Raw genomic sequence first — 55463 nt, 5'->3', positions numbered from 1 at the left:
CGTCGAGCCGGTGTTGCTGGTGGGCGTCGCCCTGCTGCTGGGCGAGACCATCGGCCCGGATCAGTGGCTGACCTACCTGCCTATCTGGGCCGCGGTGCTGGTGCTGGTGCTCGAAGGCTTCAAGCACCTGCTGCGTCAGCGTCGCCGCTCGGTGTAAGGCGCACCTGACGCACGCGACGTTCCTCGACCGCAACCACCGTCATGTTCCAGCCGTTGCACAGCAACTGGTCGCCAACCATCGGCAGTCGGTCGAGCAAACTCATCACCAGCCCCGCCAGGGTCTGGTAGTCCTCGCTGGCGCGGGCACTGAAGCCGGTACGCGCCTGCACCTGGCTCAGGTTCAGGGCACCACTGACGACGAAACTGCCCTGCTCTTCGACGATCGCCGGGCCCTCGATTTCGCTTGCGTCCGGTAGCTCACCGGCAATCGACTCGAGGATGTCGGTCATGGTCAACAGGCCGGTGAAATCACCGAATTCGTTGATCACGAAAGCAATGTGCGTCGACTGGCTGCGCATCTGTTCCAACGCATTGAGGATGCTGAAGCTTTCCAAGAGGTTCAGCGGCGCTTGGGCCATGCGCTCGAAGTCAGGCTGGCTGCCCGACAGCAGCTCCTTGAGCAACTCCTTCTTGTGCACGAAGCCCAACGGCTCCTCAATGTGGCCTGCGCGAATCACCGGCAGGCGCGAATAGGGCGAATGCGCCAAGGCTTCGGTAATCACGCCAGGCGGGTGAGCCAGGTCGATCACATCGACCTCGGCACGCGCCGTCATCACCGTGCGGATTGGCCGCTCGGCCAGGTGCAATACGCCGCTGATCATGACCCGTTCACGGCGATCGAACAGTACCTGTTCATGGCCATCCTCGACCAGGTCGGCGATCTCCTCACCCACTTCGTCCGCCTCGACCCGACGACCGCCCAGCAAGCGCAGTACGGCATGGGCGGTGCGTTCGCGCAGCGGGCGGTGCTGCTGCACACTGCGCTTGCGGCGGGCACGCGCCAGCTGGTTGAACAGCTCGATCAGGATCGAGAAGCCGATGGCCGCGTACAGATAGCCTTTGGGGATATGGAAGCCCAGGCCTTCGGCGGTCAAGCTGAAGCCGATCATCATCAGGAAGCCCAGGCACAGCATGATCACCGTCGGGTGGGCATTGACGAAGCGGGTCAGCGGTTTGCTGGCGACGATCATGATACCGATCGAGAAAATCACCGCGATCATCATCACCGACAGTTCTTCGACCATGCCCACGGCCGTGATCACCGCGTCCAGCGAGAACACTGCGTCGAGCACCACGATCTGTGCCACGATCGGCCAGAACGCCGCATGACGCACCACGCCACTGGCTTGCGTGACATGACCCTCCAGACGCTCATGCAACTCCATGGTGGCCTTGAACAACAGGAACACACCACCGAACAGCATGATCAGGTCGCGACCCGAGAAGCTCTTGCCGAACACCTCGAACAACGGTGCGGTCAACGTGACCATCCAGGAAATGCTGGCCAGCAGGCCCAAGCGCATGATCAACGCCAGGCTAAGGCCGATGACCCGTGCGCGGTCGCGCTGATGCGGGGGCAGCTTGTCGGCCAGGATGGCGATGAACACCAGGTTGTCGATACCTAGTACCAGCTCGAGGACAATAAGCGTCAGCAGGCCTAGCCAGGCCGTCGGATCGGCTAGCCATTCCATTAGCGGGTACTCACGAAAGCGGCGTCACATGGACGGGGGAAGGATGGCCGAGAAGGCCGGGAACTGGGGGGCTCCGCGTGGGTGCTCATGATGACCTTGAAAGGGATTAGGGAATGAAATCCTACAAGGACAGCAGATCTTCCTGACAGCACGAAACTATTACAAAACCTGTAGAAGCCCCCGGCACCGCGTTACAACATGACGAAGAACGGCTTGTAGCGCCATTCCGAGGCGCGGTTGATGTTGCGATTTTGCGGTTCGATCAAACGCAGCCTGCCTTGCTGGTCGATGAATAGGTTGGCTGCATGGCCGCGCTTGTCATTTTCCCCACAGACGATCCCGACGGCGTACGGATAAAGCGCATTTTGCAGGTAAGCGTCTTTGCTGGCCTGGCTCTTGTAAGCCATGGCGAAATCGTCGCAATCGAACACTTCGGGCTTGAAGTGATAATTGGATAATTGCGAGTTGTACCAGATTGCCCGCGCGTGCTGGTCGGAGATTGCTTGGTAATAGCCATCGAGGATGATCTGCCGATAAACGAGGTCGACATCCGGCCAAGTTTGCTTGACTAGCGCCGCTACCTTGCTGATGGGCACCAACAGCCGGTGCAATGAGAAACGGCACAGTTGGGTTTCGGATACATTTTTAACCGGGCTCAGTTTCAGCCAACCCCAATCTCCCATCGCGCTATTGAGTAGCATGCGCGACGCACCCAGCTTCATGCCCAGGGTGAAAGCGGGCACTTCTTGGTCATTGACCACGGTGTTGCCAGTGATCGACACCCGAAAGTTCAGCCTGGGGTAACCCTCCCAGGCTTTCCAGCCGGCGAACACGTATTCACCCGTGCTCGAATCGCCGTTGGCGAATAGTGTCCAATTTTGCATATCCAGCTCAACGCTGACACTCAGTTCGTGACTGGCCGTGTCCACTCGCACCAGCAACGGTGCGATATCGGCACTGTAAAGATCCGGATCGCCCAGGTAGGCCCACCCCCAGTCGCCATCGCCGCGGCGATGCACGCAGAGCAAGCGCCCGTGCTGATCGCGGAGCACTAGCCGGTCTTGCGCCGTGATCTGCTTGAGACGCAACGCGTCGCTCAATTCTGTGCCGGCCAGAGGCGACGGCGACGATGTCGGCGCGGGCGGCGGCAGTGCTGGATCGGGACGAGGCAGCACCTGACCAGCTATTGGGGTAGTCAGATCATGGGGCTGGTTGGCGACGAATTTGTGAATGGGCATGCGGACCTCCTTTCGAGAAGGCACGCAGCATGGCGGTGGGGATGGGCGGGCAGCAGGCGGCAAGCGTTCCATCACTCAAGCGTTGGACTGAAGGCGCAACCCCTGATGCTTATGACGCTTACTCGCCAGCGTGCTGAACGACCACCAGCAACTGCGCTGGATGATCGCCGACCGAGCGCAGCCTGTGCGGTGTCTGGGCGTTGAAATGCAAGGCATCGCCCTGCCCGAGCAGTACCCGTTCACTCATGAAATCGACTTCGACCTGCCCCTGGTGGACGAAGAGGAACTCCTCGCCTTGATGCTCCTTGAAGGTCGGATCGCTGAACGAGGTCGGCGGCTGGATCATGAACGGCAGCAGGTTGCGTTGGCCCACCTGGTTTGTCAGCGCCGCATAGCCTGGACCCTGCCCATCGCCTACCAGCGACTGCCGCTCATCGCGGCGAACCAGGCTGTACAGACTCGCCGCAGGCTGCTCATCGGCGAACAGCTCTTCGACGTTGACGCCCAGCGCCCGGGCAAGCTTCATTGCCGCCGAAATCGACGGCGTATTCAAGCCTCGCTCAACCTTGGACACGTAACTTTTGGTCATGCCGGCTCGATCGGCCAGCGCTTCCAGGGTGATTCCAAGTTTTTTTCGAAGCAATTTCAAACGGTTAGACATGCGATACGTAATTCCCAAAGCGCAGGGTTGCCTATGACACTTTGTGTCATATAAGATTGTTTGTGTCATAGGTTAGCCCGACCGCCACCGCCCAAGGTCCACGGTCAGCCACCTGCGACATCACACATCACGCCACCGAGGCCACCCCCCCATGGCTACAACATTCACCCGCAGCAAAGACCAACTGGTCGAGCAAGCATTGACGCAGATGCAAGTCGCGCTTGCCGATAATACGTGGACTGTGCAGGAAAAGCTGGCCCTGACCTGCCGAATTCTGTTCGACCACGGGCACGATTCCGGCCTGGCCGGTCAGATCAGCGCACGCGGCACGCAGCCTGGCACGTTCTACACTCAACAGCTGGGTCTGGGCTTCGATGAGATCCGTGCCAGCAACCTGCTACTGGTCAACGAGGACCTTGAAGTACTCGAGGGCCAAGGCATGCCCAACCCCGCCAACCGCTTCCATAGCTGGGTCTACCGCGCCCGCCCAGACGTCAACTGCATCATTCACACCCATCCTGCGCATGTGGCCGCGCTGTCCATGCTGGAAACGCCTCTGGTGATATCGCACATGGACCTGTGCCCGCTGTATGAAGACTGCGCGTTCCTGCAGGCCTGGCCCGGCGTGCCGGTGGGCAACGAAGAAGGCGAGATCATCAGTGCCGCGCTGGGTGACAAGCGCGCGATTGTCCTTTCCCATCATGGCCAGCTGTCGACCGGCACGAGCATCGAGCAAGCGTGCGTCTACGCGCAGCTGATCGAGCGTGCGGCGCGTCTGCAGTTGCTGGCGATGGCAGCAGGCACGATAAAACCCATCGACCCCGCACTCGGCCGCCAGGCCCATGACTGGATCGACCGGCCCAAGCGCCACATGGCGGCCTTCAACTACCTCGCCCGGCAGACGCTGCGCGCTCACACCGATTGCCTGAACTGATCATCCAACGCCTTGCTTGCGGAGCCCAAACCATGAACGCTTCATTCCACGGCATCATCGGCTACACCATCACCCCATTCAGCCAGGACGGCGAACAGCTCGATCTCGACGCACTGGGCCAGTCCATCGAACGCCTCATCGAAGGCGGTGTGCAGGCCATCGCCCCGCTCGGCAGCACCGGCGAAGGCGCCTACTTGAGCGACAGCGAATGGCAGCAAGTCGCTCACTACAGCCTGGCAAAAATCGCCAAGCGAGTACCTAGCATCGTCAGCGTGTCTGACTTGACCACTGCAGGTGCCGTGCGCCGCGCCCGTTTCGCCCAGGCCCATGGCGCAGACGCTGTGATGGTGTTGCCCTCGGCATACTGGAAACTCAGCGAAGCAGAGATCGTCGCCCATTACCGCAGCATTGGTCAGGCCATCGACATTCCGATCATGCTCTACAACAACCCGGCCACCAGCGGCACCGACATGTCGGTCGAGCTGATTCTGCGCATCGTGCGCGAAGTAGCCAACGTGACCATGGTCAAGGAAAGCAGCGGGGATATTCAGCGCATGCACAAGCTGCAACTGCTGGGCGAGGGACAGGTACCGTTCTACAACGGCTGCAACCCGCTGGCGCTGGAAGCGTTCGTGGCCGGTGCCAAAGGCTGGTGCACGGCAGCGCCTAACCTGATTCCGGCGCTGAACCAAGCGCTCTACCAGGCGGTGCTGGCCGAGGATCTGGCCAAAGCCAGAGCGTTGTTCTATCGCCAGCTGCCGCTGCTCGATTTCATTCTCAAGGGCGGTTTGCCGGCAACCATCAAGGCCGGCCTGGCGTTGACCGGACTGCCGGTTGGCGAGCCGCGCAGACCGGTATTCGGCCTGGATGAGCAAGGCCTAACGCACCTTGCCGGGTTGCTGACGGCGCTCAGCGATCCCGACTGATGGCTGCTCTGCAGGCGCGCTCGACGCAGCGCACCTGCAGATTTTGCAAGCCTTGGCGCAAGGCTCAGGGCATGACGGGTGGCACGTATTGCAAGGTCGTGCCCAGCGCCCAGAGCAGCACCAGCACCAAGGGCACATGCACCAGCAACTGCACGAACGAGAAGCCGATAAGATCGCGCGCTTTGAGTCCCAGCACGCCCAATAGCGGCAGCATGTAGAACGGGTTGATCAGGTTCGGCAGCGCTTCGGCAGCGTTGTAGATCTGCACAGCCCAGCCCAGGTGATAGTGCAGGTCGTTAGCCACCAGCATTACGTAGGGCGCTTCGATGATCCACTTGCCACCCCCCGAAGGAATGAAGAAGCCCAGTACCGCGGAGTACACGCCCATCAGCAAGGCATAGGTGTCGTGGGTTGCGATCTGCGTGAAAAACACCGAGATGTGGTGCGCCAAGGTCTGCTCGTCGACCCCCTTGACCTGGGTGAGGATGGCGGCGATGGAGCCATACAGGGGGAACTGGATGAGCACCCCGGTGGTGGTCGGCACGGCGCGGGCCACGGCGTCGAGGAAGCTGCGCGGACGCCAGTGCAGCAACGCGCCGAGCATGATGAACAACAGGTTGTAGGTATTGAGCCCGGAAATCGCGGTAATCGCAGGCTTGGTCGCAAACTCCTGGTACAACCAGCCGCCGGCCAGTGCTACCAGCATCAGGATCAGAATCGGGCTGTGTTCCAGCCATTCGCCCGGGCGCGTGCGTTTGGCCGTAGGTGGTGCGGTGAAAGCAGGATCAACCCCGCAGTCCTGGGCGCTGCGAGCGCTGTTCGGGCCCGGTGCGGTGGCATAGGCGATGACCAGCGAGACGATCACCAGAGCCGCCAGCATCACCCCGCTTTGCCAGAGGAATATGGTCTCGGTGAACGGGATCACTCCCGTGATCGACAGGATCGAAGGCGGCAGACTGGCGGGATTGGCCTGCAGCTGCGCGGCAGACGACGACAGCCCCAGCGCCCAGACCGCACCCAGGCCGAGGTAGGCAGCAGCGCCAGCGGCGCGATAATCCATCTTAAGATCGGTGCGCCGGGCCAGGGCGCGCACCAATAACCCACCAAATACCAACGACAGCCCCCAGTTGAGCAAGGACGCCAGCATGGAGATCAACGCCACCCAGCACACCGCCGAGCGGCCATTGCTGGGGATACGCGCAAGGCGATCGATCAAACGTGCAGCCGGTGGCGAGCTGGCCACCACATACCCGCCGATGACCACGAATGCCATCTGCATGGTGAAGGGGATCAGGCTCCAGAAGCCGTCACCGAACGCCTTGGCCGTATCGGTCGGTTTGGCGCCCATCGCCAGCGCGCCGATGCACACCAGCAGCACCGCCAAAGCGGCGAAGACCCAGGAGTCTGGAAACCAGCGTTCAGCCCAGTTGGAACAACGCAGGGCAAAGCGGGCGGAGCGGCTGTCTTGGATTTCAGCGGCCACGGACACATTCCTTTTATAAGTTTTATGGGATCGAACAGCACAAACGCAAAAAACCCTGTGGCAGTGGCCCGCTCAAGGCCACCCCCACAGGGGGAGTCGTCTGCTGCTTCAGAACGTCATTTCTTTTACATCGTCCGGGACGATCAATTTGCCAGCGGTCTTCTCGATGATTTCTTCGACGCTCACCCCCGGCGCGGTTTCGCGCAGGATGAACGCCCCATTTTCGATCTCCAGGTAAGCCAGGTCCGTCAGCACCTTGCGGATGCACCCCGCACCGGTCAGCGGCAGGCTGCACTGTGGCAGCAGCTTGGATTCACCGTCCTTGGACGCATGGGTCATGGTGACGATGATGTTCTCGGCGCCGGCCACCAGGTCCATGGCACCGCCCATGCCTTTGACCAGCTTGCCGGGAATCATCCAGGAAGCGATATTGCCCTGCACGTCCACTTCGAAAGCGCCGAGCACGGTGAGGTCGACGTGACCGCCACGGATCATGGCGAAGGAGGTTGCCGAGTCGAAGATCGAGGCGCCGCTGCGTGCGGTGACGGTCTGCTTGCCGGCGTTGATCATGTCGGGATCGATAGTGCTCTCGGTGGGAAATTCACCCATGCCGAGCAAGCCGTTTTCCGACTGCAGCATGACGTCCATGTCGGCGGGGACATAGTTGGCCACCAAGGTCGGAATACCGATGCCCAGGTTGACGTAAAAGCCGTCTTGCAATTCTCGGGCGACGCGTTGCGCCATCTGTTCGCGGGTCAGTGCCATGGTCAGGTTCTCTTTGTTGTTCTGCTGTACGGCGCTCAGGCCTTGACGGTGCGCTTTTCGATACGCTTCTCGAAGGTGCCGACGATTACCCGGTCGACGAAGATCCCCGGGGTGTGGATCTCGCTCGGCAGCAGCACGCCGGGTTCGACGATCTCCTCCACCTCGACCACGGTGATCTTGCCGGCGGTGGCTGCCAGCGGGTTGAAGTTTTGCGCCGTGTTGCGATACACCACGTTGCCGTAATGGTCAGCTTTCCAGCCTTTGACGATGGCGAAGTCGCCAGTGATGGATTCTTCGAGAATGTAGTGGCGACCGTTGAACTCACGCACTTCCTTGCCTTCGGCGACCGGCGTGCCATAGCCGGTCGCCGTGAAGAACGCCGGGATGCCGGCACCGCCGGCGCGCATCTTCTCGGCCAGAGTGCCTTGTGGGGTGAGCTCCACTTCCAATTCGCCACTGAGCAACTGGCGCTCGAATTCGGCGTTCTCGCCGACGTAAGAGGCGATCATCTTGCGAATTTGCCGGTCTTCGAGCAGCACGCCCAGGCCGAAGCCGTCGACGCCGCAGTTGTTGGAAACGACCGTAAGGCCTTTGACGCCGCTGCGCTTGATTTGCGCGATCAGGTTCTCAGGGATACCGCATAGACCGAAGCCACCGGCCAGCACGGTCATGTTGTCGGTCAGGCCTGCCAGGGCCTCTTCATAGGTTGCTACGCGCTTGTCCAGTCCGGCCATGCTGTTCCGCCTTTTGTAGTTGTTGACCGACGAGGCTGTCGGTGAGCGTATGCAGCATCTTCACCGCTGGCGACTGATTTGTTAATTTTGTTTTCGTCATCGATTGATTAAATTTGCAAAATAGCGAGCCGATTGCCATGAACGTCAAGCAGCTGCGTGCCTTCGTGGCCGTTGCCAAGTACCAGAGCTTTGCCCAGGCCGGTGAGCATCTGCATGTATCACAGCCGGCGCTGAGCCTGACCATCAAAGCGCTGGAAGAAAACCTCGGTGGCGCCCTGCTCACCCGCACTACCCGCAGCGTCAGCCTGACCGCCGAAGGTGAGGTACTGCTGCCGTTGGCCCGGCGCCTGCTGGCCGATTGGGACGATACCGAGGAAATGCTGCGCCAACGCTTCACCTTGCAACTAGGGCGGGTGTCGGTGGCGGCCATGCCCGCCTTTGCCGGGAACCTGCTGCCGCACTCGCTCAAGGTGTTTCGCCAACGCTATCCCAAGGTCAACGTCACCGTGCACGACGTGATCAACGAACAGGTGCTGGAACTGGTGCGCCATCGCCGCGTCGAACTGGGCATCGGCTTCGAGCCGGATAACACCGATGGCTTGAATTTCCATCCGTTGTACCTGGATCGGTTCGTCGCCGTGCTACCCGCCGATTCGGTGCTGGCGCAGCAGGCTCAGGTGAGCTGGGCGCAACTGCTCGCCGAGGACTTCATCGCCCTGCAACGTCCGTCGGCGGTGCGCTTGCTGTTGGAGCAGAATGTCGCATCACGCCATGGCAAGCTGGCGGTGGCCTTCGAAAGCCACCAGTTGACCACCATTGGCCGCATGGTCGCCAGCGGACTTGGGGTCAGTGCGGTGCCGGCGTTGTGCATCAAACAGATGGTCGAACTCGGTGCACGCTGTGTGGCCCTGGTCGAGCCTGCGGTGCAGCGGCGCATCGGTGTGATCGCCCTGGCCGACCACAAGCTGTCCACGGCCGCGCAAGCGCTGCTTGAGGTCGTGCTTTCCCATACCCAGACTCCGGAGGTGACATGCGTTACGTGAAGTTGGCAGGCGAGAGCGTCCCGGCCATTGGCCAAGGCACCTGGTACATGGGTGAAGATCCAGGGCGCCGGGCTGCTGAGGTGGCCGCGTTGCAACAAGGTATCGAGCACGGCATGGGCTTGATCGACACCGCCGAGATGTACGCGGAAGGCGGCGCCGAGCGTGTGGTCGGCCAGGCCATCGCCGGGCGCCGGGACCAGGTGTTTCTGGTCAGCAAGGTCTACCCGCACAATGCCAGCGAGCATGGCGTGGCGCAGGCCTGCGAGCGCAGCCTCGAGCGCCTGGGCACTGAAGTGATCGACCTGTACTTGTTGCACTGGCGCGGGCAGTACCCGCTCGAAGAAACGGTCGAGGCCTTCGAGCGGCTGCGCGAGTCGGGCAAGATCCGGCACTGGGGCGTCTCGAATTTCGACGTCGATGACCTGCGCGAGCTGCACAACCCTGCCTGTGCCGCCAATCAGGTCCTGTACAACCCTACCCAGCGCGGCATCGAGTTCGATCTGCTGCCCTGGAGCCGGCAACGCCGCCTACCCACCATGGCCTACTGCCCCTTGGCCCAGGCCGGTCAGTTGCTGCGCCATCCGGTGCTGGGCGAGATCGCCGAGCGTCATGGCGCAACTCCGGCACAAGTGAGCCTGGCCTGGGTCACCCGCGAGGACGATGTCATCGCCATACCTAAGGCAGTGTCGCCAGAGCACGTGCGCTTGAACGCTGCGGCCGGCGCCCTGAGGCTGACCGCTGAAGACCTGCGGGCGATCGACCGGGCATTCCCGGCGCCGACGCGCAAGCAGCACCTGGCGATGGTCTGACGCTAAGCAGACCCGTGCGTTTTCAATGAAAGTCCCGGCTCCTGACGTCCAGCCCCTGCAGCAGTGGGCTAACGTCTTCCAGGCGCCGGGCGATCAGATGACGCACGCCATTTTCCTGCTCGAGCCGCCCGCTCACCTTGAGCAGCTGCGCGCCAACCAAGGCCCGCCGCTGCCGCTCGGCCAGCTCACGCCAGACCACGACATTGAGCATGCCGTATTCGTCTTCCAGGGTAACGAACGTGACACCGCTGGCGGTGCCCGGTCGTTGCCGGCCCACCACCAATCCGGCCACCGCCACGGCATCGCCGTGCTCCACCCCGTCAAGCTCGGCTGAGCTGCGACAGCCCAGCGCGCGCAATCTCGGTCGCAACAGCCTGAGCGGATGCGGTCCCAGGGTGGTGCCCAGGGTGTCGTAATCAGCCATCAGGTCCTCGCCGACCGTGGGTGCTGGCAACATCACCTCGTCTTCCGGCGCCGCTTCCACCTCGGCGAACAGCGGCAATTGCGACTGGACGGCGGCCACTTGCCAACGCGCGTGATGACGGTCGCGCGCCAACCCGCGCAGCGCGCCAGCATCGGCCAGGCGCGCGCGGGCACGGCTATCGAGCCCGGCGCGCAGGCACAGATCCTCGACATCGCGCCACGGGCGCTCGGCCCTGGCCTGCTGCAAGCGCTGGGCATCGGGTTCACTGAAACCACGAATCTGCCGCAAGCCCAAGCGAATCGCCAGAACATCGTGTTGCACAGGCTCCAACGTGCAATCCCATTGGCTGTGAAACACATCCACCGGCCGCACTTCGATGCCCTGGCGTCGCGCCTCCTGCAGCAACTGATCAGGGCTGTAGAAACCCATGGGCCAGCTGTTGATCAGCGCACAGGTGAAGATCGCCGGCTCGTGGCACTTGAGCCAGCTGCTGGCATAACACAGCAGGGCGAAACTGGCCGCATGGGACTCGGGAAAGCCATAACTGCCAAAACCCTTGATCTGCTCGAAAATGCGCTCGGCAAACGCCAGGTCGTAACCGTTGCGCAGCATGCCGTCGAGCAGCCGCCGGCGATGCGGCTCCAGACCGCCATGACGCTTCCAGGCCGCCATGCTGCGGCGCAACTGATCAGCCTCGCCTGGGCTGTAATCGGCGCCGATCATGGCCAGTTCCATGACCTGCTCCTGAAACAGCGGCACGCCCAAGGTGCGCTCGAATACCGCCTTGAGCTTTTCCGAGGGGTAGGTCACTGGCTCCTGCTTGAGGCGCCGACGCAGGTAAGGGTGAACCATGTCGCCCTGAATCGGGCCGGGGCGCACGATGGCGACTTCGATGACCAGGTCATAGAAGGTACTGGGACGCAGGCGCGGCAGCATGGCCATCTGCGCCCTGGATTCGATCTGGAACACGCCCATGGTTTCGGCGCGGCTGATCATCGCGTAGGTCGCTGGGTCTTCACTGGGTATGGTGGCCAAGGTCAGTTGCCGGCCGCGATGGCGTTGCAGCAGATCGAAGCAGCGGCGCAAGGCGCTGAGCATCCCGAGCGCGAGGACGTCGACCTTGAGCAGGCCAACCATGTCCAGGTCGTCCTTGTCCCACTGAATGACCGTGCGTTCGGCCATCGCAGCGTTTTCCACCGGTACCAGCTGATCCAGGGGTTGCTCGGAAATGACAAAGCCACCGGGATGCTGCGACAGGTGCCGGGGAAAACCGATCAGTTCACCGGCCAGCACCAGGATACGCCGCAGCGATGGACTGGCTGCATCGAAGCCGGCCTCGGCCAGGCGCTGCGCATCCGGAATGCGGTCGGTCCAGCGTCCGCAGCACTTGGCCAGTGCATCGAGCTGATCGGCCGGCAGGCCCAGCACCCGGCCGACATCGCGCACGGCACCTGCGGCATGGTAGGTGTTGACCACGGCAGTCAAGGCTGCCCGGTCGCGCCCATAGCGACGGAACACGTACTGAATCACCTCTTCGCGGCGTTCATGCTCGAAGTCCACATCGATGTCCGGTGGCTCATTGCGCTCGCGCGACAGAAACCGCTCGAACAACAGGCGATGCTCCATCGGGTCCAGTTCAGTGATACCCAACACGAAGCACACCACCGAGTTGGCTGCCGAGCCTCGGCCTTGGCAGAGGATGCGCTCGCGGCGGGCGAAAGCGACGATGTCGTGAACGGTGAGAAAATAACTCTCGTAGCCAAGCTCCTCGATCAGCGCCAGCTCTTTGTCCAATGCGCCACGCACCTTGGCGCTCACCCCTGCCGGCCAACGCTGCGGCAAACCGCGTTCACACAAGGTGCGCAGCCAGCTGGCAGGGGTTTGCCCAGCCGGCACCAACTCACGCGGATACTGGTAGCGCAACTCGCCTAGGTCAAAGTGGCACTGCGCGGCAATGACCAGGCTCTCGGCCAGCAGCGCTGGCGGAAACAGCTCGGCCAGATGCTGCAGGGTGCGCAAGTGCCGCTCGCCATTGGCGAACAGATGCCTACCTGCCTCGGCCACGGTGCAATGCTGGCGGATGGCAGTCATGCAATCCTGCAAGGCACGCCGGCCACGCACATGCATGTGCACATCGCCACAGGCCACGGCCCGGATGCCCAACTGCTGCGCCGACACCAGCGTGCGCGCCAGGCGCTGGGCATCGTCGCTGCCGCGGTGCAGGTGCACCGCCAGCCACAACCGCTCGGCGAACGCCTCACCCAGCCAGGCGGCGGCGGACTGAGGGGTGTCGTCATCAGCGATCCATAACGCCAGCAGCCCCTGTTGGTAGCGCTGTACGTCCTCGGCAAACAGCTGATAGTCACCTTTTGCGGCGCGCCGCCGGGCGCGGGTGATCAAGGCACAGAGGTTTTGATAACCCTCGAGATTCTGCACCAACAGGACCAGGCGAGTGCCATCCACCAGCTGGACCTCGCTGCCGACGATCAAACGCACCTGGTGCGCTTTGGCGGCCTGCCAGGCCCGCACGATGCCGGCCAGCGTGCATTCATCGGTGATCGCCAACGCCTGGTAGCCCTGCTCGCGGGCACGGCGGAACAACTCATCGGCGCTCGAGGCGCCGCGCTGGAAACTGAAGTTGGACAGGCAATGCAATTCGGCGTATCCCGGCACGCTCATGCGAACCAACCTTGCAGCCAAAGCGGGCCAGGCTGGGCGAGGTCCTGATAGGCCCAGCCACGCAGGCCATCGCGGGTTTCGATACGGTAGTAGTCGCGGCGCACGTCACCGCCGTCCCACCAACCCGACTCGATCCGCTCGGCTGGCCCCAGGACGATGTGCGCTGCCGGCTCCAGGGCTTGCGGGGTAGACAACAGCCAGCCAGGGCGGCTACCGGCCGTTACGCTCAGGCCGCTCGCAGCGCCCTGCTCCGCTACTTGCCAGGCGCATTCAGGGCGATGGTCGGCCTCGGCGCGCAAACCGTTGACCGCCTCGTCACCGAGGCGGGCGCGCAGGCGTTCGCGCAGTTGCGGCCATGGCTGAGCCTGTTTGGCTCGGGGGTCGAACAGCGCCTGATGTTGGGGTACGAAAGGCGGTAGATCTTCAGCGACCAGGCGCAGATTACGCACCGGCGCCGGAATGCGCAGCGGCTCAAGACGTCCACGGGCCAGTTCGAAAAGCAGGGTGGCGTCGCGTTCGGCAGCCAGCAGCCCGACTTGCAGCAGCGTCTCTGGACCTTCAGCGTGCTCGAGGTACACGTTGAAACGCTGCACGCCGCAGTCACGCCCGGCCAGAAACGCCGCCAGGTCGTTGAGCATGCGCCGTAACGGGAACAGCAAGGCCTGGTGCGACTCGACGTCGAAGTTCAGTTCCAGGCGGGTTTCGAAACGGTCCGGTGGCTGGTAGAAGTCCAGGGCCATGGAGCGCAGCCCGGTCAACTGGTCCAGGTGCAATAGCACCTGGGCACTGAAGCGCTTGGCCAAGGCATCACGCGGCAAGGCCAGCACCTGCCCCAATTGCTGCAGCCCCATGCGGGCAAAGGCTTGGGCGGCGTCGGCAGCTAATCCGACCCGGCCGATAGGCATGCGCGCCAGCGCCCGGCGCGTGTCTTCGGCGCAGGTCAAGGCCAAGCCATCATGGCCGTTGGCAAGCATGCGCGCCGCGACCGGGTTGCTCGCCAGGACGATGCGCTGACGCAAGCCCAGGGCTGCCAGCTCCTCACGCAGCCGCGCCTCGAAGCGAGGCCAAGGGCCAAACAACTGCAAGCTCGAGCCTACTTCAAGCAACACTGCACGCGGGTAATGCAGGCTTACCTGGGCACTGAAACGATAGGCCCAGGCAGCCAGCAGTCGTTGCAAGTGCTCGATGCGAGCGGGGTCGGCTTCGACGCACTCGAAACCATCGGCCAGGGCTCGCGCTGCCGTAAGTGCCTGCCCTGCCTTCAAGCCCAGCGCTGCGGCCGCGGGGTTGACCGCTTGCAGCACTCGGCGCTGCTGCGGACCGCCCACCAGGATCAGCGGCGCATCGGCATCGTCACGCTCACGCAGGATCGAGTCCAGCGCTAGCTGCGGCAAGAGAATACAGGCCCAGAGCATGTGTCATCAGCCTCGCCCGGGGCTCGCGATCGGCACGGCCGGGGGCATGCCCCCGCGGCATTTGAGTACCCGCCATTGCGCCGGACGGGTGTCGATGGCCAGGCGCAGTGCGGCCGGCGATGGATTGTGGGCGGCCTGCTGCGGCCGGCAGGCGAATGCCAGTGCCTGGCCCGTTTCGGCGGCCACCTGCAAGCGCCGCAATGCGCGGTCATCGGCGCGCTCGGGCCAGCACAGCACAGCGGCGCAGCTGCCTGAACGCAGGCACTGTTCAGCGGCCCACAGTGCCTCGGCCTGGCCGGCCTCGACCTGCACCAGCCAACGCAGATCCACACCTGCCGCTTGCCAGGCCGGGGCGTAGGGAATGAACGGTGGTGCTACCACGACCACTCGCCCGCCCTCAGCGGTCAGGCGCGCCAAGGTCGGCCAGAGCAGCTGCAACTCGCCGCAGCCTGGGCTGGCCAGCAACAATTCGCTCAACGCCGCGGCGGGCCAGCCTCCTTCGGGCAGCCGCTGGTCGAGTTCGCCATGACCGGTGGGCTGCAGGCCCGCCGGGCGCGTCTGGCCTTGCCGCCCACGCCAGACATGACGCTGATCGAGCAGCCGGTCGAGTTCAACTACCGCGCCCATCAGTCACGCCTCAACAGGCCACAGAACACGCCTTCGATGAAGAATTCGCGCTCAGGGCCTACCTCGATTGGCGCATAGGCCGGGTTACGCGGCAGCAAGCGGTAGCCACCCGGCTGACGCTGCAGACGCTTGATGGTGACTTCGCCATCCAGGCGGGCCACCACGATCTGCCCATCCCGAGCATCGCCCTGCTGACGGATGCCGACCAGGTCACCGTCAAAGATGCCGTCGTCGATCATCGAGTCGCCACGCACCTTCAGCAGGTAATCGGGCGTGCGTTGAAACAGGCTGGGGTCGAGCAGCAGCTGCTCATGAATATCCAGGTCGGGGCCGATGGGGGCACCGGCAGCTACTTGGCCAAGCACAGGCACCTCGAGAATCTGCGCCCGGCGCAGCGGCCCGGCCAGGCGAATGCCGCGCGCCTGATTGGGCGTGACTTCGATGAAGCCGGCCTGGCACAGCGCGGTGATGTGCTTGCGCGCAACGCTGCGCGAAGCGAAACCGAAGCGCGCAGCGATGTCGGCCAGGCTTGGCGGCTGGCCGTGGTCTGCGATGCGCTCGCGAATGTAGCCGAGGATGGCCCGGCGTTTGGGGGTCAATGTGTCCATGGAGCACATTTGTACTCTTTTCGAGGATGAGTGAACAGCCCCCTTTGTCGCCCGGTTTGGGTATGATCACCAGGCTTGTGATTTTCTGACCACCTGGATACCTGATGCTGACTGCCCTGCTGTTCGATCTCGATGGAACCTTGACCGACACCGACACCCTGCATTTGCAGGCCTTCCGCCAACTGCTCGGCGACTATGACGGCCGTGAGCTGACCCAGGCGCAGTTCGATGCGCAGATCAGCGGACGGGCCAACGGCGAGCTGTTTGGCGAATTGTTTCCGCTTGCCAGCGCCGCCGAATGCCACGCCTTGGCGGCGCGCAAAGAAGCGCTGTTTCGCCAACTGGCGCCCACGCTGCAACCGATGCCGGGCCTGCTGCGCCTGATGGACCATGCGCGGGCCTGGGATATCGGCATGTGCGTGGTGACCAACGCGCCACGCCTGAATGCCGAGCACATGCTCGATGCGCTGGGCATTGCCGAGCGTTTCGACGACGTGGTGGTGGCCGATGAGCTGGCACGGCCCAAGCCCGACCCCCTGCCCTATCTGACCGGACTGCAGCGCCTGCAGGCGCGAGCCGCCGAGGCGTTGGCGTTCGAGGACTCGCTGCCTGGGGTCAAGGCCGCGCATGATGCTGGCATCTACACCGTCGGCATCGCCACCACCCAGCCGGCGCAACGGCTGCTCGAGGCCGGCGCGCAGCTGGTGGTCGAGGACTTCAACGACCCGACGCTGTGGGCCCTGATCGAAAGCATGCACGGCTGAGTCGATCGCCAGGCCTTGCCCTGCTGAGTTTGCTCGCTACTGCCTGGTGTCAACCGCTGCGCCCGTGACCGCTTGAGCCTCAGGCGCGCAGGCCGAGCATGCCGCGCTCGACGATGAAGTCGATCACTGCCTGCAGGCCCTCGCCCTTTTTCAGGTTGCTGAAGGTCCACGGACGCTGCGGGCGCATGCGCTGGGTGTCTCGCTCCATCACCTCCAGCGAGGCGCCGACATACGGCGCCAGGTCAGTCTTGTTGATGACCAGGAAATCGGATTTGGTGATACCAGGGCCCCCTTTGCGCGGAATCTTCTCGCCTTCGGCCACGTCGATGACATAGATGGTCAGGTCGGCGAGCTCCGGGCTGAAGGTGGCGCTCAAGTTGTCGCCACCACTTTCCACGAAAATGACTTCGAGGTTGCCGAATTTGCGCGCCAGCGCCTCGACAGCGGCCAGGTTCATCGAGGCGTCTTCACGGATCGCGGTATGCGGGCAACCGCCGGTCTCGACGCCAACGATGCGCTCAGGTTCCAAAGCCCCGGCTTCGGTGAGAATGCGTTGGTCTTCCTTGGTGTAGATGTCATTGGTGACCACGGCGATCTGGTAGTGATCGCGCATGGCTTTGCACAGGCATTCGAGCAGTGCGGTCTTGCCGGAGCCCACCGGGCCGCCGACGCCGACGCGCAAGGGTTGCTGATAGCTTTGCATGGAGCCAGTCCTCAGGATCGGAATAAACGGGTGTATTGGGTTTCGTGTCGCGACGAGGCGATGGCCAGCAGCGGCAGGCCGCCGCCCAATTGCTCATCGCCAAGCCGCAAAGCTGTATCGAGGGCGGCGGGCAGCTCGGCGCTGAGGTCGCGCAGCAGGGTCTGCGCCGCTTGCTGGCCGAACGGCACCAGCTTGACGCCAGCCATCACCGCGCCCTCAAGCCAGGCGAACGCGTGGCCCAGGGCCAGTTGGCGCAGCGGGATCTGCCAATGCACCGCAAGCCAGGCCATGCCACCGAGCTGGCTGAGCTCGAGGCTAGGCCGCCAGGCTGGGTCCTGGCCCAACTGCCAGCCGTCGAGCAAACGGGCCAAGGCCGAGCCACGCTGTTGCTCTTCCAGGCGCAATTCGGCGGTTTCACGGTTGGCCAGCAAGAACCGGCTCCAACGCGCGAAGGCCTGTGCATCGCCGCCCTGGCAGGCGCCATACAGGCGCGCCAACAGCGGCCAATCGAGACACGCCAGGGTGTCGTGCAGTTGCTCACGCTGCCAGGCGCTGAAACTGGCGAGGTCTTGCACCCAGCCAGCCTCCACCGCCCATTCCAGGCCTTGCGAATAGGTAAAGCCGCCTACCGGCAGGCCGGGGCTGGCCAACTGCAGCAGGCGCAACAGCGCAAGGTCGCTGTTCATTAGCCCGCCAGCACCACGGCTGCGCCGGCCAGCAAACCGCCGCCAAAGGCTTTCTGCAGGACCGGATGACGACGCAACAGGCAGCCGACGGTGAAACCGGCTGCCAGCAGCAAGCCACTGACGGTAACGAAACCGGCGCTGAACAGCCAGAAGGCGCTTGGGGTAGCTTCGACACCATGGGCCCAGCCATGGAACAAGGCGAATACCGGCATGGCCAGCGCCAATAGAAGCTGGCGGTTGGGCAATAGGACGGCCACCGCCGCGACCAGTACCGACACGGCGATCAGGCTTTCCATGCCTAGCACATCGCCGAACAGATGGCCGCACACTGCCCCTGCAAACATCGCGCCCAGGGTCGCCAAGGGCAGGAGCAGGGTGCGTCGGGTCAACGCCGCCAACACGCCGGTCCCCAGGAGCATCAGCAAGTGGTCAAGTCCGGTCAGGGGATGCAGTAAACCATCATGCAAGGGATTGGCATCGTGGCCGGGGTGGGCGAAGGCCGGCAGCGCGATCATCAGCAAGGCGAAGGCTAGGGTCTTTTTCATCTTGGGCTCTTTTAAGGGGTCAGGAATGAGCAGGCAAACGCACGAACGGATGGTCGTGGTCATGGTTGTGCGCGTGACTGTGGGCGTGACCATGGCTGTGCGCGGCGCTCTGGTAGGCACCTGCTTCAGGCTCGAACGGCGCCTGTTCGGTGAGCACGTCCAAACCCAGACCGCGCAGCATGTCGTCGAGCACATGGTCGTGCTGGTAGCGCAGCAGACCGGGCTCGATCTGCAGCGGAACATGGCGGTTACCCAGGTGATAGGCAGCGCGGGCGAGCAGGTGCGGATCGACGCAACGCACGGTGGACACCGTTTCAGGGGCTGCCAACACACGGATCACCTGGTTCGATTCGGCATCGCAGAGCAGTTCGCCTCCGCGCAGCAGGTGGCCACGCTCGAGCATCAGCCCGGCTTCGCGACCGTCGTCCAACGTCACCCGCAGGCGGCTTTTGATCCGGCTGTCGACATCCAGGGTGACGCTCCCGGTTATGTGCTCGGACGCCTCGATACGGCGGGTCAGAACAATCATCTTCACTCCTTCAGAACAAGAAATAGCGCTGGGCCAACGGCAGTTCGCTGGCCGGCTCGCACACCAGCAACTCGCCGTCGGCGCGCACCTGGTAGGTCTGCGAATCGACTTCGATGACTGGCTGCAGGGTGTTGTGGACCATGTCGGCCTTGCGCACCCGACGGCAGCCGTGGGCGACCCCGATCAGGCTCTGCAAACCCAGTTCCTGGTGCAGGCCGCGGTCCATGGCGGCCTGGGGCAGGAAGGTCATGCGCGTGGCATGGCGGGCCGCGCCCAGCGCGCCGAACATCGGCCGGTAATGCACCGGCTGCGGGGTGGGGATCGAGCCATTGATGTCGCCCATCGGCGCGGTGACGATCATGCCGCCCTTGACCACCAGGGCCGGCTTGACCGCAAAAAAGGCCGGCGCCCACAGCACCAGGTCAGCCAGCTTGCCCACCTCCAGCGAACCGACCTCGTGGGCGATGCCGTGAGTCAGCGCCGGGTTGAGGGTGTACTTGGCGATGTAGCGCTTGACCCGGAAGTTGTCGCTGTAGTCGCTGTCGGGGGCCAGCGGGCCGCGGCGCAGTTTCATCTGGTGAGCGACCTGCCAGGTGCGCAGCACCACTTCACCAACCCGGCCCATGGCCTGGGAGTCGGACGAGGTCATGGCAAAGGCGCCCATGTCGTGGAGGATGTCTTCGGCGGCGATGGTTTCGCGGCGGATGCGCGACTCGGCGAAGGCGACGTCTTCGGCGATGCTCGGGTCCAGGTGATGGCAGACCATGAGCATGTCCAGGTGCTCGTCGACGGTATTGACCGTGTACGGCAGGGTCGGGTTGGTCGAGGACGGCAGTACGTTGGCCTGCCCCGCTGCACGAATGATGTCCGGTGCGTGACCGCCGCCAGCACCTTCGGTGTGGAAGGTGTGAATGGTGCGGTCGCCGATCGCCGCCAGCGTGTCCTCGATGCACCCCGACTCGTTCAACGTGTCGGTATGGATCGCCACCTGGATGTCCAGCTCCTCGGCCACCCCCAGGCAGCAGTCGATGGCGGCCGGCGTCGAGCCCCAGTCTTCGTGCAATTTCAGGCCCACCGCGCCGGCCGCGATCTGCTCGCGCAGGGCTTGTGGCTGCGAGGCATTGCCCTTGCCCAGCAACCCGATGTTGATCGGCAGGCTATCGGCGGCTTGCAGCATGCGCGCCAGGTACCAGGGACCGGGTGTACAGGTGGTGGCATTGGTGCCGGTCGCCGGGCCGGTCCCACCGCCAATGAAGGTAGTAATGCCACTGGTCAAGGCTTCTTCGACCTGCTGTGGGCAAATGAAGTGGATGTGCGAGTCGATGCCCCCTGCGGTGACGATCTTGCCTTCGGCGGCAATCACTTCGGTGCCCGGCCCCACCGGTACGCTGACGCCTGGCTGCACATCGGGGTTGCCAGCCTTGCCGATCGCCGCGATACGCCCATGCTTGACGCCAATATCGGCCTTGACGATGCCCCAGTGATCGATGATCAGGGCGTTGGTCAGCACCAGGTCCATGGCCTCGGCGGCGAGCATCTGCCCTTGCCCCATGCCATCACGGATCACCTTGCCGCCGCCGAACTTGACCTCTTCGCCATAGACCGTGAAGTCCTTTTCCACCTCGACCCAGAGTTCGGTGTCAGCCAGGCGCACTCGGTCGCCCACGGTGGGGCCGAACATATCGGCATAGGCGCGACGGGAAATCCGGCTCATGCCCTGCCCTCCAGCGCGCCCATCACCTTGCCCTGAAAGCCATATACCTCACGCTTGCCGGCATAGGCGACCAGGTGCACGGTGCGCGACTGGCCCGGCTCGAAGCGCACGGCGGTGCCCGCCGGGATATCCAGCCGGAAACCTCGGCTGACGTCGCGTTCGAAGACCAGGGCCTCGTTGACTTCGAAGAAGTGATAGTGCGAACCGACCTGCACCGGTCGATCACCATGGTTGGCCACGCTGACACTGACCGTGGCGCGGCCGACGTTGAGTTCGATGTCGCCAGCGGCAACCTGAATTTCACCTGGAATCATGTGCGGTTCCTGCTCCGGCTCAGACGATGGGGTCGTGCACGGTCACCAACTTGGTGCCGTCGGGAAAGGTCGCCTCGACCTGCACGTCGTGCAGCATCTGGGCAACCCCTGGCATGACCTGTTCGTGGCCGAGCACTTCGCGACCCAGGCTCATCAGCTCGGCAACGGTACGGCCATCGCGGGCGCCTTCGAGCACGGCGGCGCTGATCAGCGCCACCGCTTCCGGATAGTTGAGCTTCAGGCCACGGGCCAGGCGCCGTTCGGCCAACAATGCGGCCGTGAACAGCAGCAGTTTGTCTTTCTCTCTCGGGGTGAGCTCCATGGCGTTCTCTCAAGTGGCCCAGATTCGCGGCGGGCACGCTGGCAGGCCGAGCACGGCCGGACGCAGCAGGTGCCAAAGGCGCTGCAGGGTCTGTTGCAGATGTTGGTTGTCGTGATCGAGCAGACGGATCACCAGCAGCGAACCCAGCAAGGTCGCGCCGGCTGGAACAGACAACGCATCGAGCACGACGCGCACCTGTTCCAGCAGTGCCGGGCCGGCCGGTGCTGCGCAGAATGTCGCCAGCAGCGGATGGCCGGCCACTTTGCCCAATTGCCCGCCGCTGATGCGCAGGCGCTCGTGCAAGCCGGGGTCATCCGCCAGCTCGATGCACAAGCGGCTGTCCAGCGCACCGTGGGCGAAACGCTCGTTCATCACCGGCCGGCCCAGGCACAGGGTTTCCCATGCCAGCAGCCGCGCGCCGGGCTCGAGGGTGAAACGGCTGTCGAGGGTGGCCCGCGCACCGTCGAAGAAGATGCTGTCCTGCGGCAGCCATTCCAGGGTGCTGCCGGCTTGCAGGTGAAAGCGCTGGGTCAGCCGCGCGGTGGGGCCGATGCTGCGGTAGAACTTGCTCGCTCCCGGCATGGTCAGCAGCGCATGGCTGCCCGGTGCCAGGTGAATGTCCAGTTCCAGACGGTCGCCGGCGACAATGCCGCCGGGTGGGTGCAGCACATAGACATGACACGGTGCTCCCTCCGGGTAGAAAGGACGCTGCACCAAAAGCGGGCCGAAATGCCGCCGCGCACCAAGGCGGGTCACGCCGTCACGCTGCACAAAGCGCAGCTGCAGGTAAGCGCTCCAGCCTGCGTCCTGCTCTGCTTGCTCGATGTGCTGCGCCAGCGTCATGCTGCGGCCCCTTGTTGGTACTGGCCTGACGGCCGCCTGGAGGGTCAAGCCCCGTCTGCACCTGAGGCGCGGGCTGACCACTCGATCAAATTTCGCAGGCTGGATATAGCAGGTTGCGGGCCAACTTCGCAGGTGAACGCAGTTGAAACCTGTACAGCCCCCGCGCTGGCATGGGGCACTGCACACGATCACGCACAGCCCAGGGGCGCTGCTTGGCGCTGTTTCGGTGCTGGGGTAGAGTCGCGGGATAACCATTGGCCCAAGGAACCGCCATGTCACTCGCCGCCGCCATTCCTGTCCTGCGCATCTTTTCAGTGGAAAAGGCCAAAGAGTTCTACCTCGACTTTCTCGGCTTCCAACTGGACTGGGAGCACCGCTTCAGCCCGGACTTGCCCTTGTATGCACAAGTCCGCCGCGATGGGCTGATCCTGCACCTGAGCGAGCACCATGGCGACGCCTGCCCGGGCTCGACCGTCTTCATACCTGCCGACGATGTGAGCGCGCTGCAGCGGGAACTGCGCGACAAGCACTATGGCTATGCCCGTCCCGAGGCCGAGCGGGTCGACTGGGGCTTGCAGATGCAGGTGCGCGACCCGTTCGGCAATCTGCTGCGCTTCTGTCAGCAGCTCGACGAGCAGGCAAGCGCCTAGGCGTGTCGGCATGCCAATTCGTGACTGGCCGTTTCCGATCAGCACGCTTTGTATTATCGTGGCGTGGTGCGCATATAACAGCAGCCCGAGCGATCGGGCACCTGCAAGACAATCGAGGGTGTCATGAGTAACGAGAGCATTAACTGGGACAAGCTGGGTTTCGACTACATCAAGACCGACAAGCGCTACTTGTCGGTGTGGCGCAATGGTGAGTGGGACCAAGGCACCCTGACCGCAGACAATGTGCTGCACATCAGTGAAGGCTCCACCGCCCTGCACTATGGCCAGCAGTGCTTCGAGGGCCTGAAGGCCTACCGTTGCAAGGACGGCTCGATCAACCTGTTCCGCCCTGACCAGAACGCCGCGCGCATGCAGCGCAGCTGCGCACGCCTGCTGATGCCGCAGGTGCCGACCGAGGTGTTCATCGAAGCCTGCAAGCAGGTGGTCAAGGCCAACGAGAAGTTCGTGCCGCCGCACGGCAAAGGTTCGCTGTACCTGCGCCCTTTCGTCATTGGTACCGGTGACAACATCGGCGTGCGCACCGCGCCGGAGTTCATTTTCTCGGTATTCGCCATTCCGGTCGGCTCGTATTTCAAAGGTGGCATGAAGCCGCACAACTTCCAGATTTCCAGCTTCGACCGTGCTGCCCCTCAAGGCACGGGCGCAGCCAAGGTCGGCGGCAACTACGCGGCCAGCCTGCAACCGGGCTATGAGGCCAAGAAAGCCAACTTCGCCGATGCCATCTACCTCGACCCACTGACCCACACCAAGATCGAAGAAGTCGGCTCGGCCAACTTCTTCGGGATCACCGCCAACAACGAGTTCGTCACCCCGAAATCGGCATCGGTACTGCCGGGCATCACCCGTCTGTCGCTGATGGAACTGGCGCAATCGCGCCTGGGCCTGACGGTGGTCGAAGGCGACGTCGAGATCAGCAAGCTCGACCGCTTCCTCGAGGCCGGCGCCTGTGGCACTGCCGCCGTGATCACGCCGATCGGTGGTATCGAGTACAACGGCAAGCTGCACGTCTTCCACGACCTGGAAAAGGTCGGTCCGGTTACCCAGAAGCTCTATGACGAGCTGACCGGCATCCAGAGCGGCGACGTCGAAGCGCCTGCCGGCTGGATCGTCAAGGTCGCTTGAGCTCGGACGAGGTAACGAACGACGGGGCATGCCAGGTCTGGCATGCCCCGTTTTCGTTTGCAGGGTGTAGATGAATTTTTCTTAAATCGCCGTTTGGCTATTCTTTGGCACAATCGAGTCTTCACCAGACGCCCAGGAACGAGCATGCCACGCGTATTGACCATCGAAGACGACGCCGTTACCGGCCAGGAAATCGTCGCCGAACTCACCAGCCACGGCCTGGACGTGGACTGGGCCGACAACGGCCGTGAGGGATTGGCCAAGGCGATCGCCGGCGGGTATGACCTGATCACCCTGGACCGCATGCTGCCCGAGGTCGATGGGCTGACCATCGTCACCACCCTGCGCAACCTCAAGATCACCACCCCGATTCTGATGATCAGCGCCCTGTCCGATGTCGATGAACGCGTACGCGGCCTGCGTGCCGGCGGCGATGACTACCTGACCAAGCCGTTTGCCTCCGATGAAATGGCGGCCCGTGTCGAGGTGCTGCTACGGCGCAATAGTGTGCCGATGACCCAGACCCGCCTGCAGGTGGCCGACCTGCAACTGGACCTGATCAGCCACGAAGCCCGCCGTGGCGAACAGACCCTCAACCTGCTGCCCACCGAATACAAGCTGCTTGAATACCTCATGCGTCACAGCGGCCAGGTCATCACCCGGATGATGATCTTCGAGGAAGTCTGGGGCTATCACTTCGACCCTGGAACCAACCTGATCGATGTGCACATCGGCAGGCTGCGCAAAAAGATCGACTCCCCCGGCCAGTCGCCGCTGATCCGCACGGTACGGGGTTCTGGGTATGCCATTGCTGAACCCGTCTAAGGGCTGGAGTTCTTCGACCAGCCGCCTGTTGGCGCTGTACAGCTTTCTCTTCGTGGCCTGGAGCAGCATCCTCATGGGCGTGCTGTATTTCGAGGTTTCGAGTTACCTGAACAAGTTGACCCGCCACTCCATGCTGCAGCGCCAGCACCTGTTCGCCCACATGAGCGGCAAGCAGCTGGATGACGCATTGATCGCCAGCCAGGCCTTCGAGGAACGCAGCTTCGATGCCTATGGTCTGTTCGACGCGCAACTCAACCCGGTCGGTGGCCGCATCCGCACGATTCCCCCGGAGCTGGGTCTCGATGGCAAGGTTCACGAACTCAAGCGCTGCCTCGATGCCGACGATCCGCACATGCCCCGCGACAGCTGCGATGCGGTGGCGATCAAGGTCCAGGACGGCCGCTGGCTGGTGCTGCTCCGCGACAATGGCTCGCTGTTCGTGGTCACGCGCATCATCCTGCATGCCTTGCTGTGGGGGATTTCGCTGACGCTGATTCCGGGTTTCGCCGGCTGGTACCTGTTGCGTCGCCGGCCCCTCAAGCGCATTCGTGCCATCCAGGCGCAGGCCGAGCTGATCGTTGCCGGCGACCTGACGCATCGCCTGCCGCTGTCGACCCGGCGCGACGAGCTGGACATGCTGGCCGACATCGTCAACGCCATGCTCGACCGCATCGAGCGCTTGATGCATGAGGTCAAAGGCGTCTGCGACAACATTGCCCACGATCTGCGCACTCCGCTGACCCGCCTGCGCGCGCAGCTGTACCGCATCCGCCAGCACAGCCCGGCCGACTCACCCCAGGCCGAGGCGCTCGACCAGGCTATCGGCGAAACGGACACGTTGATGGCGCGCTTTCGGGGTCTGCTGCGGATCAGCGAGCTGGAAGACCGTCAGCGCCGCGCCGGTTTCGTCCAGCTCGATCCGCGCGAACTGCTGATCGAGCTACACGATTTCTACCTGCCGCTGGCAGAAGATGGCGGCATTCGCCTGCGACTCGAGCAACCCGAACGCCTACCCGCCTTGCATGGCGACCGTGAGCTGCTGTTCGAAGCGTTGGCGAATCTGGTTGGCAATGCCATCAAATTCACGCCGCAGGCGGGTCGCGTGGCGATCACCGCTACCCAGGATGAAGCGGGTGTGCACATCGCCATCGAAGACAGCGGGCCGGGCATCCCCGAAGAAGAGCGCGCGGCAGTGCTCAAGCGCTTCTATCGCAGTGAGGAAGGCCATCGCCATTCAGGCTTCGGCTTGGGCTTGTCGATCGTTGCAGCGATCGTCGACTTGCACGGGTTCGCCCTGGAAATCGGCGAGAGTGCGTTGGGCGGGGCGAAGCTGGTACTGCACTGTCCGCTGGCCGGCTTGGCCAAATAGAACGGGGCCGCCAGGCGGCCCCGCTTGCCCTGATCAGTCAGCCAGGCGCCAGGTGGTGGTGCCTTTGCTGTCTTCGAGCACTACGCCCATGGCAGTGATCTGGTCGCGAATGCGGTCGGACTCGGCCCAGTTCTTGTCGGCACGCGCTTGCAGGCGGGCCTGGATCAAGGCTTCGACCTCAGCCGCATCGACTTTGCCTTCGGCGCCCGCACGCAGAAAATCGTCGGCGTCCAACTGCAGCACACCGAGCACATCGCCCAGCTCGCGCAGACGCCCTGCCAGGCCTGCCGCGGCCTCCACATCGCTGTCGCGCAGACGGTTGATCTCGCGCACCAGGTCGAAGAGCACGGCGCAGGCTTCAGGTGTACCGAAGTCATCGTTCATCGCCACGCTGAAACGCTCGACAAAGGCTTCGCCGCCCTTCGCTGCGACCCGCGGCAAGCCACGCAGGGCATGGTAGAAGCGCTCCAGAGCAGCCTTGGCATCGCGCAGGCTGTCTTCGGAATAGTTGATGGCGCTGCGGTAATGGCTAGCCACCAGCAGGTAGCGCACGACTTCTGGGTGGTACTTGGCCAGCACATCGCGGATGGTGAAGAAGTTGTTCAATGATTTGGACATCTTCTCGCCGTTGATGCGAATCATGCCGCAGTGCATCCAGGCGTTGGCGTACTGCTTGCCGGTAGCTGCCTCGCTCTGGGCAATCTCATTCTCGTGGTGCGGGAACTCGAGGTCGCTGCCACCGCCGTGGATGTCGAAGCTCTCGCCCAGGCAGCAAGTGGACATCACCGAGCATTCGATGTGCCAGCCAGGGCGGCCGGGGCCCCACGGCGAATCCCAATAGGGCTCGCCTGGCTTGACACCCTTCCACAGCACGAAGTCCAGTGGATCCTGCTTGGCTTCGTCGACCTCGATGCGGGCACCGATGCGCAAGTCTTCGATCTTCTTGCGCGAGAGCTTGCCGTAGCCGAGGAACTTGCCGACCCGGTAATACACGTCGCCATTACCTGGCGCGTAGGCGTAGCCCTTGTCGATCAAGGTCTGGATCATCGCGTGCATGCCAGCGATGTGGTCAGTGGCACGCGGCTCCAGGTCTGGCTTGAGAATGTTCAGGCGGCGCTCGTCTTCGTGCATCGCTTCGATCATGCGCGCCGTGAGGGCGTCGAACGCTTCACCGTTCTCGTTGGCGCGATTGATGATCTTGTCATCGATGTCGGTGATGTTGCGCACATAGGTCAACTCGTAGCCGCTCTTGCGCAACCAGCGCGTGACCAGGTCGAATGCCACCATGCTGCGGCCATGGCCCAAGTGGCAATAGTCGTAGACGGTCATGCCGCACACATACATGCGCACCTTGTTGCCATCGAGTGGCTTGAAGGTTTCCTTGGTCTTGCTCAGCGTGTTGTAGATGGTAAGCACGGCGGTTCCTCAGCTGCCCCAGGAGTCACGCAGGGTGACGGTGCGGTTGAACACCGGACGACCCGGCTGGCTGTCTTTGAGGTCGGCGCAGAAGTAACCTTCACGCTCGAACTGGAAGCGGTCTTCAGGTTGCGCCTGGGCCAGCGATGGCTCGGCACGGCAACCGCGCAGCACCTGCAGCGAGTCCGGGTTGATGTTGTCCAGGAAGCTGCCACCCTCCTCGGTTTTCTCCGGGTTGGCCGAACGGAACAGGCGGTCGTACAGGCGTACTTCGCATTCGATGCTGGCCTCGGCCGGCACCCAGTGGATCACGCCCTTGACCTTGCGGCCCTCGGGGTTCTTGCCCAGGGTGTCGGGATCGTACGAGCAGCGCAGCTCGACGATATTGCCCGCGGCGTCCTTGATCGCTTCGTCGGCGCGAATCACGTAGCTGCCGCGCAGACGCACTTCGCCGCCGGGTTCCAGGCGCTTGTAGCCCTTGGGCGGGGCTTCCATGAAGTCATCATGGTCGATGTACAGTTCGCGGGCGAACGGCAGCACGCGCACGCCCATGTCTTCCTTGGGGTGGCGCGGCAGTTCGAGCTGCTCGACCTGGCCCTCCGGGTAGTTGGTGATGACCACCTTCAAGGGGCGAAGGACGCACATGGCCCGTGGCGCGGTGCGGTCCAGATCGTCACGGATGCAGAACTCGAGCATCGACATGTCGACCACGCCATCGGAGCGATTGGTACCGATCATTTCGCAGAAGTTGCGGATCGATGCCGGGGTGTAGCCGCGGCGACGGAAGCCCGACAAGGTGGACATGCGCGGGTCGTCCCAGGCGCTGACGTGCTTCTCGTCGACCAGTTGCTTGAGCTTGCGCTTGGAGGTGATGGTGTAGTTCAGGTTCAGGCGGCTGAACTCGTACTGACGCGGATGCGCCGGTACCGGCAGGTTATCGAGGAACCAGTCGTACAGCGGACGGTGGCCTTCGAACTCCAGGGTGCAGATCGAGTGAGTGATGCCTTCGATGGCGTCCGACTGCCCGTGGGTGAAGTCGTAGTTCGGGTAGATGCACCATTTATCACCGGTCTGGTGATGGTGGGCGTGGCGAATACGATAGAGGATCGGATCGCGCAAGTTCATGTTCGGCGAAGCCATGTCGATCTTCGCCCGCAGGACGCGCTCGCCGTCCTTGAATTCGCCGGCCTTCATGCGCGCGAACAAATCAAGGTTCTCCTCGACGCTACGCTCGCGGAACGGGCTGTTCTGGCCCGGTTCGGTGAGGCTGCCACGGTACTGCTTGGCCTGATCAGGGGTCAGGTCGCAGACATAAGCCTTGCCACGCTTGATCAGTTCAACCGCCCAGTCGTGCAACTGGTCGAAGTAGTTCGAGGCGTAACGCACATCGCCTGCCCAGTCGAAGCCCAGCCATTTCACATCGCGCTGGATCGCGTCGATGTATTCCTGGTCTTCCTTGGCTGGGTTGGTGTCGTCGAAGCGCAGGTGGCAGACGCCGCCGAACTCCTTGGCCAGGCCGAAGTTGACGCAGATCGACTTGGCGTGGCCGATGTGCAGGTAGCCGTTGGGCTCCGGCGGAAAACGGGTCACGATGCTGCTGTGCTTGCCCGAGTCCAGGTCGGCCTGGATGATCGGCCGCAGGAAGTTCGCAGGGACGGCGGGAGCGCCTTTGGCAGCGGCGTTGGGCGCGTTGTCGGCAGTGGGCTTGCTCATAGGATCCTTGAATGCACGTGTCCGGCCTGGGTAGGCCGATTGAATCAAAGGGCCTATCATAGCCGAAGCAGTCAAGCTGCTGACAGCCGGGGCACCGACAAACTGGCGTGATTTATCCCGTTGCGGGCAAAATGGCCGCCATGCGTCATGTTCATGAACATGTGTCGTGCTTGCCCGATCCTGCGTCAGGTGACTACACGCGCGCTGCGCAGCCCATTTCCGAACGCCTTGAAAGAGTGAATTTGAGCATGTCCAAAGTAAAATTGAGCACCAACCACGGCGACATCGTCCTGCAACTGGACGCCGAAAAAGCGCCGCTGACCACTGAGAACTTCGTTCAGTACGTCAAGGACGGCCACTACGACGGCACCGTGTTCCACCGCGTGATCAAGGGCTTCATGATTCAGGGCGGCGGTTTCGACGGCACCATGAGCCAGAAGAAGACCCGCGCCAGCATTCAGAACGAAGCCGACAACGGCCTGAAGAACAAGAAGTACAGCATTGCCATGGCCCGCACCATGGAGCCGCATTCGGCCTCGGCGCAGTTCTTCATCAATGCATCGGACAACGACTTCCTCAACCACAGCGGCAAGAACGTACAAGGCTGGGGCTACGCGGTATTCGGTGAAGTGATCGAAGGCCGTGAAGTGGTCGATGCCATCGAAAAGGTCGCCACCGGCTCCAAGGCCGGCCACCAGGACGTGCCGAAAGAAGACGTGATCATCGAGAAAGCCGAGATCGTTGAGTGATCCTGCTGATCTCTGATCTGCACCTGCAAGAAGAACGCCCGGACATAACCCGGGCGTTTCTAGATTTGCTCGACGGCCGTGCTCGGCACGCCAAGGCGCTGTATATCCTTGGCGACTTCTTCGAAGCGTGGATTGGCGATGACGCCATGACCGCGTTCCAACTGTCGATCTGCCAGGCCTTGCGCCAGCTCAGCGACAGCGGCACGGCAGTTTACCTGATGCATGGCAATCGCGATTTTCTGATCGGCGCAGACTTCTGCCGGGCCGCAGGCTGCACCTTGCTGGCCGACCCCAGCGTGGTCGAGCTGGGCGGCGAGGCGGTGTTGCTGATGCACGGCGACACCCTGTGCACCCGCGATGTGGGCTACATGAAAATGCGCCGCTACCTGCGCAACCCCGTGAGCTTGTGGATTCTGCGTCACCTGCCGTTGGCTACCCGGCAGAAGCTGGCGCGCAAACTGCGCAACGAGAGCCGCGCGCAGGTACGCGCCAAGGCCACCGACATCGTCGATGTCACGCCTGAGCAAGTGCCGAGGGTGATGGCTGCGCATGGCGTGCGCACCTTGGTGCATGGCCACACGCACCGGCCGGCGATTCACAAGCTGATGGTGGATGGCGAGCCGGCCAGACGCATCGTGCTCGGCGACTGGGATCGGCGCGGCTGGACCCTGCAAGTCGATGAGCAGGGTTTTGCCCTGGAGCCATTCGACTTCGCTTGCTAAGCGCCCCCCCCTCGCGGGCGCGCTCCGCGAAGGGGTACGCTGGCGAGCTGAGCTCAAGGCTGACGAGCCACTGCCTGACTGTTCTGCTCGCTGATCACATACTGCCGGTACTGCGGATCCGCCTTGATCTGCGCCTCGGTGAAAGGCAATGCTGCCAGCTGTTTGGCGGCAAAAGCCTTGGTCTGGTCACTGGCGTGGGCGGAGCCGGCTTCACTGGATTGCGAGAAGGCCAGCAAACCGCGCGCCTGTGGTCCTTGGTCAGTGAAGCTGACCAATTGCAGGTAACTGGTGCCGCTGACCACCAGGCGCTTGCCCGTGTCATGGGGCACGCTGTACATGGCGTTGTAGATGCCCAGTTGCTGCGGCCCGCCTGGGACCGGTGTGCCGTCGACAGACTGCTGGATCTGCCCCCAACGACTATCGGCTGGAATGCCTGCCTGAGCCACTTGCTGCAACGATGCCTGCGCCGCTGCGTGCAGCCAGTTGCTCACGTCGGCCTGCTCTACCGCCAATCCGCGTGGCGTGTGCTGCGGGTCTGCTGGATCGAAGGCCACGCGCCAACTGTGCGGATGCTCGTTCAATGCCTCGAGCATAGTCTGGAAGTGCACCAGGCCCAGCCCGCTGTCCAGATCAGCCTTGCCATTCCAGGCCGCAAGGCTGGAGCACACGGCTTTGACGTCGGTCGGGGCCGTCTTGCACCAGTGCAGAAGATCGGGCAGCACCAGTTGCGCCAGGTAGACCTCGTCATCGAGCACCATGCGTTGCAGGTCGTCGATACCCAGCTTGGCTGTGCCCTGCAAACGCGCCAGGGCAAACCGCCCACGCAGACTCAGGGGTTCATCGCTGCGGCTGATCAACGGCGAGAAACCGGTCAGCGGCTGGGCCGGATTGGCCATCCAGGCGGGGTCATTGGAGTTTTGCACGAAGTCGCCACGCTGCAGGCTTGGCAACAGCCGTGCGGGGAAGATGCCAGCTTGCGCGGCCTCGGCGTCGCTCTTCCACTGGCAAGCGCTGCGCGAGCCGTCCAGCACCACCAGCGGGCCCTGCGCCGCGAGATTGCCGCATTGGCTCAGCAACTGCTGATCCACATACGGCACTACCGACTGATTGAGGTAAAGCGCCTTGCCAGCGGCATCGACTGCCAGGGTGTTGACCCAGGGAATGCCTTGCAGTTGCTCGATCGAGCCTTTCAGGGCAGCCAGACTGTCGGCACTGTTGATGCGATACCACTGTTGCAAGACCCGAGTGTTGTCCAGATTCGCATCGCGCAGGCTGTAGGCCGCCTGGTTGTCCCAGTCCAGGCGCCCTGGCCACTGCACCACTGGCCCGTAGTTGGAACTGTAGATCTGCCGCTGGACCTGCTTGAGGGTGCCATCGACGCCTTTGACCATGACGCTCACGGTGTGCTGCTTCATCGCTGTGGACTTGCCGTCCTGCAGATAGCGGGTCGGGTCCTTGGGGTCCAGTTGCAGGCGGTACAGGGTGAAGTGCTTGGACGTGTCCACCGTATGGGTCCAAGCCAGGTGCTGGTTGAAGCCGATATTGACCACCGGCAGACCGGGCAAGGCCGCGCCCATGACATCCAGTTTGCCTGGAATAGTCAGCTGCATCTGGTAAAAGCGCATCCCGCCTAGCCAAGGAAAGTGCGGGTTGGCCAACAGCAGGCCATGGCCATTGGCAGAGCGCTGCGCCCCGACCGCCACCGCATTGCTGCCGCGCTCGGAGGCGAAGCGTTGCTGTTGGGCCAACGCTGCGTCAAAGGCCGTGGCGCTGCGTTCAGCGGCAAGCGTGGGCGGCTGCGCCCCGGCCAGCGCTTCGGCGAACTGACCAAGCCCGCCTTCGGCCAACAAGCGACGGGTCAACTTGATCAAATCCTGGCTGGTAATCGCCCGCACCCACTGACCATCGCCACACTCGGCCGGCAAGCCCTGGCGCTGCCGTTCAGCCAGCACGCGATTGAAACCGCTGGCATAGCCATCCAGCAGTGCGCGCACCGGCGCCGGCTGCGCGCGCAGAAACGCATCCACCGCCTCTGGCGTGTTCAGCCAAGTGAAGAACAGGTCGCTGGCCAGGTTATCGCGTTGCTCCAGGGTCTTGCCGTCGGCACCGAAATAGCGCGAGCGCTGACCATTGACCGTGAGCACCTCGTTGGCCAGCAGGCACAGGTTGTCCTGCCCATAGGCATAGCCGATGCCATAACCCAGGCCACGCTCGTCCTTGGCCACGATGTGCGGTATGCCAAAACTGGTACGCCGGATCTGCGCACTGGCATCGAGGCTGGCGGCTTGCGCAGCAGCGCTTGGGAGGAGCAGCGCAGCTGCCAGGCTGGCGTAGGTCAGTGGACGCGAAATAGGCAACACGGGCATTCCTCGGATTCAGGGTCATGTCCCGTTCAAACGAATGACCTCATGAAAATTTTACGCGACCAAACCAGGTAAACCGTCTTGTAGAGACACCAGCAGCAAATCTTTTCGCGCTGCACTGCAGATTTGCCGATCTCATTCGTCCTAATAAGTGCCACCCCTGTTTCGGGGCCGTCCACGAAAAGGAGCATTCACATGTACAACCCGCAATCTTCATTGCAGACCGGGCGTGGCCCGGCCAAGGCGACCAACGGAGCGGACGCCAGCGGGGACGAGCGTACGGGCAACGAGCAGATACGCGAATTGCTGCGCAGCTATGGCCTGCGTACCAGCCTGATCCGCCTGAAGGTGATCGACGCCTTGCACAACGCCGATCGCACCGGGCGCAGCATCGGTGTGCGCGGAGTGCATGCGCAGCTGGAGCAACTGGACATTCCGCTGTCGTTCCTGAGCGTGCGCGAGGTGCTCAAGCGGCTGTGCAGCGAAGGCGTCATCAGCCTTGGCAATGACAAGTGTTACAGCCTCAAGCCCGAAGCGCGGGCCGTGCTCGAGCAGAACCAAGCCCGCTGAGCGGATGGCCGGCTTGCAGTGCCGGCCAATGCCATCAGCGTTTGACCTTGCGCCGCAGGACGCCGTTGATCACCACCACCACCACTGCAATGGCAATGGCCAGCCCCTGGAAAGTCTGCTCACTGATCGTGCCTTGCTTCTGCAGATGTGACAGCCCGAGCATCAGGCCCAACACCACCAGGATGATCAGAAGCGAGTATTTGAGGCGCTGCACGTGTGTCATCGAAAATTCCTTCAACATCGGGGCAATGGGCTCGCAATGAGCGGTGGCAATGATACAACGCCCGTGGCCTGCGGCGCTGCATTTCCTGCTTAGCCTGCCGCGCACGACCTGAAAGCATGGGATGACCCCAATCCCTGCTGGAGGCACCATGCGCCGCTTCGTCCTGTTCCTGAGCTTGTTTACCCCCACCCTGCCCGCCTTTGCGCTTGACACGCGCCAGGTGGCGCCCGAGCGGCTACTCACCCTGGGCAGCCAATTGTCCAGCCATGCCGGCAGCAGCCAGTGGCAGCAGCTCTGGCAACGCACTCGCGCCGCAGGGCATTTCGCTGCCGGTCCAGGGCGGGCCTATTTCACCATCGACCAGGCGGCGCTGCCTGAGCTTGCACGCCAGGCCTTGGGCCAGGCCGAGCATGTCCAGGCGCTGGATACCACGCAGGTTCGCTACAAGCGCGCGATTCCCGGCAGTCCCGTCGGCATGCTCGATGGGCAACCGCTGCACAGCCTGTGTGTCGTCATCGATTGGCGCAGCTTGCCAGAGGCCGCCGACGGCACAGCGCATGCCTCGCTGCGCGGAGCCAGCCTGATGGCCACCTACCCGTGCAACTGAGGGTGTTGATAGCTAAAGCGCTGGCAGCACTAATACCCCAGGAAAATTAAGGGCTGCAGGGCAATGAAGGGATTTCGTCCTACACGCTACGCCATCGTTGCCTGCAAGTCCTGCTCACCGAAACTACAAGTCCCAGCCCACTTGGCGCCTAGCGGCACGCTCTGACCCTCACCGAGAATTCCTCCATGCCACCCATCGGCATCGCGCCCCATCTACCGCGAGGAATTTTCCAATGGAGCTGCCAGATCTCACCGCCATCGATATAAGCCAGTTACCGCACTCGCTGCAGGCTCTGATCGAGTGCATCGGTCTTGAAAATGCCTACCACCTGACCTGCGCCTACGGTGGCAGACCCAAGTACATTCCCAAGCACCGTGAACGCACCAAGCTGGCCAGCGTGCTACCGCCTGATGCCCTGGACGCGTTGATCAAACGCTTCGCCGGGGTAGCGCTGGAAATCCCCAAGGCAGACCATTTCCTGCGCCAGTTGCGCAATTTGCAAATCCAAAAAGAAAGCGCCAATGGGCTGTCCCGCAGCCTATTGGCCGATAAATACGGCTTGAGCCTGCGCCAAATCGGCAACATCCGTCGCCAGGAACACTGCCCGCGCTGACGGCGAACCCCCAAGCGGTCGCCTGATGCGGCCGCTCCACCCTGAAGTAAGAGGTAACCTCCCATGTCCATCGATAACAGCCTCATCGGCTCGGTCATCAACGCCCTGCCGATGGATCGCATGATCTCCGCGCCACTGCAGGCAATGGTGCAAGCCCAGGTCACCGCGAGTAAATCCTACGCCGACTTCCTCATGCAGGTCTGTGTACAGGACGGCAAAGCGGTCGCGATCCAGTTCGACTATGACGAAACCATCGTCGACGAACAGGGCGAATACAAAGGTATCGTCAGCAAAACGATGAAGGTGCCGCTGCTGGCGGCCATTACCCACCCAAACATCTCCATCGAAGAAGGCAACGTCGAGTTCGAGCTGACCATCAGCCAGATGGCTGAAGATTTCAGCGAGTCCAATAAGAGCGGCGAAATGGCCGCATCGCTCGGCTGGGGGCCTTTCAAGCTGGATGTCAAAGGCAGCATCAGCAGTAAATCGACCCAGACCCGCAAAACCGATACCCGCGCCCGTTACGCCTTCAACACCTCGCTGCGCCGCCAGGATCCGCCAGAGGCGATGATGCGGGTGATCGATTTCCTGACCGAAGCGGCCACCAAGCCGACCGTGGTCAAGGACAGCACGCTGCAGAGCCCGGACGAAATTTCCAAGGTTGACGTACTGCAAAATGATCCAACCCCAGGTGCAGACGGTAAGGAAGGCTGATCTCGCCGCTTGACCGGTTGCCCTGCCGTACCTGGCGGGGCGCCTCGCCACTGTAAGGAGCCAGGCCATTGGACACCCCACCCCCCATGACCGCGATCGACCTGCGCGACATCACGCGCGGCCTGCAAGAGGCCGCTGCCGCCACCAACAGTCTCATCGCCCAGCAATACATCACCTTGTTCGACCAGTTTTTCGACTGCGATAGCCAGGCGCTTGGCAGCCCCATGAAAGCGAAAATGGTCGAGATCGCCATGGACGACCGGCACATCATGCGCGTGCCCTTGTTCGCCCTGGTCGCACCAAAAGGCCTGAGCCTGGAGCGCATGCAGGTCGATCTCTCGGTTCGTGTCAACGCCACCGAAGCCCTCACCGCCCTGCGCGAGCAATGCGAGCAGCCCAATGGCGCCTGCTTCAAGGTGACCATCGGCGCGCAAGGCCGCCAGGGCGAAGTCCGGGACCCGGACGAGGTGCAGATACGCATGCAGTTTCACGCCAGCGAACCACCCGAGGCGCTCAACCGGCTGATCGAGGAATACACCAAGATGATCATCCCGATCCGCCGACCGTTGGTGCCCGAAACTCCGGAGACCAACGAATTCATCGAAGCCGCCACGGTCCGCTGAGCGGCCTTAGAAGTCGCGTTTGTAGAAAATGTCCAGCGAGCTTGCCAGCCCGCTGGCTGCCTCCAGATACACCTTCTTGCTCAGCTTGTAACGCAGGGCGATGGTATTGGCCGGCTCGAACACCCCAACGCCATAGCGCAGGCTGAGCTTCTCGGTGAGATTGCCACTGGCAACCACACTGGTGCTGTTGCCCGACCCTTGCGTATCCAACTCGAAGTCCTTGATGCCCAGGCTCGATGCCAGGTTGCCGGTGATCCCGGCGCTGCCCGCCAGACCCAAACCCAGTGCTGCCTGGGCCAACATGTTGTTGTCTTCACCGGTATTGCCCAGCGGTCGGCCGAGCACCAGGTACGACAAGGCCTGCTCCTGACTCATCGCAGGCTCCGAGAACACCGTGGTGGTTGGCTGCTCGGCGCTGCCGCTCAGGCGTATGCCGGCGATGACGTCATCGACCTGGCGGATCGCTTCGATATCCAGGTAGGGCTGGTCGATGGGGCCTGCGAACAGCAGCCGGGCGCGGCGGATGTTCAAGCGCTGGCCATAGGCGCGGTAACGACCATCGGCCAGGCTCAGTTCGCCACGGGTATCCATGTTGTCGCCAATGTGCACATGCCCGATCAAATTAGCCGTGAGGCCAAATCCGCTGAACGACAACTGCTCTTGCCCCACCTCGACATCGATGTCCATGGCCATTGCCATGGGCGGCTTGCCCTGCTCGGTCTGATTGCCCACGATGACCGTGTCGTCCGAGACCTTGACCGTCGAGGGCGGCAGCTCGCGCACGGTGATCTTGCCCTTGGGCACCAGTACCTTGCCCGTCACTGCCAGCTTGTCGTCCACCAGGCGCAGGTTCAGGTCCGGGGCGACATCCAGGGTCGCATACGGCTCGACATTGACTGGCAACTGCTGCCCCTGCAAGCGCAGGTCCATACCCAACGCCTGCCCCCAGGTCAGCTGGCCGCTGAGGCGGCCGCGACCGGCGGCGCCGCTGCGCCAATTGCCATCGAGCTGCACCTGCTCGCCAGCGATCAGGGCTTGCAGCGACAGGTCCTGCAAGCTGACCGGCAGCTCGGGGCCACTGACTTCGCCACCGCTGAGCTTGAGCTCGCCATTGACCTGCGGCGCCATCAAGGTTCCGGTCAGGCGTCCATTGCCATTCAACTGCCCTGCCAGGCGCTCGACCATCGGCACGAAGGGGCGGGCTATCGACAGTTGCACGCCAGCCAGGCGGAAGTCGCCCGACAGCGGCTTGTCGGTGGCCGTGGGGTCCAAGCGCGCATTGACGTTCAACTCACCCAAGCGATCACCGCGAAACGCCAGGCGAGTGTCGACCCGGCGTGGCGCCAGGGTGCTGTCCAGGCTCAGGGTCTGGTACGGGAAATCGATCCAGCGCCCGTTGTCGCGCACCCGCAACGTGCCGCCGCTGGCGTCGACACGCACCGTGCCTTTAGGACCACCGGCGGGAATGTCGAGATTGACATCGGCATTGAGCATGCCCTGCCAAGCGAAATCTTTTGGCAACCACTGCGCCAAGCTGTCCAACGGGAACTGCTTGAGGTGGTAGCGCAAGCGGGGCTCCGGGGCCAGCCGCTGGTCTTCCCCGCAAAGACTGGCTTGGCCTGAGCGCCAGCAATGGGCGCCGAAATCGATCTGGCCGCTGGCCAGGCGTTGCAGGCGGGCGGGTGCCTGCAATTGCCAGTCCTGTCCGCCTGCCTGAATCCTGCCGCTGGCCAGGCGGCCGCGCCAATCGCCCTTGTTCAGCTGGCCATCGGCGCCGAGGTCGAGCTTGAGCTGTGGGCCGTCCAAGGCCACCGTCAGCGCCTGTTGGCGTATATCGCCCTTGGCGTTGGCCCGCAGCGTACCCAGCACGGTTTCACCCAGGCGAATGCCGGTGGCGGTCATATCGACCAGGCCACGCTGGGCGCTGTCCAGACGCGCCTGAACGTCCAGGCGCTGAATGCGGTTTTGTTCCTGGGCCAATTGCTGGCCTTGCAGGGCCAGACTGCCTTGCGGCGCCTGCAGGGTGCCGGCGAGATCCAGGCGACCTTTGACCTGGCCCTGCAACCCTGGCCAAAGCTGACCCAGACGCGGCAGGTTGATATCGACCTGCCCGGCCAGGCGCTGCTGCAAGCTGCCGCTGCCGTTGATGCGGTTATCACCCAGTTGTACCGCCAGGGTGCCGAGGGTCCATTGTTGCTCGGCGCCTTGGGCCTGGACCTTGAGCATCGCCGGTTGGCCGCGCAGACGACCGGTGAGGTCGAGCTGGGCATCCAGGCTGAGCTGTTCGTCCTTCATCTGGCCCTTGCTGCGCAGTGGCCCGGCGAGGGTACCGGGGAGCTCGGCAAGCCAGTACGCCGGATTGAGCGCCGACAGTTGCAAGTCGACGTCCCAGGCCAGCGCATCGGCAAAGCGCACGGCGACGCTGCCAGTGGCCTTGCCCTGCCCGGCAGTCAAGGCCAATTGCCCCAGGCGCACTTGGCTCAGATCACCTTCGAATGGGCTGGCCAGGGTAAAAGCACCCGCCGGACCATCAAGATCGCCATCGAAAGTACCCTGGTAGTTGCCGTCCTGGTAATGAACGTTAGCCTTGAAACGCTTGACCGTGACCTGGGGCGGCGTTTCCAGCGGATACAGACGCAGCCATGGAAAATCCACCCAATCAAGCTGCGCGTCAGCGGTCACGCCCTGCTGCCAATCGGCCGTGGCCTGCAATTTGACCTGCTGACTGTCGTTGGCGGTCAAGTCCAGGGCGTCGAGCCTGGCACCCTTGGCGTCGACCAATCCATTCAGTGCGAGGGCTATAGGCCCCTGCTCAGCGGGCAGACTGGCAGTACCGGCGAGTTTATAGCCCTTGAGCAAATCACCCTGCGCGTTCAATTGCAGGTCGTTGAAGCGCAAGGTGTCAGGCAGCGCGTCTGTCGGCTTGAAGCTGTCGCTGCGAATGCGCAGTTGCGCTGGCAGGTGTTCGGCCAACGCCTGCACCTCGCCGTTCAGGCGTGCGTCGAGGTAGCCGCTGCTGGTGGCTTCCAGACGCAGGGTCTGCTGCAGCGGGCCGGTGGCCGTGAGATCGAGCTGCCAGGGTTTGCCCTGCACGGCGGGCAGTTGGACCTGGCCCTGCAGCTGCAACGGCCAGTCGCCTTCGGGCTTGATGTCGCCTTGCAGGTCCACGCGCAGGTCATCCCGTTGCAATCGCAGGCTGTCGACGCGCAGACCGTTCTGGGTCCAATGCGCTGCCAGGTGCAGATCACCGAGCAGATCACTGCCATCGAGGCGCAGTTGACCAATGACTACCTCGCCTACATCGATGGCCAGGGGTAATTGCAGATTGGGTAACTCTATCGGCCCGCTGTCTGCCTTCTGTTCACTTGGGGCAAAGGCCATGTCGATGCGCTGGGCATGCAGGCGCTCGATACACAGCCTGGCACGCAGCAGGCAGGCAGGCGACCAGTCGAGCAACGGCGCTTGCACCTGGACGCGGGTGTCGCCGTCGATCCAGCTCAAGCGGCTGGCTTGCCAGGTGCCTGCAAGCCGGCCCTGAAAATCATCCACGGTCAACCCCGGTACGCGGGCAAGCGCCCAGCGGCTGCCGCTTTCGCTGCCCAACAGCACCGCCAGGGCCACCACCACCAGCAGCAGCGTGGCGCACACGCCCAACAGCAGGTATTTCAACACACGCTTCACAGCTCAGGCCCCATGGAGAAATGCAGGCGAATGCCGCCCTCGTCATCCAGCGCCTTGGCCAGGTCCAGGCGCAGCGGGCCTACCGGGGAGACCCAGCGGACACCGAAGCCGACCCCGGTCTTGAGGTTGGGCAATTCCAGGTTATTGAACGCACTGCCTTGGTCGACGAAGGTCGCTACTCGCCATTTATCGGTGAGCGAATACTGATACTCGACGCTGCCTGCGACCAGGTAACGGCCGCCGATGCGATCGCCGTCGCTGTTCTTCGGCGACAACGTCTGGTAGTCGTAACCGCGCACGCTCTGGTCGCCGCCGGCGAAAAACCGCAGCGATGGCGGGATGTTGTTCTTGTAGCCGTTGGTGGCACTGCCACCGAACTGGACACGGCCAAGCAAGCGGTGGTTCTGCCCGACCGTGGTCAAGCCCTTGAGCAAGACATTGCCATGCAGCAAGTTGGTGTCCGACACCAGCCCTTCCTTGGCGACCTGCGCATCGAACTGCAGACGGTAGCCATTGTGCGGGTCGATGCGGTTGTCACTGCGCAGGTACGAATAGCTCACCCCGGGCATCAGCAGCGTACTCAGCCCCGAGTCGTCGCCCAGGCGGTACTCTTCGCGCTGATACTTGAGCGAGATCACCCGCTGCCAGCCGCTGGGCAGCTTGCTGTGCCACTCAGGCCCTACGGTGAGCAGCTTGCTCAGGGTATCGGTGCCGGCGATTTCCTCGTTCTGGTAGCCGCCGGCGAAACGCAGCTTGTCGGTCAGGGGCGGGTCGAGCGGCACGTCGTACCAGATGCCGACGTTCTGCCGGGGTGCGGACAGCTCGGTTTCCCAGCCATAGCTATGGCCCTGCGGATTGACCCAGTGCCGCGTCCAGTTAGCCTTGCCGCGCGGCCCGACGTCGGTCGAGTAGCCCAGACCCAGGCCGATGGTACGAGGCTTGCGCGTATCCAGGCGTACCTGAACCGGAATCTGCTCGGCGACCGCGGCGGTGGGCGCTGCGTCCACCCGCACACCCTCGAAATAACCACTGGACTGCAGGTCGTTGTTGAGTTCGGCGATCAGCTGGGAATCGTAGGGTGTGCCTGGTTTGAACGACACCATGCGTTGCAGCAGGTCTTCGTCCAATGGCGTGTCGCCGGTGAATTTGACAGCCCCCAGGCGATAGCGCGGGCCACTCTGATACACCAGGTCGATATCGGCAACGCCCGCCTTGGGATCGACGGCCAACTGCTGCCGGCTGAAGCGACCACTGAAGAAGCCGTAACGCGACGCCTGGTTCTGGATCAGCCGCTTGGCATCTTCATACAGGCCATGATTGAGCTGGGCTCCGGATCGCAAGGCTTTGCTGTCGGGCACGCGAAAACCCGGCATGTCGCTGGCAGGACCTTCGATGCGCACCGTCACATTACGCAAGCGCACCGGCTCCCCTGGCTCGATCTTGATGATCAGGCGCGGCGATTGGTCAGCCTGGGCAGGCGGCCTGACTTCGGTGTCGATCTGCGCCAGATAATAGCCAAGCGCCTGCGCCGCCTTGCGCGCCTGCTCCTCGGCTCCGCGACTGAAACGCACCAGCGCTTCTTCGTCACGGTCTCCCAGGCTGCCGATGTAACCCTCTACATTGGCCTTGAGCGCTTTGTTGGCAGGCTTGACCTGCACCACCAGCTCGCTCTGGCCCCATGCTGTAAAACTGGCCACCCAGAAAACCAGGCCCCAGGTAAGTCTTCCTGAATACGTCATGCGCCGCATGCTACCAGAGCCAAGCGCCCAAGGGAGCCGTCAGAGGGCCGGTTCAAGCGATTGATGGCAGGCTCCTCGCCGGATTGGGATGAAAGAACACCCGCTCGCGGATAGGCCCCAACGCCACTTCGCCGATCTCCTCGTAGCCCTGGCGGGCGTAGAACGCCAGGTAGTGCTCGTTGCCAGAGTCCAGCACCACGCCTTCGGTATCGGGATCGTCAGCGCACCAGTCGTGCACAGCTTGTAACAATTGCTCGCCGTAGTGCTGCCCGCGATAGTCCGGATGTACGCCCAGCAACGGCAACGTATGCACCTTGCTAGGCGGCACGCAGGTCGACAGTGCGGCCTGATAGTCCAGATAACGCCGAGTGCAGCGCTGGCCTGCCCCCAGCAACATGCGCAAGCGCCACGCCCAGCTATCGGCCACGCCCAGGCGGCGCAGCGGCGGGACGATCAACGCCAAAGCGATCAGGCGATCGTCGAGCAGCAGGCCAACGGCAGGCAGTTGCAGGTAGAAATGCTGGCGTACCCACTCACGCACCAGGGTGCGCAGCCGCCGTTCATAGCCGGGTCGCTGGGCTTCGAACAGGTAGGCAAACGTGGGTTCGTTACGGTACGCCTCGAACAGTAGCGCACGTGCTTCTCGTCGGTAGCCGGCATCGAGCAGGCAGACACGTGCCTGGGCGGCAGAGGTTTCGGGCATGGCGGGCAGTCCTCCTGGAAATAGCTGCTCTGTGCCTTGGAGACGCTTCGCTGTGCATCGTTCATCTTTAAACACCACTGCCGCCAGGCTGGTGATCGCGGCCGATGTTGGTTAGCATCCGGCCTTTTGCCGGGATCGTCTTTACATGAAGATCGTCTGTTTCAACATCAATGGCCTGCGCGCCCGTCCGCATCAGCTGGCCGCGCTGATCGAAAAGCATCAGCCGGACGTGATCGGCCTGCAGGAAACCAAGGTCAGTGACGATCAGTTTCCCCTGTCCGAGGTGCAAGCGCTGGGCTACCACGTGCACTTTCACGGCCAGAAGGGGCACTACGGCGTCGCGCTGCTCTCACGTCAGGCACCGCTGAGCCTGGTCAAAGGCTTTGCCAGCGATGAAGACGATGCCCAGCGGCGCTTCATCTGGGGCACCTTCGCCGATGCCGACGGTACGCCGATCACCATCATGAACGGCTACTTCCCGCAGGGCGAAAGCCGCGACCACCCCACCAAGTTCCCGGCCAAGCAACGCTTCTACAGCGACCTGCAAGCACTGCTCGAAGGCCAGTTCAAGCACGACCAGCCGCTGCTGGTGATGGGCGACATGAACATCTCTCCCGAGGATTGCGACATCGGCATTGGCCCGGACAACGCCAAGCGTTGGTTGAAAACCGGCAAGTGCAGCTTCCTACCAGAAGAGCGCGAGTGGATGCAGCGGCTCAAAGGCTGGGGCTTGGTGGACAGCTTCCGCCACTTGTATCCGCAAGTGAATGACCGCTTCAGCTGGTTCGACTACCGCAGCCGGGGTTTCGAGGACGACCCCAAGCGGGGCTTGCGCATCGATCTGATCATGGCTTCACAGGCGCTGGTGCCGCGGATCAAGGCGGCTGGGGTGGATTATGAATTGCGCGCCATGGAAAAGCCGTCGGACCACGCGCCGATCTGGCTAGAGCTGGCTTAAGCGCTTCACGTCGGCCAGGATGGTGCGAGCTGTGCGCCAGTGCTGCAGAAGCTTTCACAGCCCCAGCCGCAGTGCCTCGCCCACCCCTGCCCCCCGGCGATCGTCGGCGGCACTGACCAGCGCGAAATTGTACGCGCCATGTGACCAGTAACGCGCTTCGAGCTGGCCATCGACGCGCTGCCCTTGGGGCATGCGCTGATAGTGGTCACCGGGCGAGCGCAGGAACAAACTGATGCGCTCGCCATTACGGTCCTGGAACACCAGTAGCGCCGCTGGCCCCTGTTCATTGCTCAACAGACGCGCGCCGACGGGCTGAAAACCGTAGCCGGCCAGATCCGGCAAGGTGCCTACCCGGCTGAAGTGGCGGCCGAGCCAATCACGCAATTGGCCTGGGTCGCTGACCTGGACGTCCAGGGGCTGGCTACTGGCGAACAATCGATGGGCTTGCACGGCATCGGCCATCGGTAGCGCGTTGGCGACCAAGGTCATTTGCCGCGCCTGCCAACCGCCCATGCCACCGATGCCCAGCGCCAACATCACGACCGCCGCCGAGGCCAGGCGTCGTTGGCGGCGCTGACGCAGCCGTTGCTTGATGTGCTGCAGGTCCAAGGCCCCCGCTGCCGGTTGCTCGGCGAAACCGGCCAAGGCGGTGCGCAGCCGCCGGGCATCGTTGCGCCAGCCCTCGACCCTGGCCGCTTCCTGTGGATTGGCCGCCAACCAGGCTTGCACCTCGGCGCGGCGCGCCGGCTCCAGGCGGTCGTCGATATAGGCATGCAGTTCGTCTTCGGCAGGGATCAGACGGGTCATTTAAGTCTCCGCAAGGGCGCAGGCGCGGGATTGCCTTCGGTCAGTCCACGCAAGGCGGCACGCGCGCGTGACAGGCGCGACATCACCGTGCCGATTGGAATTTCCAGGGCTTGGGCCGCTTCCTTGTAACTCAGGCCTTCAACGCTGACCAACAACAGCAACGCGCGCTGCTCAGTCGACAGCTGGGCGAACGCCTTGAGGTCGGCCTGGGCGAAGACGATGGCCTCGGTATTGTCGCCCAGCGCTGGATCGTCGGCCGAGCCACGGCCGAACCACGACAACCAGCGGGCGTGCAGACGTTCGCGGCGCTTGGTATCGAGAAACAGGCGATAGAGAATGGTGAACAACCAGGCGCGCAAAGCCTCGGCTTCGCGCTGCTGAGTGCGCCGACTCAAGGCCCGCTCGACGGTGGCCTGGACCAGATCGTCGGCGCTGGCCGGCTCGCGCGTCAGCCACAAGGCAAAGCGCCGCAAGCGCTGCAGCAGATCTCGCCATTGTTGTTCGTCCAGATCTTGCATGGTCAGTACCGGGCGCTGGGTGATCAGTGTAAGGTCAGACGGCTGATCGTGAAATCTATTCCAGGCCAAGGAATAAGTTTCGCCTGGCTGCGTCGTACTTGCACTTTTACCGACGCGGAGCACTCACATGAATTCACCCTTGCACGGCCCCGCCAAGGCTTTACGCCTGGCGGGCATCGGCGCGGCGATGCTGGCGCTGGGCGCAGGCTTCGCTTATGCCGCCGGCTGGATCGGCAGCCCTGAGCTTACCCCGCAACGCATCATCGACACGTTCGAGGCCCAGGCTGGGCATCACCCCGGCTACCGCAAGAATCACTCCAAGGGCCTGTGCATCAGCGGTTACTTCCAGCCCAGCGGTCAAGCCGCCAGCCTGTCCACCGCGCGCGCGTTCAGCCAGGCGCGGGTGCCAGTGATCGGCCGCTTCGCCATCGGTGGTGCCAACCCGTACGCCCCCGACACGGCCATCGCGGTGCGCAGCCTGGCGGTTCAGTTGAGCACCGATGACGGGCAAATCTGGCGCACCGGCATGAACAACCCACCGGTCCTGGCCGTCAGTACCCCACAGAGCTTCTACCAGCAGGTGTTGGCCAGCACCCCAGACCCTGCCACCGGCAAGCCGGACCCTGCCAGGATGCAGGCTTTTTTCGCCGCTCACCCCGAAAGTGCGGCGTTCCGCCAATGGGCGGCCAGCTATAAACCCAGCGACAGCTTCGCCAATACCCAGTATCACAGCATCAACGCCTTCCGCTTGATCGATGCCAGCGGCACGGCGCATCCGGTGCGCTGGCAACTCGAGCCGCAGACCCCGTTCGCCGCCCTGCCCGGCCAGGTCGACGACAAGCTGTTCCTGCAGCACGACCTGCAACAGCGCCTGGCCCAGGGCCCGTTGCGCTGGACGTTGCGTCTGGTATTGGCCGACCCGGGCGATGCCGTGGACGACCCGGCCAAGCCGTGGCCGGCCGAGCGCCGCAGTATCGACGCCGGAAGCCTGGTGATCGAACACGTCGACGCACCTGAGCAAGGCGCGTGTCGTGACCTGAACTTCGACCCGTTGATCTTGCCAAGCGGCATCGAGCCGTCTGCCGACCCCATTCTCGCCGCCCGCTCGGCGGCTTACTCGGAATCTTTCAACCGGCGCAGCCGCGAGTCGCTGGGAACAGGAGCAAAACCATGAAGCCGGCTACCTTCCATCCGCTCGCCCGCTTGCTGCACTGGCTGATGGCGTTGCTGATCCTGAGCATGTTGTTCATCGGCGTGAGCATGGTCGGCGACTTGTCGCCGCGCCACCCCCTGCTGGTCGAGCTGCACAAAGCCACTGGCCTGGCCCTGTTGCTGCTGGTGGTCATCCGCATCGGTGTGCGCCTGAGCCTGCCGCACCCAGCGCTGCCCGCTGACCTGCCAAGCCCGCAGCGCCTGGCTGCGAAGGCGTCGCACTGGTTGCTGTATGCCCTGATGCTGGCGATGCCGCTGCTGGGCTGGGCGATGCTTTCTGCAGGCGGCTATCCGCGCCCACTGCAACTGCCGGCCATCGCCCCGCACGACCTGCAACTGTACGCCGTGCTGCGTCAGGCCCACGGCTGGGCGGGCTACCTGTTGTTCGCCACCGTGCTCATACACCTGGGGGCGGCGCTGATGCATGCACTGGTGCGCCGCGACGGTGTGTTGCGCAGCATGTGGCCAGGCCCCGTCGGGCGCGGCGAGTGACCGCTCGGCCCGAGCGTGCAGCGCGCCGCTCGGGCCAGCACTGGCGCGTGGTCGAGCGCTCCTGATACGCACAGCGCGCAAGCCTGCAGAGTATGTTTTAATGCGTCGCCCATTATTTTCAACACCTCTAATTACAAGGCGGCTATGGACACGGGGACACGACTCAAACTGGTGCGCGAGCGCAATAACCTCTCTCAACGGGAACTGGCCCGGCGCAGCGGGTTGACCAACTCGACGATCTCGCAGATCGAGCAAAACCGTGTCAGTCCGTCGGTCAGCTCGCTGAAAAAACTGCTCGAAGGCATTCCCATGTCCTTGGCCGAGTTTTTCAGCTTCGACGAGCCGGCACGTGAGGAGCGTTTCGTGTTCAGGGCCAGCGAGCAACCGGACCTTGGCCGCAATGGCCTGCGCATGCTGCTGGTAGGCGCCAGCGTAGAAGCCCGGCAAATGCGCATGCTGCGCGAACTGTACGCGCCCGGCGCCGATTCCGGCGAGCCGATCGTGCATGCCGAGGGCGAGGAATGCGGACTGGTCACGCGCGGCACCGTGGAGCTGTGGGTCGATGGCCAGGTGAGCGTCCTCAACTCAGGCGACGGTTACTACATTCCCACCACCCTGCCGCACAGTTTCAAGAACATTGGCCAGGACGAAGCGGAAATCATCAGCGCCAACACACCCGCCAACTTCTGAGCCGCCTGGCCGTACCCGTCAGACGCCAGAGTTCACCGGCTCAACGCCTCGGCGACGAAGTCCAGGCGATCCTGGCCAAAAAACATTTCCTCCTCGACGAACAGGGTTGGCGCGCCGAACACACCGCGCGCCACGGCCTGCTCGGTAAGGCGCTTGAGTTCGGACTTGATCTCGGCGTCTGCGGCAAGCGCATGGAAGCGGTCTGGGTCGATTCCGGCCTCAGCGAGGTGTCGATCCAGCACCCCGGCATCGCCGAGATCGAGCTGCTGCGCCCACAGACCGTCGAACAGCGCAGCCAACAGCACCTCGAATTGCCCTGGCTCGCGTAACTGCATGCCCAGGGCGCCGCGCATCAGCATCAGGGTGTTGATCGGGAACCCTGGTGGCAAGCCAAATGGCACTCCATAGCGACGCGCGTAGCGAGCAAGATCCTTGAACATGTAGCGGCCTTTGGCGGGGACCATCGCGGGTGAGGCGTTACCGGTGGCCTGGAACACTGCACCGAGCAGCATCGGGCGATACACCCAATGCGCGCCGTGTCGTTGGCACAGCGCAGGCAGCTGAGTCCAGGCCAGGTAACTGGCTGGACTGCCGATATCGAAGTAGAACTCCACGGTTTTGCTCATGCATCACACTCCTGGCACAGCGTATTCACCAACGCTCCATCCACGGGCGCAGGTCCAGTTCGAACGTCCACGCATCACGCGGTTGTGCATGCAGGAACCAATAGCTGTCGGCGATATGCTCAGGATCGAGGATGCCGTCCTGATCCTTCAGGGCATAGCGCTCGGGGAAGCTGTCGCGGATGAATGCGGTGTCGATGGCGCCATCGACCACCACATGGGCGACATGAATATTGCGCGGCCCAAGTTCACGGGCCATGCTCTGGGCCAACGCCCGCAAGGCGTGCTTGGCCCCGGCGAACGCGGCGAAGCCGGCAGCCCCGCGCGTGCCCGCGGTGGCTCCGGTGAACATGATGGTGCCGCGTTCGCGGCCGACCATTCGCCGCGCCACGGCCTGGGCGGTGAGAAAGCCGGCGAAACAGGCCATCTCCCATATCTTGAAATATTTGCGCGGCGTTTCTTCGAGGATGCTGCAGGGCACATTGGCGCCGATGTTGAAAACGAAGGCTTCGATCGGCCCGATATCGCGCTCGATGGTTTCAACCAGCTCAGCCACTTCCTGCTCATCGCGCGCATCGGAACCAAATCCATGGGCCTGCCCGCCGCTGGCGCGGATGTCCTCGAGCAGTGGCTGCAGCTTGTCGACCTGACGGCGCGTCACGCAGGCGACGAAGCCTTCACGAGCGAAGCGCTTGGCGATGGCGCTGCCGGTCGCATCACCGGCCCCGACCACCAGCACGACTTTGCATTGCTCTGGCATGGCGCCTCCTGATTGACTGATCACCTGGACAACAACGCTAGGGCATGATCGCCAAGGCCGTCAAAGCGCCCATCGGCCATAGTTGCCGGCGATCACGCCAGGCAACCAGGGCCGCAGGTACCGTCAAGACGACGCGCCGACCTGCTCGGCAGCCTGCTCGCGGCTGGCATAACGCTGGGCCAGCACGGCGCACACCATCAGCTGGATCTGATGGAACAGCATCAGCGGCAGAATCATCGCGCCGATGCCGCTACCGACGAACAGCACCTGGGCCATCGGCACACCGGTGGCCAAACTCTTTTTGGAGCCGGCGAACAGGATCGTGATGCGGTCTTCGAGGTTGAAGCCCAGCACTCTGCCCAGCAAGTGCGTACCTACCAGCACCACGGCCAGCAGAATCCCGCACACGGCGAACAAGCCGGCCAGGTGCTGCGACGATACGGTGTGCCAAAGCCCGGTCACCACTGCCTCGCTGAACGCGGTATACACCACCAGCAGAATCGAGCCTTGATCGACCAGTTTCAGCCAGCGGGCGTTGTTCTTGACCCAGGCGCCGATCCAGCGCCGGGCGATTTGCCCAGCCACGAAGGGCACCAACAGCTGCAGGGTGATCTTGAGCACCGCATCGAGCCCTGAGCCAGTATCACCACTGGCGCCCAGCAACAGCATCACCAACAGTGGCGTGAGGAAGATCCCGATCAGGCTGGACGCCGCAGCGCTGCAAATGGCCGCAGGCACATTGCCGCGGGCGAGCGATGTGAAAGCGATGGCCGACTGCACAGTTGCCGGCAACGCACACAGGTACAGCACACCCAGGTACAGCTCATTGCCCACCAACGGCAGAAACAGCGGCTTGAACGCCAGGCCCAGCAGTGGGAAGAGCACGAACGTACAGGAGAACACCAGCAAATGCAGGCGCCAATGGCCGGCACCGGCAATGATCGCTTCACGTGACAACTTGGCCCCGTGCAAGAAGAACAACAGGCCGATCGCCAGGTTGGTCAACCAGCCGAAATACACTGCGCCATCGCCCGAACATGGCAGCACGGTAGCAATCACCACCACCCCGAGCAGGCACAAGGTGAAGTTGTCGAATAACATGCGCAAATACTTCATAACAGTTTCCATCTTGTCGTTGTGCAACGACAGAGGATAAGGTTTTGCGTTTTTTCCTGCTAACGCTGTAACCCCCAACAGTGTCGCCCAACGGACACTTGCCAGAAAGGACCCTTGCATGCCCCGCCGGTACCTTGCTTCATTGCTCGTTCTCTTCAGCCTGAGCGCAGCGCATGCTGCTCAACCTTTGCAGCAGCAGGTGGATGACGTAGTGCGGCCGCTGATGAAACGCCATGACATCGCCGGTATGGCCGTCGCTCTCTACACCGGCGGCCAGGCGCACTACTTCAGCTACGGGGTCGCCAACACGGCGACCGGCCAGCCGGTGAGCCCCGATACCGTGTTCGAGATCGGCTCGCTGAGCAAGGTCTACACCGCCACCCTCGCCGGCTTGGCCAGTGCCGAGGGTAAACTCGACCTGAACGCCCCTGCCGAGCACTACCAATCCGCGCTCGCCGGCACTGCGCTGGGCAAGGCCAGTGTCCTTGCGCTCGGCGCCTACAGCGCAGACTGCCTGCCCCTGCAGTTCCCCGACCATGTGCATACGCCCGAGCAAGTGCTGGCGTTTTTCCAGAACTGGACGCCACGCAGCGAGCAAGGCACCCAGCGCTGCTATTCCAACCCGAGCCTGGGGCTGTTTGGCGACCTGGCTGCGCGGGCCCAGCACCGCACGTTCGCCCAGGTCATGACCGGGCAGCTGCTGCCCGGAATGGGTTTGCCTCACACCTATCTGCAAGTCCCGCAAGACGCTCAGGCACGCTACGCGCAGGGCTACGATGCGCAGAACCAGCCAGTGCGGGTCAACCCAGGCCCTTACGCCGATGAAGCCTACGGCATCAAGACCAGCGCGACCGACCTGCTGCGTTTCGTGCGCCTGCACATGCAACCGGCTGAGCTGCCCCCGCCCCTGCGCAATGCGATATCCACCACCCAGGCCGGCTACTTCAAGGTCGGCAACATGACTCAAGGCCTGGGCTGGGAACGTTATGCCTACCCGGTCGACCTGCCTCAACTCCTCGAGGGCAACAGCTCGCGGGTGGCGCTCGAGCCGCAAGCGACCCAACGGCTGGCTCCGCCGCTCCCTGCAGTGCCAGCCGCCTGGTACAACAAGACAGGCTCCACCAGTGGCTTTGGTGCCTACGCCGCGTTCATTCCGGCCCGGGGCAACGCCATCGTGTTGCTTGCCAACCGCAACTACCCCAACGAAGCACGCGTGCGAGCGGCCTTCGAAATACTTTCCAGACTCGACCGCTCAGTCACCGAAAATGGATTGTCCGACAATATGTAGTGAGAAAAAATATTCACTACAAAACGGTTGACGGGGTTCTCGACGCTTGTGCATAGTGAAGCCGTCTCCCCGATCGGGAGCGGTGGCAAGGGTATTCCAGACGGCCTGCGCGGTAACGCAGGCCGTTCGTGGAGCGGGAATCTGTCCAAAAGGCAGCGTGAGAAAGCCCCTGTTGCGATGCTGCGGTAGCAGCCTTGGTAGCGCGCTACATCCTGTGGCGCCAACTGTGACAATCAACAACAAATAGGTAATGGGGGCTTTATGATGAACTTGAACAACGATCCGACCATCGATCAATTGGCCGAACTGTTCGCGGTACGCAAGGACAGCCTCGATGACCACCTGCTGTGGGTCAGCCAGAGTGGCGAAGTGCGCCTCGACCGGCTGCCGCCAAACACGATCGAAGATGAATTCGAAGCGCATCTGCCCAGCATGCGCGCACGCTTCAAGGTCTACCGCCGTGGCCAGGGCTACGTCGGCAAGAAGGCCGCTGCCGACACCGAGTTCGTGGGGCGCGTGCTGCAGGTTCTGCAACAAGAATGGCCCGCCGCCCGTGAGCGGCAGGCAGTCAAGGTGATCGATGCGCTGAACTGAGCTCGACACCTTCGAATAGCCCGGCCCTCATAGGCCGGGCTTTTTCGTGCCGCGACGCGCCTGACGGGGCATGGGCAATGCGCCGATGGCCAAAGCCCGCGCCCGGTTCACGCCCCACACCAATGCTCGGGTCATGGTTTCACCAGGCCTTGCGGCATAGTATTCCTCAAGCTTCGCCTGGCCATCTTGCCCATACAACCCCAGAAACAACTGCGTCGCGCCAAGCCGCGATAGACGCACCTGCACGTCCAGTGTTGTACCGTCGCTCAATACCTCATCGTGGCAGCGGCTGTGCAGCTGCGCATCAGCCCACTGCCAGTAAGTCTCGTCCCTGACTCGCATGGAAAATCAATCCTCCGTTTCCTGGATACATCACCAGAAAACCACAATCCCCTGGCACCCGCGAGCGCAACTCACCCATACCCTGCCCAGGATCAAACAACCTCGATATAAACCTGCCGTTCGGCGGGGATTGTGCGAGCGCGCTCACAATCGTGCAGCTGTCGCCAGCACCTATTTGCGCGCGGGTACTCGAGGCGTGAAGCGGGCTTTTTTGGCCCGCTGCAGATGTACTGGCCTGACCTCTTCGGATTCATCGAGGGTCATGTGGGCAAAACCCAGGCGGAACGCGGCCTGTCCGCAGCGCACCTGGCTATTGATGGGGAACGCATCGTTCATGTCTTCGAAAAAGGACTCGCTCATGCCCAGTCTCCGCTCAGCAGCAACCGCGTCGGTCGGCGTACAGCCAACCTGGGAAACGCGATCGGTGATTTGCAGACTAGTCGGTCACAAGCAGACTGCTTGGACGAACTTGCCGAAGCCGACAAGTGGCATTTAGCTATCGCAAGCGCACGGCCGTGCCGGTGGCGAACACCACGACCATCCCGCCCTGCACCGACGGCATACTGATTTCGAAATCCACACCCACCACGGCATCGGCATGGATTTCCCGTGCGCGCGCCTTGAGCTCTTCGGTCGCTTGCACCCGAGCCTCGCGCAGTGCGCTTTCCAGGGTCTGCGAACGACCGCCGAAGACATCGCGAAAGCGCGCAAAGAAGTCGCGCACGAAATTCACGCCCTGCACCGATTCGGAGCTGACCACGCCAAGGTATTCAGCGATCGGGCGGCCATCGAGGTGACTGGTGGTGGAGATGATCATGGGATGCTCCCTGGGCTAGGCGAAAGACGACCGAGTCTAGCAAAAAGCCCAGGGCCGATCAGTGCGCACTCGCCGCGCGCAAGCGCCGCCCCAGCATCGGCCCGAAGACATTGACCAGCAGGCCGAGCATCACCAGCAAGGCCCCCCAGCCCTGGGCTGCGGTCAGCCGCTCGCCGAGTAGCCAGGCCGATGAACTCAGGCCGATGACCGGCACCAACAGTGAGAACGGCGCGACCTTGCCTGCTGGGTGGCGCGACAGCAGCTTGCTCCACAGGCTATAACCGAGCATGGTGGCGACGAACGCCAGGTAGGCCAGGGCCAGTACCGAGCTCCAGCTGATATTCAGCAGCGCGTGGCCGATGCGCTGCGGACCTTCAAGCCACCAGGACAGGGCCAGAAACGGCAATGGCGGGATCAATCCACCCCAGATCACCAATGCCACCAGGTCCACCGAGCCGAAGCGCCGGGTGATGATGTTGCCCATGCCCCACATGGCACCGCCGCACAGCGTCAACAGCAACGCCAGCATGGGTACGTGACTGCTGTCCTCGCTGCCGATTACCGCGAGGCCGCTGGCGGCGATCAGCAGGCCGACGACGCTGGCTGCACGCAGGCGCTCGCCAAGGAACAGCGCAGCGAAGCCGAGGGTGAAGAATGCCTGGGATTGCAGCACCAGCGAGGCGAGACCCGGCGGCATGCCGCTGTACATGGCTTGAAACAGGAAGGCGAACTGGCCAAGCGAAATGGTCGCCCCATAGGCAATCAGCCAGCGCCAAGGCAGCTTCGGCCGTTTGATCAACAGCACCGCCGGAAACGCCACCAGCACGAAGCGCAATGCCCCCAACAACATAGGTGGCAAGCCATCGAGGCCAACCTTGATGACCACGAAGTTGACTCCCCAGGCGATGATCACCACCAGGGCGATCAGCAGGTCCTTGAGCGGCATTGGGCGTTCCTTATGCGAGTTCTAGACATATTTCGTAACAGCATAAGGAAATTTCCCAGCAAGCGACCAGCACAGTTGCCGGCAACCCTTGCGCAACAGATCGACTGCGATCGCTGTCGCCTCGCTTCAGCCCAGGCGGCCGAGCACAGAATGCTTGAGTGGCTAAACTCCAAAGCGTCCGCTGGCCCTCATTCCAGCGGCCGGCTGGCCGCGCCCAGCAGCGCGTGGACCTGAGCGATCAGATCGTCCATGGCAAAGGGCTTGACCAGCACTGCCGCTGACTCACGCCAGGCCTCGCCCTCGAACATCGATGGGTTCGCGTAGCCGGTCATGAAGATCACCGGCAGATCGGCACGCGATTGGCGCCCGTGATCGGCCATCTGCCGGCCGTTTATGCCGCCCGGCAGGCCAATGTCAGTCACCAGCAGGTCAATCGGCGTGTCGGATGTCAGCAACTGCAAGCCAGCCTGGCTGTCGTTCGCCTCGATCACCGTGAAGCCCAAGCCACTGAGCACCTCACTGGCGAACAGGCGAACCGACGGTTCATCATCGACGACCAGCACCGTGCGTTCTGCCCATTGGCGGGTGAAATCATGATCGCTCGGCTCGCGGACGACGACGTGCGCCTGGCACGACTGACTGGGCAGGGAGATATGAACCTGCGTGCCCTGCCCCTGCTGCGAAGTGATCCTCACCTGCCCGCCAGACTGCTTGGCAAAGCCGTAGACCATCGACAGGCCAAGGCCTGTGCCTTCGCCGATGGACTTGGTGGTGAAAAACGGCTCGCAGGCCTTGGCCAGGGTATCTGCCGACATGCCCATGCCATCGTCAGCCACGCAAATGGTCACGTAGGCGCCTGGCGCAAGCTCAGCATCCAGGCCCGGCCCTTGCTCGAGCGTTTCGTTGCGGGTGGTGATGCTGATGGTGCCCTGGGCCTTGCCCACGGCATCACGCGCATTGATGCAGAGGTTGAGCAGTGAATTTTCGACTTGGGCGGGGTCGACCAGGCACGTCGAAAGCTGCGCCCCCAGGTCGACCTTCAGCGCGATCGCCGGACCGACCGTGCGCCGAATGAGATCTTCCAGGCCGCCGATCAAGGCGTTGACATCCGTGGGCGCCGGCTGCAGCGGCTGACGCCGGGAAAACGCCAGCAAACGGTGGGTCAACGCGGCGGCCTTCTTGGCCGCGCGATGCGCGACGCCCAGGTAGCGTTCGACATCGGCCGTGCGCCCTTGCTGGCCGCGCAGCTTGGCCAGCTCCAGGCTGCCGGTGATGCCGGCCAGCAGGTTATTGAAGTCGTGGGCGATGCCGCCGGAGAGTTGCCCGATAGCTTCCATCTTCTGCGATTGGCGCAGCGCTTCCTGCGCCGCTTCACGTTCGGCGACCGCTTCGCTGACGCGTTTTTCCAGGGTGCGGTTCA

58 protein-coding genes (2 of these 58 cut by a window edge) are annotated in these 55463 nt (G+C 63.2%); 23 read left to right on the top strand and 35 right to left on the bottom strand.

Going from position 1 to position 55463, the window contains the following annotated elements; all coding sequences use genetic code 11:
* Window positions 1-157 carry the 3' end of an EamA family transporter RarD gene (rarD, locus tag FS665_RS03210; protein WP_145183259.1) on the top strand. 731 nt of this gene lie to the left of the window's left edge, so only the last 157 of its 888 coding nucleotides appear in the window; its start codon lies beyond the left edge, outside the window; the stop codon is at window positions 155-157.
* Here rarD and FS665_RS03205 read toward each other — a convergent pair.
* The 3 genes from FS665_RS03205 to FS665_RS03195 all read right to left on the bottom strand — a co-directional run bounded on the left by FS665_RS03205 (window position 120) and on the right by FS665_RS03195 (window position 3590).
* Window positions 120-1691, bottom strand: coding sequence for a TerC family protein (locus FS665_RS03205; protein WP_145183256.1), 1572 nt, complete (start codon window positions 1689-1691; stop codon window positions 120-122). The two genes, rarD and FS665_RS03205, sit on opposite strands and share 38 nt — an antisense overlap.
* A 191-nt stretch (window positions 1692-1882) precedes the next feature.
* A complete protein-coding gene (locus tag FS665_RS03200) occupies window positions 1883-2929 on the bottom strand; it encodes a lectin MOA-related protein (protein ID WP_145183253.1) in 1047 nt (348 codons plus the stop codon).
* Window positions 2930-3047: 118 nt separating this feature from the next.
* A complete protein-coding gene (locus FS665_RS03195; protein ID WP_145183250.1) occupies window positions 3048-3590 on the bottom strand; it encodes a helix-turn-helix domain-containing protein in 543 nt (180 codons plus the stop codon).
* 151 nt (window positions 3591-3741) lie between these two features.
* On the opposite strand from FS665_RS03195, the gene FS665_RS03190 reads away from it, so the two are divergent.
* Together FS665_RS03190 and FS665_RS03185 are read left to right on the top strand one after the other, a co-directional pair.
* On the top strand, window positions 3742-4524 hold the full coding sequence (locus tag FS665_RS03190; RefSeq protein WP_145183247.1) for an aldolase: 783 nt from the start codon (window positions 3742-3744) through the stop codon (window positions 4522-4524).
* A 32-nt stretch (window positions 4525-4556) separates the two neighbouring features.
* Window positions 4557-5450 (top strand): dihydrodipicolinate synthase family protein, encoded by an 894-nt coding sequence (locus FS665_RS03185; protein ID WP_145183244.1) that lies wholly within the window; start codon window positions 4557-4559, stop codon window positions 5448-5450.
* A gap of 64 nt (window positions 5451-5514) precedes the next feature.
* Here FS665_RS03185 and FS665_RS03180 read toward each other — a convergent pair whose 3' ends face one another.
* From FS665_RS03180 to FS665_RS03170, 3 genes are all read right to left on the bottom strand, one after another.
* A complete protein-coding gene (locus FS665_RS03180) occupies window positions 5515-6933 on the bottom strand; it encodes a short-chain fatty acid transporter (protein WP_145183241.1) in 1419 nt (472 codons plus the stop codon).
* 108 nt (window positions 6934-7041) lie between these two features.
* The gene (locus FS665_RS03175) at window positions 7042-7698 is read right to left on the bottom strand and encodes a CoA transferase subunit B (protein ID WP_145183237.1); all 657 of its coding nucleotides are present in this window, start codon (window positions 7696-7698) and stop codon (window positions 7042-7044) included.
* Window positions 7699-7733: 35 nt separating this feature from the next.
* Entirely contained in the window at window positions 7734-8432 is a 699-nt protein-coding gene (locus FS665_RS03170) for a CoA transferase subunit A (RefSeq protein ID WP_145183234.1), read from the bottom strand.
* A 137-nt stretch (window positions 8433-8569) separates the two neighbouring features.
* On the opposite strand from FS665_RS03170, the gene FS665_RS03165 reads away from it, so the two are divergent.
* Both FS665_RS03165 and FS665_RS03160 read left to right on the top strand, forming a co-directional pair.
* Complete coding sequence (locus FS665_RS03165; protein ID WP_145183231.1) at window positions 8570-9475, top strand: LysR family transcriptional regulator; 906 nt, start codon at window positions 8570-8572, stop codon at window positions 9473-9475.
* Window positions 9463-10284, top strand: a complete 822-nt coding sequence (locus FS665_RS03160) for an aldo/keto reductase (protein ID WP_145183229.1) — start codon at window positions 9463-9465, stop codon at window positions 10282-10284. The genes FS665_RS03165 and FS665_RS03160 overlap by 13 nt, the downstream gene beginning before the upstream one ends.
* Window positions 10285-10306: 22 nt before the next feature.
* Here FS665_RS03160 and FS665_RS03155 read toward each other — a convergent pair whose 3' ends face one another.
* From FS665_RS03155 to lexA, 4 genes are read right to left on the bottom strand one after another with little or no spacing between them, the layout of a single operon-like run.
* Complete coding sequence (locus FS665_RS03155) at window positions 10307-13387, bottom strand: error-prone DNA polymerase (protein ID WP_145183226.1); 3081 nt, start codon at window positions 13385-13387, stop codon at window positions 10307-10309.
* The gene (locus tag FS665_RS03150; protein WP_145183223.1) at window positions 13384-14802 is read right to left on the bottom strand and encodes a DNA polymerase Y family protein; all 1419 of its coding nucleotides are present in this window, start codon (window positions 14800-14802) and stop codon (window positions 13384-13386) included. Before FS665_RS03150 ends, FS665_RS03155 begins: the two co-directional genes overlap by 4 nt.
* Window positions 14803-14808: 6 nt before the next feature.
* A complete protein-coding gene (gene imuA / locus FS665_RS03145) occupies window positions 14809-15429 on the bottom strand; it encodes a translesion DNA synthesis-associated protein ImuA (protein ID WP_145183220.1) in 621 nt (206 codons plus the stop codon).
* Window positions 15429-16046: a transcriptional repressor LexA gene (gene lexA, locus FS665_RS03140; RefSeq protein WP_178108284.1), complete on the bottom strand. Its 618-nt coding sequence runs from the start codon at window positions 16044-16046 to the stop codon at window positions 15429-15431. Before lexA ends, imuA begins: the two co-directional genes overlap by 1 nt.
* 95 nt (window positions 16047-16141) lie before the next feature.
* Here lexA and FS665_RS03135 point away from each other — a divergent pair, with 95 nt between their 5' ends.
* On the top strand, window positions 16142-16801 hold the full coding sequence (locus FS665_RS03135; protein WP_145183214.1) for an HAD family phosphatase: 660 nt from the start codon (window positions 16142-16144) through the stop codon (window positions 16799-16801).
* A 79-nt stretch (window positions 16802-16880) separates the two neighbouring features.
* Here the strand turns inward: FS665_RS03135 and ureG are convergent, their stop codons facing one another.
* From ureG to FS665_RS03095, 8 genes are read right to left on the bottom strand one after another with little or no spacing between them, the layout of a single operon-like run.
* The gene (gene ureG, locus FS665_RS03130; RefSeq protein ID WP_145183211.1) at window positions 16881-17504 is read right to left on the bottom strand and encodes an urease accessory protein UreG; all 624 of its coding nucleotides are present in this window, start codon (window positions 17502-17504) and stop codon (window positions 16881-16883) included.
* A gap of 11 nt (window positions 17505-17515) precedes the next feature.
* The gene (locus FS665_RS03125) at window positions 17516-18190 is read right to left on the bottom strand and encodes an urease accessory protein UreF (protein WP_145183208.1); all 675 of its coding nucleotides are present in this window, start codon (window positions 18188-18190) and stop codon (window positions 17516-17518) included.
* A complete protein-coding gene (locus FS665_RS03120) occupies window positions 18190-18735 on the bottom strand; it encodes a HupE/UreJ family protein (protein WP_145183205.1) in 546 nt (181 codons plus the stop codon). Before FS665_RS03120 ends, FS665_RS03125 begins: the two co-directional genes overlap by 1 nt.
* A 19-nt stretch (window positions 18736-18754) precedes the next feature.
* Entirely contained in the window at window positions 18755-19264 is a 510-nt protein-coding gene (gene ureE, locus FS665_RS03115; RefSeq protein ID WP_145183202.1) for an urease accessory protein UreE, read from the bottom strand.
* 10 nt (window positions 19265-19274) lie between these two features.
* Window positions 19275-20978, bottom strand: a complete 1704-nt coding sequence (ureC, locus tag FS665_RS03110) for an urease subunit alpha (protein WP_145183199.1) — start codon at window positions 20976-20978, stop codon at window positions 19275-19277.
* On the bottom strand, window positions 20975-21292 hold the full coding sequence (locus FS665_RS03105) for an urease subunit beta (protein ID WP_145183196.1): 318 nt from the start codon (window positions 21290-21292) through the stop codon (window positions 20975-20977). Before FS665_RS03105 ends, ureC begins: the two co-directional genes overlap by 4 nt.
* A 19-nt stretch (window positions 21293-21311) precedes the next feature.
* The gene (locus FS665_RS03100; RefSeq protein WP_145183193.1) at window positions 21312-21614 is read right to left on the bottom strand and encodes an urease subunit gamma; all 303 of its coding nucleotides are present in this window, start codon (window positions 21612-21614) and stop codon (window positions 21312-21314) included.
* Between the two features lie 9 nt (window positions 21615-21623).
* Complete coding sequence (locus FS665_RS03095) at window positions 21624-22457, bottom strand: urease accessory protein UreD (protein ID WP_145183190.1); 834 nt, start codon at window positions 22455-22457, stop codon at window positions 21624-21626.
* A gap of 272 nt (window positions 22458-22729) precedes the next feature.
* Between FS665_RS03095 and FS665_RS03090 the strand changes: the two genes are divergently transcribed.
* The 4 genes from FS665_RS03090 (at window position 22730) to FS665_RS03075 (ending at window position 26444) form a co-directional block, all read left to right on the top strand.
* Complete coding sequence (locus FS665_RS03090) at window positions 22730-23107, top strand: glyoxalase superfamily protein (RefSeq protein ID WP_145183188.1); 378 nt, start codon at window positions 22730-22732, stop codon at window positions 23105-23107.
* A gap of 123 nt (window positions 23108-23230) precedes the next feature.
* A complete protein-coding gene (locus FS665_RS03085; protein WP_145183185.1) occupies window positions 23231-24250 on the top strand; it encodes a branched-chain amino acid aminotransferase in 1020 nt (339 codons plus the stop codon).
* Window positions 24251-24394: 144 nt separating this feature from the next.
* Window positions 24395-25075, top strand: a complete 681-nt coding sequence (locus FS665_RS03080) for a response regulator transcription factor (protein WP_145183182.1) — start codon at window positions 24395-24397, stop codon at window positions 25073-25075.
* Entirely contained in the window at window positions 25053-26444 is a 1392-nt protein-coding gene (locus tag FS665_RS03075; RefSeq protein WP_145183179.1) for a HAMP domain-containing sensor histidine kinase, read from the top strand. The genes FS665_RS03080 and FS665_RS03075 overlap by 23 nt, the downstream gene beginning before the upstream one ends.
* 33 nt (window positions 26445-26477) lie before the next feature.
* On the opposite strand, the gene cysS is transcribed toward FS665_RS03075, so the two are convergent.
* Together cysS and FS665_RS03065 are read right to left on the bottom strand one after the other, a co-directional pair.
* Entirely contained in the window at window positions 26478-27860 is a 1383-nt protein-coding gene (gene cysS / locus FS665_RS03070) for a cysteine--tRNA ligase (RefSeq protein WP_145183176.1), read from the bottom strand.
* A gap of 9 nt (window positions 27861-27869) precedes the next feature.
* Window positions 27870-29573, bottom strand: coding sequence for a glutamine--tRNA ligase/YqeY domain fusion protein (locus FS665_RS03065; protein ID WP_145183173.1), 1704 nt, complete (start codon window positions 29571-29573; stop codon window positions 27870-27872).
* Window positions 29574-29821: 248 nt separating this feature from the next.
* Between FS665_RS03065 and FS665_RS03060 the strand changes: the two genes are divergently transcribed.
* Window positions 29822-30322, top strand: a complete 501-nt coding sequence (locus FS665_RS03060) for a peptidylprolyl isomerase (protein WP_145183170.1) — start codon at window positions 29822-29824, stop codon at window positions 30320-30322.
* Window positions 30319-31044, top strand: coding sequence for a UDP-2,3-diacylglucosamine diphosphatase (gene lpxH / locus FS665_RS03055; RefSeq protein WP_145183167.1), 726 nt, complete (start codon window positions 30319-30321; stop codon window positions 31042-31044). Before FS665_RS03060 ends, lpxH begins: the two co-directional genes overlap by 4 nt.
* A 53-nt stretch (window positions 31045-31097) precedes the next feature.
* Here lpxH and FS665_RS03050 read toward each other — a convergent pair whose 3' ends face one another.
* Entirely contained in the window at window positions 31098-33404 is a 2307-nt protein-coding gene (locus FS665_RS03050) for an acylase (protein WP_145183164.1), read from the bottom strand.
* Window positions 33405-33602: 198 nt separating this feature from the next.
* On the opposite strand from FS665_RS03050, the gene FS665_RS03045 reads away from it, so the two are divergent.
* A complete protein-coding gene (locus FS665_RS03045; RefSeq protein ID WP_145183161.1) occupies window positions 33603-33977 on the top strand; it encodes a fe2+ zn2+ uptake regulation protein in 375 nt (124 codons plus the stop codon).
* A gap of 34 nt (window positions 33978-34011) precedes the next feature.
* Here the strand turns inward: FS665_RS03045 and FS665_RS03040 are convergent, their stop codons facing one another.
* Entirely contained in the window at window positions 34012-34200 is a 189-nt protein-coding gene (locus FS665_RS03040) for a hypothetical protein (protein ID WP_145183158.1), read from the bottom strand.
* Between the two features lie 148 nt (window positions 34201-34348).
* On the opposite strand from FS665_RS03040, the gene FS665_RS03035 reads away from it, so the two are divergent.
* The 4 genes from FS665_RS03035 (at window position 34349) to FS665_RS03020 (ending at window position 36757) form a co-directional block, all read left to right on the top strand.
* A complete protein-coding gene (locus FS665_RS03035) occupies window positions 34349-34807 on the top strand; it encodes a hypothetical protein (protein WP_145183155.1) in 459 nt (152 codons plus the stop codon).
* 232 nt (window positions 34808-35039) lie between these two features.
* Window positions 35040-35420 carry a Mor transcription activator family protein gene (locus tag FS665_RS03030; RefSeq protein ID WP_145183152.1) on the top strand — a complete coding sequence of 127 codons (381 nt, stop codon included), beginning with the start codon at window positions 35040-35042 and terminating at the stop codon, window positions 35418-35420.
* Window positions 35421-35483: 63 nt separating this feature from the next.
* Window positions 35484-36134 carry a DUF2589 domain-containing protein gene (locus tag FS665_RS03025; RefSeq protein ID WP_145183149.1) on the top strand — a complete coding sequence of 217 codons (651 nt, stop codon included), beginning with the start codon at window positions 35484-35486 and terminating at the stop codon, window positions 36132-36134.
* Window positions 36135-36220: 86 nt separating this feature from the next.
* On the top strand, window positions 36221-36757 hold the full coding sequence (locus tag FS665_RS03020; RefSeq protein ID WP_145183364.1) for a DUF2589 domain-containing protein: 537 nt from the start codon (window positions 36221-36223) through the stop codon (window positions 36755-36757).
* Window positions 36758-36763: 6 nt separating this feature from the next.
* Here the strand turns inward: FS665_RS03020 and FS665_RS03015 are convergent, their stop codons facing one another.
* From FS665_RS03015 to FS665_RS03005, 3 genes are read right to left on the bottom strand one after another with little or no spacing between them, the layout of a single operon-like run.
* On the bottom strand, window positions 36764-40438 hold the full coding sequence (locus FS665_RS03015; RefSeq protein WP_145183146.1) for a translocation/assembly module TamB domain-containing protein: 3675 nt from the start codon (window positions 40436-40438) through the stop codon (window positions 36764-36766).
* A complete protein-coding gene (locus FS665_RS03010) occupies window positions 40435-42177 on the bottom strand; it encodes an autotransporter assembly complex family protein (RefSeq protein ID WP_145183142.1) in 1743 nt (580 codons plus the stop codon). Before FS665_RS03010 ends, FS665_RS03015 begins: the two co-directional genes overlap by 4 nt.
* Window positions 42178-42229: 52 nt before the next feature.
* Window positions 42230-42880, bottom strand: coding sequence for an N-acetyltransferase (locus FS665_RS03005; RefSeq protein ID WP_145183140.1), 651 nt, complete (start codon window positions 42878-42880; stop codon window positions 42230-42232).
* Between the two features lie 145 nt (window positions 42881-43025).
* Here FS665_RS03005 and xthA point away from each other — a divergent pair, with 145 nt between their 5' ends.
* Window positions 43026-43838 (top strand): exodeoxyribonuclease III, encoded by an 813-nt coding sequence (gene xthA, locus FS665_RS03000; protein WP_145183137.1) that lies wholly within the window; start codon window positions 43026-43028, stop codon window positions 43836-43838.
* Window positions 43839-43892: 54 nt separating this feature from the next.
* Here the strand turns inward: xthA and FS665_RS02995 are convergent, their stop codons facing one another.
* The gene (locus FS665_RS02995; protein WP_145183134.1) at window positions 43893-44645 is read right to left on the bottom strand and encodes an anti-sigma factor; all 753 of its coding nucleotides are present in this window, start codon (window positions 44643-44645) and stop codon (window positions 43893-43895) included.
* Window positions 44642-45163 carry a sigma-70 family RNA polymerase sigma factor gene (locus FS665_RS02990; protein WP_145183132.1) on the bottom strand — a complete coding sequence of 174 codons (522 nt, stop codon included), beginning with the start codon at window positions 45161-45163 and terminating at the stop codon, window positions 44642-44644. The genes FS665_RS02995 and FS665_RS02990 overlap by 4 nt, the downstream gene beginning before the upstream one ends.
* 127 nt (window positions 45164-45290) lie before the next feature.
* Here FS665_RS02990 and FS665_RS02985 point away from each other — a divergent pair, with 127 nt between their 5' ends.
* The 3 genes from FS665_RS02985 (at window position 45291) to FS665_RS02975 (ending at window position 47557) form a co-directional block, all read left to right on the top strand.
* Window positions 45291-46337: a catalase family peroxidase gene (locus tag FS665_RS02985; protein ID WP_145183129.1), complete on the top strand. Its 1047-nt coding sequence runs from the start codon at window positions 45291-45293 to the stop codon at window positions 46335-46337.
* Window positions 46334-46867 (top strand): cytochrome b, encoded by a 534-nt coding sequence (locus tag FS665_RS02980; protein WP_145183126.1) that lies wholly within the window; start codon window positions 46334-46336, stop codon window positions 46865-46867. Before FS665_RS02985 ends, FS665_RS02980 begins: the two co-directional genes overlap by 4 nt.
* 144 nt (window positions 46868-47011) lie before the next feature.
* Window positions 47012-47557, top strand: coding sequence for a cupin domain-containing protein (locus tag FS665_RS02975; RefSeq protein WP_145183123.1), 546 nt, complete (start codon window positions 47012-47014; stop codon window positions 47555-47557).
* Window positions 47558-47589: 32 nt separating this feature from the next.
* Here the strand turns inward: FS665_RS02975 and FS665_RS02970 are convergent, their stop codons facing one another.
* The 3 genes from FS665_RS02970 to FS665_RS02960 all read right to left on the bottom strand — a co-directional run bounded on the left by FS665_RS02970 (window position 47590) and on the right by FS665_RS02960 (window position 50068).
* Window positions 47590-48183, bottom strand: coding sequence for a 2-hydroxychromene-2-carboxylate isomerase (locus FS665_RS02970; RefSeq protein ID WP_145183120.1), 594 nt, complete (start codon window positions 48181-48183; stop codon window positions 47590-47592).
* 25 nt (window positions 48184-48208) lie between these two features.
* Window positions 48209-48940 carry an SDR family oxidoreductase gene (locus FS665_RS02965; protein ID WP_145183117.1) on the bottom strand — a complete coding sequence of 244 codons (732 nt, stop codon included), beginning with the start codon at window positions 48938-48940 and terminating at the stop codon, window positions 48209-48211.
* A gap of 123 nt (window positions 48941-49063) precedes the next feature.
* Complete coding sequence (locus FS665_RS02960; RefSeq protein WP_145183114.1) at window positions 49064-50068, bottom strand: bile acid:sodium symporter family protein; 1005 nt, start codon at window positions 50066-50068, stop codon at window positions 49064-49066.
* Between the two features lie 106 nt (window positions 50069-50174).
* Here FS665_RS02960 and ampC point away from each other — a divergent pair, with 106 nt between their 5' ends.
* Both ampC and FS665_RS02950 read left to right on the top strand, forming a co-directional pair.
* Complete coding sequence (gene ampC, locus FS665_RS02955) at window positions 50175-51344, top strand: class C beta-lactamase (RefSeq protein WP_145183111.1); 1170 nt, start codon at window positions 50175-50177, stop codon at window positions 51342-51344.
* Window positions 51345-51605: 261 nt separating this feature from the next.
* Window positions 51606-51938, top strand: a complete 333-nt coding sequence (locus FS665_RS02950; RefSeq protein ID WP_145183108.1) for a hypothetical protein — start codon at window positions 51606-51608, stop codon at window positions 51936-51938.
* A gap of 27 nt (window positions 51939-51965) precedes the next feature.
* On the opposite strand, the gene FS665_RS02945 is transcribed toward FS665_RS02950, so the two are convergent.
* The 5 genes from FS665_RS02945 to FS665_RS02925 form a co-directional block, all read right to left on the bottom strand.
* Complete coding sequence (locus FS665_RS02945) at window positions 51966-52280, bottom strand: hypothetical protein (protein WP_145183105.1); 315 nt, start codon at window positions 52278-52280, stop codon at window positions 51966-51968.
* A 171-nt stretch (window positions 52281-52451) separates the two neighbouring features.
* A complete protein-coding gene (locus tag FS665_RS02940) occupies window positions 52452-52640 on the bottom strand; it encodes a hypothetical protein (protein WP_145183102.1) in 189 nt (62 codons plus the stop codon).
* Between the two features lie 136 nt (window positions 52641-52776).
* Window positions 52777-53097: a YbjQ family protein gene (locus FS665_RS02935; protein ID WP_145183100.1), complete on the bottom strand. Its 321-nt coding sequence runs from the start codon at window positions 53095-53097 to the stop codon at window positions 52777-52779.
* A 58-nt stretch (window positions 53098-53155) separates the two neighbouring features.
* The gene (locus tag FS665_RS02930; protein WP_145183097.1) at window positions 53156-54043 is read right to left on the bottom strand and encodes an EamA family transporter; all 888 of its coding nucleotides are present in this window, start codon (window positions 54041-54043) and stop codon (window positions 53156-53158) included.
* 188 nt (window positions 54044-54231) lie between these two features.
* A protein-coding gene (locus tag FS665_RS02925) for a PAS domain-containing sensor histidine kinase (RefSeq protein WP_256674908.1) crosses the window boundary here: on the bottom strand, window positions 54232-55463 show its 3' portion. It continues 799 nt past the right edge of the window; only the last 1232 of its 2031 coding nucleotides appear in the window; its start codon lies beyond the right edge, outside the window; the stop codon is at window positions 54232-54234.

The sequence above is a fragment of the Pseudomonas sp. URMO17WK12:I11 genome (genome assembly GCF_007677725.1).
In the GTDB taxonomy this organism is placed as follows: domain Bacteria; phylum Pseudomonadota; class Gammaproteobacteria; order Pseudomonadales; family Pseudomonadaceae; genus Aquipseudomonas.
The sequence above is the reverse complement of the archived record's forward strand: the minus strand, read 5'-3'. Positions and strand labels throughout refer to the sequence as shown.

Excerpts from the sequence above, each read along its gene's own strand:
- FS665_RS03205 (WP_145183256.1), bottom strand. The coding sequence starts at position 1,691 with ATGGAATGGCTAGCCGATCCGACGGCCTGGCTAGGCCTGCTGACGCTT.
- FS665_RS03200 (WP_145183253.1), bottom strand. The coding sequence starts at position 2,929 with ATGCCCATTCACAAATTCGTCGCCAACCAGCCCCATGATCTGACTACC.
- FS665_RS03195 (WP_145183250.1), bottom strand. The coding sequence starts at position 3,590 with ATGTCTAACCGTTTGAAATTGCTTCGAAAAAAACTTGGAATCACCCTG.
- FS665_RS03190 (WP_145183247.1), top strand. The coding sequence starts at position 3,742 with ATGGCTACAACATTCACCCGCAGCAAAGACCAACTGGTCGAGCAAGCA.
- FS665_RS03185 (WP_145183244.1), top strand. The coding sequence starts at position 4,557 with ATGAACGCTTCATTCCACGGCATCATCGGCTACACCATCACCCCATTC.
- FS665_RS03175 (WP_145183237.1), bottom strand. The coding sequence starts at position 7,698 with ATGGCACTGACCCGCGAACAGATGGCGCAACGCGTCGCCCGAGAATTG.
- FS665_RS03170 (WP_145183234.1), bottom strand. The coding sequence starts at position 8,432 with ATGGCCGGACTGGACAAGCGCGTAGCAACCTATGAAGAGGCCCTGGCA.
- FS665_RS03165 (WP_145183231.1), top strand. The coding sequence starts at position 8,570 with ATGAACGTCAAGCAGCTGCGTGCCTTCGTGGCCGTTGCCAAGTACCAG.
- FS665_RS03160 (WP_145183229.1), top strand. The coding sequence starts at position 9,463 with ATGCGTTACGTGAAGTTGGCAGGCGAGAGCGTCCCGGCCATTGGCCAA.
- FS665_RS03155 (WP_145183226.1), bottom strand. The coding sequence starts at position 13,387 with ATGAGCGTGCCGGGATACGCCGAATTGCATTGCCTGTCCAACTTCAGT.
- FS665_RS03150 (WP_145183223.1), bottom strand. The coding sequence starts at position 14,802 with ATGCTCTGGGCCTGTATTCTCTTGCCGCAGCTAGCGCTGGACTCGATC.
- imuA (WP_145183220.1), bottom strand. The coding sequence starts at position 15,429 with ATGGGCGCGGTAGTTGAACTCGACCGGCTGCTCGATCAGCGTCATGTC.
- lexA (WP_178108284.1), bottom strand. The coding sequence starts at position 16,046 with ATGTGCTCCATGGACACATTGACCCCCAAACGCCGGGCCATCCTCGGC.
- FS665_RS03135 (WP_145183214.1), top strand. The coding sequence starts at position 16,142 with ATGCTGACTGCCCTGCTGTTCGATCTCGATGGAACCTTGACCGACACC.
- ureG (WP_145183211.1), bottom strand. The coding sequence starts at position 17,504 with ATGCAAAGCTATCAGCAACCCTTGCGCGTCGGCGTCGGCGGCCCGGTG.
- FS665_RS03125 (WP_145183208.1), bottom strand. The coding sequence starts at position 18,190 with ATGAACAGCGACCTTGCGCTGTTGCGCCTGCTGCAGTTGGCCAGCCCC.
- FS665_RS03120 (WP_145183205.1), bottom strand. The coding sequence starts at position 18,735 with ATGAAAAAGACCCTAGCCTTCGCCTTGCTGATGATCGCGCTGCCGGCC.
- ureE (WP_145183202.1), bottom strand. The coding sequence starts at position 19,264 with ATGATTGTTCTGACCCGCCGTATCGAGGCGTCCGAGCACATAACCGGG.
- ureC (WP_145183199.1), bottom strand. The coding sequence starts at position 20,978 with ATGAGCCGGATTTCCCGTCGCGCCTATGCCGATATGTTCGGCCCCACC.
- FS665_RS03105 (WP_145183196.1), bottom strand. The coding sequence starts at position 21,292 with ATGATTCCAGGTGAAATTCAGGTTGCCGCTGGCGACATCGAACTCAAC.
- FS665_RS03100 (WP_145183193.1), bottom strand. The coding sequence starts at position 21,614 with ATGGAGCTCACCCCGAGAGAGAAAGACAAACTGCTGCTGTTCACGGCC.
- FS665_RS03095 (WP_145183190.1), bottom strand. The coding sequence starts at position 22,457 with ATGACGCTGGCGCAGCACATCGAGCAAGCAGAGCAGGACGCAGGCTGG.
- FS665_RS03090 (WP_145183188.1), top strand. The coding sequence starts at position 22,730 with ATGTCACTCGCCGCCGCCATTCCTGTCCTGCGCATCTTTTCAGTGGAA.
- FS665_RS03085 (WP_145183185.1), top strand. The coding sequence starts at position 23,231 with ATGAGTAACGAGAGCATTAACTGGGACAAGCTGGGTTTCGACTACATC.
- FS665_RS03080 (WP_145183182.1), top strand. The coding sequence starts at position 24,395 with ATGCCACGCGTATTGACCATCGAAGACGACGCCGTTACCGGCCAGGAA.
- FS665_RS03075 (WP_145183179.1), top strand. The coding sequence starts at position 25,053 with ATGCCATTGCTGAACCCGTCTAAGGGCTGGAGTTCTTCGACCAGCCGC.
- FS665_RS03065 (WP_145183173.1), bottom strand. The coding sequence starts at position 29,573 with ATGAGCAAGCCCACTGCCGACAACGCGCCCAACGCCGCTGCCAAAGGC.
- FS665_RS03060 (WP_145183170.1), top strand. The coding sequence starts at position 29,822 with ATGTCCAAAGTAAAATTGAGCACCAACCACGGCGACATCGTCCTGCAA.
- FS665_RS03045 (WP_145183161.1), top strand. The coding sequence starts at position 33,603 with ATGTACAACCCGCAATCTTCATTGCAGACCGGGCGTGGCCCGGCCAAG.
- FS665_RS03040 (WP_145183158.1), bottom strand. The coding sequence starts at position 34,200 with ATGACACACGTGCAGCGCCTCAAATACTCGCTTCTGATCATCCTGGTG.
- FS665_RS03035 (WP_145183155.1), top strand. The coding sequence starts at position 34,349 with ATGCGCCGCTTCGTCCTGTTCCTGAGCTTGTTTACCCCCACCCTGCCC.
- FS665_RS03030 (WP_145183152.1), top strand. The coding sequence starts at position 35,040 with ATGGAGCTGCCAGATCTCACCGCCATCGATATAAGCCAGTTACCGCAC.
- FS665_RS03025 (WP_145183149.1), top strand. The coding sequence starts at position 35,484 with ATGTCCATCGATAACAGCCTCATCGGCTCGGTCATCAACGCCCTGCCG.
- FS665_RS03020 (WP_145183364.1), top strand. The coding sequence starts at position 36,221 with ATGACCGCGATCGACCTGCGCGACATCACGCGCGGCCTGCAAGAGGCC.
- FS665_RS03010 (WP_145183142.1), bottom strand. The coding sequence starts at position 42,177 with ATGACGTATTCAGGAAGACTTACCTGGGGCCTGGTTTTCTGGGTGGCC.
- FS665_RS03005 (WP_145183140.1), bottom strand. The coding sequence starts at position 42,880 with ATGCCCGAAACCTCTGCCGCCCAGGCACGTGTCTGCCTGCTCGATGCC.
- xthA (WP_145183137.1), top strand. The coding sequence starts at position 43,026 with ATGAAGATCGTCTGTTTCAACATCAATGGCCTGCGCGCCCGTCCGCAT.
- FS665_RS02995 (WP_145183134.1), bottom strand. The coding sequence starts at position 44,645 with ATGACCCGTCTGATCCCTGCCGAAGACGAACTGCATGCCTATATCGAC.
- FS665_RS02990 (WP_145183132.1), bottom strand. The coding sequence starts at position 45,163 with ATGCAAGATCTGGACGAACAACAATGGCGAGATCTGCTGCAGCGCTTG.
- FS665_RS02985 (WP_145183129.1), top strand. The coding sequence starts at position 45,291 with ATGAATTCACCCTTGCACGGCCCCGCCAAGGCTTTACGCCTGGCGGGC.
- FS665_RS02980 (WP_145183126.1), top strand. The coding sequence starts at position 46,334 with ATGAAGCCGGCTACCTTCCATCCGCTCGCCCGCTTGCTGCACTGGCTG.
- FS665_RS02975 (WP_145183123.1), top strand. The coding sequence starts at position 47,012 with ATGGACACGGGGACACGACTCAAACTGGTGCGCGAGCGCAATAACCTC.
- FS665_RS02970 (WP_145183120.1), bottom strand. The coding sequence starts at position 48,183 with ATGAGCAAAACCGTGGAGTTCTACTTCGATATCGGCAGTCCAGCCAGT.
- FS665_RS02965 (WP_145183117.1), bottom strand. The coding sequence starts at position 48,940 with ATGCCAGAGCAATGCAAAGTCGTGCTGGTGGTCGGGGCCGGTGATGCG.
- FS665_RS02960 (WP_145183114.1), bottom strand. The coding sequence starts at position 50,068 with ATGGAAACTGTTATGAAGTATTTGCGCATGTTATTCGACAACTTCACC.
- ampC (WP_145183111.1), top strand. The coding sequence starts at position 50,175 with ATGCCCCGCCGGTACCTTGCTTCATTGCTCGTTCTCTTCAGCCTGAGC.
- FS665_RS02950 (WP_145183108.1), top strand. The coding sequence starts at position 51,606 with ATGATGAACTTGAACAACGATCCGACCATCGATCAATTGGCCGAACTG.
- FS665_RS02945 (WP_145183105.1), bottom strand. The coding sequence starts at position 52,280 with ATGCGAGTCAGGGACGAGACTTACTGGCAGTGGGCTGATGCGCAGCTG.
- FS665_RS02940 (WP_145183102.1), bottom strand. The coding sequence starts at position 52,640 with ATGAGCGAGTCCTTTTTCGAAGACATGAACGATGCGTTCCCCATCAAT.
- FS665_RS02935 (WP_145183100.1), bottom strand. The coding sequence starts at position 53,097 with ATGATCATCTCCACCACCAGTCACCTCGATGGCCGCCCGATCGCTGAA.
- FS665_RS02930 (WP_145183097.1), bottom strand. The coding sequence starts at position 54,043 with ATGCCGCTCAAGGACCTGCTGATCGCCCTGGTGGTGATCATCGCCTGG.